Raw genomic sequence first — 55,822 nt, 5'->3', positions numbered from 1 at the left:
CGGGCGGAACAACCTGGCGCCCTATAGCTTTTTCAGCGCCATCAACACCAACCCGCCGATGGTCAGCTTCACCAGCGAAGGGCTGAAGGACAGTCCGGTCAATGCCCGGGACACCGGCGAGTTCGTCTGCAACCTCTCCACCCTGGGGCTGGCGCAGGAGATGAACGCGTCGTCCGGCCCGGTGGGGGCCGAGGTCGACGAGTTCGAGCTGGCCGGGCTCGAGACCGCGCCGTGCCGGCTGGTCCGTCCGCTGCGGGTCGCCGCGTCGCCGGCCGCGCTGGAATGCAAGGTCACCGATTTCATCCAGCTCAAGAACCTCCAGGGCGAGCCGACGTCCCGCTACATGGTTCTGGGCGAGGTGGTCGGCGTCCATATCGACGAGGCCTATCTGAAGGACGGGCTGTTCGACACGGCTGCCGCCCAGGCGCTGGCGCGCTGCGGCTACATGGATTACGCGGCGGTCACCGAGGTCTTTGCGCTGCGCCGGCCCGACGCGGCGGAGTGACGGACCTCAGAACGGGTCGTTGGCCGGATTCCGCCTGTCCTGGCTGCCCAGTTCCAGCGACCACCGCTGCATCAGTTCAACGTCCGGCAGGTCGGCCGAGGCGGCGGTGAATATGGGTGACTGACCCCGGGCGTGTTGGGCCTGGGCGGCCTCGCGGACCTCGCTGGGCGTCATGCCGAACTCGTCGCGGAAGCGGGTGGCGAAATGGCTCGGACTGGTAAAGCCGTAATCCAGGGCGATGTCGAAGATCCCGCGCTTCATCTGGGTCTCGCTGCTCAGCGCCGTGAAACAGGCCAGCAGCCGGCGGCGCAGGATGTAGCCCCGCACGCCGCCCTCGTCCTGGAGCAGCCGGTACAGGGTCGCCCGCGACATCCGGTACTTGGCGCAGATGCTGGCCACCCCCAGGTTCGGATCGCCCAGGTTCCGATCGATATGGCGTCGCACGGCAATGAAGGTGCCGTCGCGCGCATCGACGGAATGCGGATCCCCATTCGCGATCAGGACCTGCAGCAGACCGAACAGGGCCTGGCAGAGGACCGGCGCGTCGGCAGCCGATGCCGCCGGCAGCGTCTCGCGCAGGGAATGCATGAAATCGCCCAGCAGCCGTCCCGCGGTGCTGTCCAGTGCGAACAGAGGCCCATGGGTCTCATGCAGGCTCGGCAGGTGTTCCGCCACCATCAGCCGAGGCAGCGCGAGGGTCAGCGCCTCCGCGTCCGTACAGGAGGAACGGACCTCGTAACCCAGATTGACGGAATTGATCATGCCGGGCGCCATGACGTAGGTCCGTCCGGCGTTCTCCACGTGGTTGGTACCCTGCAGGAAGAGTTGGATCGCCACCGGATCGGAGTCGTCGTTGCGTCGCAGCCATGCAGGATCGCGCACGTATTGCTGCTCCGACAGGTCGGTGTGGTAAAAATGGAAGCCGCCGGCGTTGTAGAAGTGAACCTTGGGCGCCCGGGTCGGCCGACGCGGATCGACCAGCGGCACCGAACGGAAATAATGCGAGATCCCCGTCCGCCAGCGCCAGAACAGCTCCTCGTTCGATAAAGTACCCGGAATAAGCGACACCGACGGCAGGGCTGAATCCAGCGCCATTTCGTCTTCCCCCAAAACGACGGGCAGGCCGGAATATCCATGCGCTGCCTTAGAGCCCCCACTCTTCGGCTATTCGCGGCACCCGTTGCCGAGTACCTGGGCACTGGTCGGGCTGTCTTCGCGGCCCAAGGCCGACCCGCCGACCGACATTCCCTCGATGTCGGTCCAATGCTGCGGATCAAGGCGGTGACTCAACCCAAACGCTGCATACGCGAGCATCCTCGATAATTGCGCGAAAGGTCAATATCCTTAAGCGCAGAAGGGCGGCTCCCGGCACGGCATTCTGCGTCCCGAAACCGTGCGCGGTGGTACAGATGACCGCTTGCTAGAATATGAACGATGGTTCATTATTCACCCCGAGCATCAGGAGGATACCAAGACTCATGACCATCGGATCGACTTCTGCCGCCAAGCGCGATGGCGCGGCCCAGTATGACGCCGTCATCATCGGCGCCGGGTTTTCCGGGATGTACCAGCTCCATCTGCTGCGCGACCGCCTCGGCCTGAACGCCCGGGTGATCGAGCGCGGGGACGGGGTCGGCGGGACCTGGTACTGGAACCGTTATCCCGGCGCGCGCTGCGATTCCGAGAGCCATTCCTACAGCTACTACTTCTCCGACGAGCTGCTGAAGGAGTGGGAGTGGTCGGAGCGCTATCCGCAGCAGCCGGAGATCGTGCGGTACCTGAACTTCGTGGCCGACAAGCTCGACCTGAAGCGCGACATCCAGTTCGACACCACGGTCACCGGCGCGGTCTACGACGAGAAGGCCAATCTGTGGCGGGTGTCCACCGACGACGGCGAGACCGTCTCGGCCAAGTACCTGATCACCGCGGTGGGCTGCCTGTCCTCGGCCAACGTGCCGGATATTCCCGGGCGCGATACGTTCAAGGGCAAGTGGTACCACACCGGCCAGTGGCCGCATGAGGGCGTGGACTTCACCGGCAAGCGGGTCGGCCAGATCGGCACCGGCTCGACCGGCATCCAGGCGGTGCCGGTGATCGCCGAGACCGCCAAGCACCTCACCGTGTTCCAGCGCACCGCGAACTACTCGATCCCGGCGCAGAACCACCCGCTGTCGGCCGAGTTCAAGGCCTGGGCGAAGGAGAATATCGACGAGATCCGCCAGACCATGCGGGCCTCGACCAACGGTCACCCGTTCCTGATCAACGAGCGCAAGGTGTTCGACGTCTCCGCCGAGGAGCGCCGCAAGATCTACGAGAAGGCGTGGGAGGTCGGCGGCCTGCGGTTCCGCGCGTCGTTCAATGACCTGCTGCTCGACAAGGCGGCCAACGACACGGCGGCCGACTTCCTGAAAAGCAAGATCGGCGAGATCGTGAAGGATCCGGTGACGGCCAAGAATCTGGCGGCGATCGACCACCCCTTCGCCACGAAGCGGCCGCCGATCGATACCGGCTATTTCGAAGCCTATAACCGGGACAATGTCAGCCTTGTGAACCTGCGCGACACGCCGATCGTCGAGATCACCGAGAACGGCGTGAAGACCACCGACGGGGAATACGAGCTCGACATCATCGTCTTCGCAACCGGCTTCGACGCCATGACCGGCTCGCTGCTGAAGCTCGGCATCGTCGGCCGCGACGGCGTGACCCTGAACAAGGCCTGGGAGGCGGGGCCGCGCACCTATCTGGGCATCCAGGCGGCCGGCTTCCCGAACATGTTCACGATCACCGGACCGGGGAGCCCGTCGGTGCTCTGCAACATGCCGGTCGCCATCGAGCAGCATGTGGAATGGGTCGCCGACTGCATCGAGACGATGGAGAAGGACGGCATCGACCGGATCGAGCCGACCGAAGAAGCGGTGACCGGCTGGGTCGACCATGTCAACGAGGTCGCCAACGCCACCCTGCTGCCGCAGGCCGGCCATTCCTGGTATCTTGGGGCCAACGTTCCGGGCAAGCCCCGGGTCTTCATGCCCTATGCCGGCGGCATGGCGCGGTTCCGCGGCATCTGCGACGAGGTGGCGGAGAAGGGCTATGAGGGCTTCGTGCTGTCCCGCGACAATGCCGACAGCCAGGCCGAGGCGGTCAACGCCTGAGCCGAGGCCAGACCATCCAAATCCCTGAGGCCTGGTCCCCCCAATGCCAGGCCCCTGTCCTGGGTCAACGGAGGAGATTTCCGCCGTTGACCCTCTTTTTTGGGTTATTTAATCTATCGATCGATTAATTATGGAGACGAGTTTGGCGGCGACAGCCCAGGCGCGTAAGGCAGGACGCCCTCTCGGCGCGCCGGACACTCGCGAGGCCTGCCTTGAGGCGGCAGAGCGGCTGTTCGCGACCCAGGGCTTCGCCGCCACCGGCCTGCGCCAGATCGGCGCGGCGGCCGGCGTCTCCATCGCCACGCTGATCTACCATTTCGGCTCCAAGGAAAAGCTGTACGGCAAGGTGCTGGGACGGATCGCCGACAGCATCACGCCCTACATGCCGGAGCCGGACGGGTTCGAGCCCGATCTCGACGGCGTGGTGGCGATGGTCGAACGGTTCCTCGATTGGTCGCTGGACCACGGCGACTACGCGGCGCTGCTGCTGCGCGAGCTGATGGAGAACCCGTCGCGGGCGACCAAGGCGCGGCGCTGGTATCTGCTGCCGCTCATTGAAGCCTATGCGGCGGCGATCCGGGAAGGCCAGGCGAAGAGCCTGTTCGGGCCGTGCGATCCGGAGATGGTCGCGTTCTACCTCACCGGCGCGATCACCCATTTCCGGGCCTCCACCGTCACCATCCAGCAGATGCTGGCGTTGGAGAGCCGGGACGAGGCGGTCGACCGGTTCCGCGCCACCCTGCGCGCCAATGTGAAGGCGATGCTGCTGCCTGCCGAGGAATGACCCGGCCAAAGGGATGCGCCACGACACCCCGGGCCGCTTGGAGGAGGAAATGTCCGTGACGAGCGCCGCGCCGTCCGCCGAGACCTGCGTCCTGCGCTATGCCCTGGAGCGGCATGCCGCGACGCGCGGCAACGACGTCTACGCGGTGTTCGAGGAGGGCGGAGGCTGGACCTTCGCCGAGACGCTGGCCCGGGTGCGCGCGACCGCGGCCGGGCTCCAGCGGCTCGGTGTCGGGCGGGGCGACGCGGTGCTGGCGATGATGCCGAACGGGGCGTTCGGGCTGCGGGCGATATTCGGCGCCAACTATATCGGCGCGGTCTCGGTGCCGGTGAACCCGGCCTATCGCGGCGCCATTCTGGAGCATGTGGTAGCGGATTCCGGAGCGACCGTCGCGGTCGTCCATCCCGACTGCCTCGACCGGCTGCTGGAAGTGTCCACCGCCGCGCTGACCCGCATCGTGGTGGCGGCGCCGGAACCGGGGCGGGAAGCGCCCGACGGCCTGGCCCTGTATGGCGAGGCCGTGCTGCTGGAGGAGGGACGCGAGCCCGAACCGCTGGACGCGCCGATCGCGCCCTGGGACACCCAGTCGATCATCTTCACCTCCGGCACCACCGGACGGTCGAAGGGCGTCCTGTCCTCCTACCTCCACTGCTACACGGCGATGAACCCGGACACCTGGACGTGCACCCGGGCCGACGACCGGCATCTGCTGCACATGCCGATTTTCCATATCGGCGGCGCCTTCATCGCGTCGATGGCGCTGTGCGTCGGCGCGTCCATCGCGGTGGTCGAGCGGTTCCGCACCGACGACTTCTGGCCGGTGGTGCGCCGGCTGGAGGTGACCTGCGTGTTCCTGCTCGGCGCGATGGCCACCTTCCTGCTGAAGCAGCCGCCGCGCGAGGACGACCGCGACCACCCGCTGCGGGCGGTGATGATCGTGCCGCTGGGGCAGGCCGGTCCGCCGTTCCGGGAGCGGTTCGGCGTTGATGTCTACACCCTGTTCAACATGACCGAGATCAGCACCCCGCTGATCTCGGGCGCCAACCCGGGCAAGCCGAACATCTGCGGGCGGCCGCGCGATGGCGTGGAGGTGCGGCTGGTCGACGCCAACGACATCCCGGTGGCCGACGGCATGCCGGGCGAGTTGATCATCCGCTCCGATGCGCCCTGGACCATGACCCACGGCTATCACGGCCGGCCGGAGGCGACGGCGGCCGCCTGGCGCAACGGCTGGTTCCATACCGGCGACATGTTCGTGCGCGACACCGACGGCGACTACCAGTTCGTCGACCGCCTGAAGGACGCGATCCGCCGGCGTGGCGAGAACATCTCCTCCTATGAGGTGGAGGTCGAGATCCTGGCCCATCCCGACGTGCGCGAGGCCGCCGTGGTGGCGGTGCCGAGCGACGTCACCGAGGACGAGGTGCTGGCCGTGCTGGCCCCGGTCGAGGGCCGGAGCATCGATCCGGCGGCCGTCATCGCCTTCCTGGAATCGCGCCTGCCGGGCTTCATGATCCCGCGCTACATCCGCATCGTCGACGCCCTGCCGAAAACGCCGACCGCCAAGGTCGAAAAACACGTCCTCCGCGCCGCCGGACTGTCCCCGGATTGCTGGGATCGGGGCACCGGGCGCGACGCATCCCGTCGGCCGAAAATTGAAGGATCGTCTCCATGACCAAGCCGGTCATCCGGGTCTACACCGATTACAAGAGCCCCTACGCCTTCGTCGCGGTGGCGCCGACCTACGCCCTGGAGGACCGGTTCGACGTCGCGCTGGAGTGGCGGCCCTACACTCTGCGGATCGAGGAATATCTTGGAGCGGTTGAAACCCGCACCGAGCATTCCTGGCGGCGGGTGCGCTATTCCTACATGGATGCCCGGCGCTACGCCAACAAGCAGGGGCTCACCCTGAAGGGGCCGACGCGGGTCTATAACGGCTACTACGCCAATGCCGGGATGCTCTTCGCCCAGCGCGAGGGTTTCTTCCGGGCCTATAACGACACCGTGTTCGAGCGGTTCTGGAAGCGGGACCTGGATCTCGACGTGCTGGCCGAGATGTCGGCGCTGGTCGCCGATCTCGGGGGCGATGCGAGGGCCTACGAGGCCTATGTGGAAGGTCCAGGGCGGGCCGAGATGGACGCGGTCATCGCCGAGGCCGAGGCTCTGGGAGTCTTCGGTGTGCCGATGTTCGTGTTCGACGGTGAGTTGTTCTGGGGCGGCGACCGCATCGACCTGCTCTGCGAGCTCCTGCGGGAGCACGGGGTGGCCGAACGCGCTCGGGCTTAGGGCGGTGCGCGATCAATCGAGAAGGGTAATTGGGCCGCGCTGACCGGCCGCAACCCCGATCGAAGCGGGGAGGGAGGACGCCAATGAAATGACCCATGAGTCATTATTCATTGACCTTGACAGCCGGAGCGTTGGATCACCATGCTCCGGTCAATAAGACCACAAAAAAAACCGAACCCTCGCCACGTACCGTGATGCAAGAGGGTCGTCATCAAGTGAGGATCGCAATGAAGAAGTCGTATTCCAGCCCGCGCCGGGGCCTCGATCGGCGCACCGTCCTGAAGGGTGCCGCCGCGGCTGCCGCCGTCGGTACCGGCATCACCGGCTTTCCGGCCTATCTGAAGGCTGCGAACACGCCGATCAAGATCGGCGTTCCGACCATCCTGTCGGGCCGCGTCGCCATTCTCGGCGAGTCCTCCGTCTCCGCCATCAATAACGAGATCCGCAAGATCAACGAAGCGGGTGGCATCGAAGGGCGCACGCTGGAGGCGGTGTTCCGTGATTCGCGCGGCAAGCCCGACGAGGCGGCACGCATGACCCGTGACCTCGTGAACAACGAGGGCTGCGAGATCATTCTCGACGCCGAGGCCTCGGGCGCGTCCTTCGCCGTCAACGAGGTGGTGCGGGACATGCAGCAGTTCTGCATCCACACCAACTCCGAGACCTCGTCGCTGACCGCCGATCCGAAGAACCAGGTCGACTGGGTCTTCCGCTCCTGCCGCCAGGGCATCCACGACGCCGTCGGCGGCGGTCTGGTCGCCGCCAAGGTGGTGAAGGAGAAGGGCCTGAAGAAGTGGGCCACCATCTCTCCGGACTATGCCTACGGCCGCGCCAACACCGAAGAGTTCATGGAATACGTGAAGCTCTTCGCGCCCGAGACCGAGGTGATCACCGAGACCTGGCCGAAGCTGTTCCAGCCGGACTACACCGAGAACGTGACCGCGCTGCTGAACGCCCAGCCGGAGGTGCTGTACTCCTGCCTGTGGGGCGGCGACCTCGTCGCGTTCTTCGACCAGGCCAGCCTCTACGGCCTGTTCGACCAGTTCACCGCCTTCGCGGTCAACCTGGGCGACTATCCGGTGCTTACGGCGATCAAGAGCCGTCCGGCCGGTGTGTATTCCGGTAGCCGCTACCACAAGGACATTCCGGATACCCCGGAGAACGAGGCCTGGTACGAGAGCTACATGGCCAATTCCGACGTGCTGCCGACCAACTGGGCCTGGCAGAACGCGGCGGCGGTGAACTTCGTCGCCGAGGCGCTGAAGAAGACCGGTGGCGACGCCGACACGATGAAGATGGCGGAGGCCACCGCCGGCCTGACCATCGACTCGCCGTTCGGCGTCGACGGCACGCTGACCATCCGCGAGGAGGACCACACGCTGGTCAACTATATGGTCGGCTATTCCAAGACCATCGTGGACGAGCCCTATGTGGTGGGCTTCGACCAGACCGCCTGGTCGGAGATCTACAAGCACGAGGCGGACTGGAAGAAGCGCAACGGCTACGTCTGATGCGCCGTTCGGGCGGAGGGACTGACCTCCGCCCGGATCTCTCCCGGGCGTCGGTCACAGGCCGGCGCCCGTCTCTGTTCGTTTCTGCGGATTGACCCTTATGATCGATTTTGACGCGCTTGCCGCCTGTCTGTCGACCTCGGCCTGCCTGGTGAACCAGGCGACGAGCGGACTGATCATCGGCATGCTGCTTTTCCTGGTGGCGTCTGGCGTCACGCTGATCTTCGGCGTGCTCCACGTCATCAATTTCGCCCATGGCAGCTTCTATATGATCGGGGCGTATTTCGCGTATACGACCTATGTGCTGACGGGGAACTACTTCCTCGCGGCCCTGGTCGGTGCGGTGGGCGCCGGTATTTGCGGCATCCTGTTCGAACGGCTGATCATCAGCCGTGTCTACGGCCAGAACCTGCTGATGCAGCTCCTGGTCTGCTACGCCTTCATCCTGATCGTCGACGACCTGGTGAAGATCATCTGGGGCGCGGAATACCTGGCCATGGGCATCCCGGCCGAGTTCCGCCTGCCGCCGCTGCGCTTCGCCGGCGGGTTCGTGCCGCCGTTCTATCTGTTCCTGGTCGGCATCGCCGTGTTCATCGGCGTCGGCTCGGTGCTTCTGGTCACCAAGACGCGTTTCGGCAAGATCGTGCGGGCGGCGGCGCTGAACGCGCCCATGGTCTCGGCGCTGGGCATCCGGGTGAACGTCTATTTCGCGCTGCTGTTCGGCTTCGGCTGCGCCCTGGCGGGTGTCGCCGGCGCCTTGGCCGCACCCGTGCGCTCGCTGACCCCGGGCATGGGTCTCGGCATTCTGGTGGAGAGCTTCATCGTCACGGTCATCGGCGGCATGGGGTCGATCCCCGGCGCCTTCCTGGCGGCCATCATCCTCGGTCTGACCCGCTCCATCGGCAGCGTCGGCTTCCCGCTCTTCGTTGACGGGGCGATGTTCATGATCATGGCGCTGGTGCTGATCTTCCGGCCGACCGGACTGCTGGGCCAGGGAGCGGTGCGATGAATCTCATTGTCCAGTTCCGGCGCGATCTGCTGATCGCCGCCGCCGCCCTTGTCGTGCTGGTCGCCATCGGCCTCGGCATCGAGCATGCGTGGCCGCGCGACTTCCTGACGGCGATCTTCGCCGCCGGCCTGCTGGCCATGTCGCTGAACATGCTGATCGGCTACACCGGTCTGGTGTCCTTCGGCCATGCGGCGTTCTTCGCGCTCGGCGGCTACATCTTCGGCCTGCTGCTGCAGTCCCAGGCCTTCACCGGCGCGATGGGAGCCGCCTCGGTGCCGCTGGCCCTGGTGGCGGCGGTGGTCGGCACCGGCCTGTATGCCGTGGTGATCGGCGCGATCTGCGTGCGGCTGACGGAGATCTACTTCGCCTTCCTGACGCTGGCCTTCCAGATGTTCCTGTACAGCGTGATCCTGAGCTGGGTCGACCTGACCGGCGGCGACCAGGGGCTGATGGGCGGCATCCCGCGCCCCGAGTTCCTGGGCATCGACCTGGGTGACCAGTATCACCGCTACGTCTTCTGTGCGGTGCTGTTCGTGGTCTGCGTGATGATCATGCGGATCATGACCGAGAGCCCGTTCGGCTACACCCTGCGGATGATCCGAGACAACGCCACCCGGGCGGCCTTCCTGGGCGTTAACGTGACCCGGGTGAAGCTGATCTGCTTCGTTGTATCGTCCTCGATCGCGGCGGTCGGCGGCGTGATCCTCGCCCTGTTCACCTCCGGCGCCTATCCGGAATGGGCGTTCTGGGCGCAGTCGGGCGAGGCGATCTTCATGATCATGCTCGGCGGGCTCAACGTCTTCCTCGGCCCGATCCTCGGCGCGGTGGCGCTGCGCATCCTGAACGACGTCGTTCAGATGTACACCTCGCACACCGAGATCGTGATCGGCCTGGTGATCATGTTCGTCGTGCTCGGTCTGCGCCGCGGCATTCTCGACTTCGTCAAGGACTGGTGGGTCGAGAAGCAGCAGGCGCGTCTGGCGGCGGAAAACCGGAATGGACGTGAAGGATGAGTGACGTGGGATCCCTGAAGGACCGCATCGCGGTCGTCACCGGCGGAGCCAGCGGCATCGGCGCCGCCTGTGCCCGGGTGATGGCGGCGCGCGGGGCGCGCGTTGTCGTCGCCGACGTGAATGAAGAGGCGGCGGCCAAGGTCGCGGGCGAGATCGGCGGCGTCGGCTATGGCGTCGACGTGCGCGACGCCGACGCCATCGAGGCCCTTGCCGAGAAGAGCGAGCGCGAGGTCGGCCCGACCGACATCCTGGTGACCTCGGCCGGCATCGTGCAGCCGCCGCTGCCGCCGGAGGAGCTGTCGCTGGAGCTTTACGACAACGTGATCGCGGTGAACCTGCGCGGCACCTATCTGTGCGCCAAGGCCTACGGGCTGCGCATGGTGGCCCGGCGCAGCGGCTCGATCGTCACCATCAGCTCGGTCACGGCCGAGCGCTCGGTGCCGCTGCACGCCTACGCGCCGAGCAAGGCTGCGGTGACCAACATGACCATGAACCTGGCCGCCGAATGGGGCCGGGCGGGCATCCGGGTCAACACGGTGGAGCCGGGCTATACCCGCACCCCGGCGCTGCAGGATCAGATCGACCGGGGCCATCGCGACGTCACCCTGCTGGAGGAGAACTCCACGCTGGGCCGCATGGTCGAGCCGGAGGAGATCGCCAAGGCGGTCGCCTTCCTCGCCTCCGACGAAGCGTCCGCCGTCACCGGCATCGCGCTTCCGGTGGATGTCGGCTTCTTCAGCGCCGGCTCCTGGCATCCGTATGGCGGCGTGCGCCGACAGGGGAACCGCTGATGCTGCGCCTTGAGAATGTGGTCAAGTCGTTCGGCGGCGTGGTCGCCACCAACGACGTCTCCCTGAACTTTCCCGCGGGCTCCCTCAGCGCGGTGATCGGTCCGAACGGTGCCGGCAAGACGACGCTGTTCAACCTGGTCACCGGCCATCTGGTGCCGGATAGCGGGCGCATCCTGCTGGAGGAAGAGGATATCGTCGGCAAGGCGCCGGTGGATATCGTGCGCAAGGGCATCGGCCGCGCCTTCCAGATCGCCAGCATCTTCCCGAGCATGACGGTCGAGCAGTCGCTGATGTGCGCCGTCGCCTCGCATTTCCGGGAGTCCGAAGCGCTGCTGTCGGTGTTCCCGCCGACCAATGTGCGGCGGCGGACCGAGGAGCTGATCGAGCTGCTGGGCATGGGCTCGGTGGCCAAGCTGCTCAGCGCCAACATTTCCCACGGCGACCAGAAGCTGCTGGATATCGGCCTGGCCCTGGCGCTGGAGCCGAAGGTGCTGATGCTCGACGAGCCGACCGCCGGCATGGGCCCGGAGGAACGCTGGCAGATGATCGGCACCGTGCGTCGCCTGTGGGAGCAGGGGGGCATGACCCTGATCTTCATCGAGCACGACATGGACATCGTCTTCGAGGTCGCCCAGGGGATCACCGTGCTGAGCTACGGCGCCGTTCTGGCCCAGGGCACGGCGGACGAGATTCGCAATCATCCGGAGGTCGTCGAGGCCTATCTCGGAACGGAGACGACGGCGGAGGCCTCGCAATGACCGGCGGGACGAACGGCAGCACGGCCGGCGACGTGATCCTCAAGGTCGAGGGTATCGACGTCTTCTACGGCGCCTCCAAGATCCTGTTCGGCGTCGACCTGGAGGTCGGGCGCGGGCGCACCCTGGCCCTGCTCGGACGCAACGGTGCGGGCAAGAGCACGACCATGAAGGCGATCGCCGGCATCGCCAGGCCGCGCAAGGGCTCGATCACCATGGAAGGCCAGAACCTGGCCGGCGAACGACCCGACATCATTGCGCGGGCCGGCATCGGCTATGTGCCCGAGGACCGCCAAGTCTTCACCATGCACAGCGTCGAGGACAACCTTCTCATTGGCATGAAGAAGGGTATACGGGGGCAGGAGGACTGGACCCTGGAGCGGGTCTACGACACCTTCCCGATCCTGGCCCGCATGAAGGACCGCAGGGCCGGGCTGATGTCCGGCGGCGAGCAGCAGATGCTGACCATCGCCCGCACCCTGATGGGCAACCCGGACGTGCTTCTGCTGGACGAGCCGTCGGAAGGCCTGGCCCCGATCATCGTGCAGGCGATCGGCGACCTGATCCGCACCCTACGGGAGACCGGCGTCACCATCGTCCTGGCCGAGCAGAACATGCATTTCTGCCTCGGCATCTCCGAGGATGCGGCGGTGATCGACAAGGGACATATCGTCTACCGCGACACCATCGCCGGCCTGCGGGCCAACGAAGAGGTCACCAAGCGGTACCTGGCGATCTGACCCTTCTATCTCGGAAGCCGGGCCGTTCGGCTCAGGCTTCCGAGAACAGGCCCCGGCGCAGCATCTTCATATAGGCCTGGATCACATGCTCGGGCACCGGACCGGTGTGGCCGTTCCTGTCGCGGGCGTAGCGCATGGCGATATAGGCGCGCGAGGCCAGCAGCATATAGATGATCGCCTCCAGCTCGTTCTCGTCGAAACCCTGGATCTCGCCGCGCTGCACCGCCCGGCCGAGAGCGGCCTTGTAGCCCTCCACCAGGATGCGGAAATGCTCCGCGTGCGCCTCGGGTGCGAAGACCTCGGCCTCGTAGAGAATCCGATAGAAGGTCGGGTGGGTGTCGAGATAGCCGAAGAACGCCCGCAGCCGGGCCTCCTCGCGCGCCGGACCGGTGAGGTCGCGGGGCATGGAGGAGGCGATGTGGTCCAGCATCTGCCGGCCCATATACGGCAGCAGCCGGTTCAAGACATCCTGCCGGGATTCGAAATAGTTGTAGAAGGTTCCCTGGGCGACGCCGGCGAGCTGGGTAATCTTCGAGATCGAGGCATCGGCATAACCGTCGGTGCCGACCACCTGAGCCGCGGCTTCGAGAAGCAATCTGTAGGTCTCGCGTGCCTTCTCCTCGCGCGACATGCGACGCGGTTGGGTGGGGCGAAGGGAAAGAGAGTCCGCCATCGATATGTCGGCGCTTCCTAATGCACTGTTATTTCATTCGTATATTAACAGAAGAGCGCCGGAAGTTGGGCTAAATTTGTAGCCCGGCGAGGGCGATATCGTGTCTCTTTCCCCTCCTTCGTCATCCCGGACGACCCCGGGCTTCGACCCGGGGGCGGACCGGAACCTTGCCCGTGCCCTCTGGGTCCCGGCCCGAGCCCGGATCAGGTCCGGTCTCGTCCGGGACGACGGTGGAGGTGGGGAAATTGTGGGGCGGGAGGCGGTAGTTGGACCCGGCAATCGACACTCAGTTGGTCAGGTTGTTCAGCACCTTGGTGTCGTGGCCCGGCCAGATCGGCCCCGCTGCGGTCTCGAGCGTATCGATCTCCTGCGGTGTCGCGCGATCGACCCGGTAGAGCTTCTCGTCGGCGAAGGCGCTGTGGTCATGGGCGCTTTCGTTGCCCACATGGCCGCTCACGTTGCGGCTGTCCCAGGCTGTAGCGGCGACGATCGCCTCCCCCGAGGTCGGCGCCTCGACGAACAGGGTCTGCGCGATTTCCCGGTCGAGCCAGCGCGGATCCTCGGCATGGGCGACGGGGCTGAATTTCCAGACGATCCGATCGGTCATAGGGTCCTCCTGGTCGTGTGGCGTCAAAGTCTCACGTTAGGAAACGGACGGTCGCAGCACCGGTTCCAAAAGCAGAGGGGGCGGCGCCTCTGTCGAGACGCCGCCCCCCGGTTCGGATCGGTATGGATCGACCGCGATCAGGCGAGGTCGAACCGGTCGGCGTTCATCACCTTGGTCCAGGCCTTCACGAAGTCCTTGGCGAACTTCGCCTTGGCATCCTCCTGGGCATAGACCTCGGCGACGGCGCGAAGCTGCGAGTTGGAGCCGAAGACCAGGTCGGCGCGGGACGCCTTCCACTTCAGCGCGCCGCTGGTCCGGTCACGGCCCTCGAACTCCGTCTCGTCCTCGTTGGCTGCTGTCCACACGGTGCGCATGTTAAGCAGGTTGACGAAGAAGTCGTTCGTGAGCGTGCCCGGCTTGTCCGTGAGAACACCCAGGTCCGACCCGCCGTAATTGGCGTTCAGCGCCCGCATGCCGCCGACCAGGACGGTCATTTCCGGGGCGCTCAGGCCCAGGAGCTGGGCCCGGTCGACCAGAAGCTCCTCGTCGGCGACGCTGTACTTCCGCGGATGGTAGTTGCGGAAGCCATCGGCAGTCGGCTCGAGCGGCTCGAAGGCCTCGGCGTCGGTCTGCTCCTGGCTGGCGTCGGTGCGGCCCGGCGCGAAGGGGACCTTCACGTCATGGCCGGCCTTCTTGGCGGCATCTTCCACCGCGGCCGAACCGGCCAGCACGATCAGGTCGGCGAGCGAGATCTTCTTGCCGCCGGACTGGCCGTCGTTGAACGCCTTCTGGATACCCTCGAGCTTCTCCAGGGTGGCGGAGAGCTTGACCGGCTCGTTGGCCTCCCAGTCCTTCTGCGGGGCCAGACGGATGCGGGCACCGTTGGCGCCGCCCCGCTTGTCGGACCCGCGGAAGCTGGCCGCCGCGTTCCAGGCGGTGGCGATCAGGTCCGCCGCCGGGATGCCGGAGGACAGGATCTTCGCCTTCAGGTCGGCCACGTCCTTGTCGTCCACCAGCGGATGGTCGACGTCCGGGACCGGATCCTGCCAGATCAGCTCCTCGCTCGGGACCTCCGGGCCGAGATAGCGGACGCGCGGACCCATGTCGCGGTGGGTCAGCTTGAACCACGCGCGGGCGAAGGCATCGGCGAACTCGTCCGGATTGGCATGGAAGCGCCGCGAGATCTTCTCGTAGGTCGGGTCCATGCGCATCGCCATGTCGGCGGTGGACATCATGGTCGGGACCTTCTTCGAGGGATCATGGGCGTCCGGCGCCATGTCCTTCTCGGCGACGTTCTTCGGGGCCCACTGGTTGGCGCCGGCGGGGCTCTTGGTCAGCTCCCACTCGTAGCCGAACAGCATGTCGAAATAGCCCATGTCCCACTGGGTCGGGTTGGGCGTCCATGCACCTTCCAGACCGGAGGTGGTGGTGTGGGCGCCCATGCCGGACTCGAAGCTGTTCTTCCAGCCGAGACCCTGATCGACGATGTCGCCGCCCTCCGGCTCGGCACCGACCAGCGATGCATCGCCGGCACCGTGGCACTTGCCGAATGTGTGGCCGCCGGCCACCAGGGCGACGGTCTCCTCGTCGTTCATGGCCATGCGCGCGAAGGTCTCGCGGATGTCCTTGGCCGAGGCGAGGGGATCGGGGTTGCCGTCCGGGCCTTCCGGGTTGACGTAGATCAGACCCATCTGCACCGCGGCGAGCGGGTTCTCCAGCATACGGTCGCCGGAATAGCGGCTGTTCTCCTTGTCGGAGGTCGCCAGCCACTCGGTCTCGCGACCCCAGTAGATGTCCTCCTCCGGCTCCCAGATGTCCTCGCGGCCGCCGCCGAAGCCGAAGGTCTTGAAGCCCATCGACTCGAGCGCGACGTTGCCGGCCAGGATCATCAGGTCGGCCCAGGAGAGGCCGTTGCCGTATTTCTGCTTGATCGGCCACAGCAGGCGGCGCGCCTTGTCCAGGTTGCCGTTGTCGGGCCAGCTGTTCAGCGGGGCGAAGCGCTGGGTGCCCGAAGAGGCACCGCCGCGGCCGTCGCCCGTGCGGTAGGTGCCGGCGCTGTGCCAGGCCATGCGGATGAACAATCCGCCGTAGTGACCGTAGTCGGCCGGCCACCAGTCCTGGGATTCCGTCATCAGCGCCGTGAGGTCCTTCTTCAGCGCGTCGTAGTTGAGCGCGTTGAAGGCCTCCGCGTAGTTGAAGTCCTCGCCCAGCGGGTCGGACATCGGCGGATTCTGATGCAGGATCTTCAGATTGATCTGGTTCGGCCACCAGTCACGGTTGGTCACCGCAGATGCCAGCGTGTGCCCGTGCATAAATGGGCATCCGCCTGACTTGTTACTGCCGTCCATTACTACCTCCCAGCATGGCAATTCGGATTGGTCTCTCCGCGGGGCACCGCCGTTCGCGCGCGCCGGACAGAAAGCGTCAAAAGCGTTCGCGACGGCCCGGAGCCCGAAAGAGGTCGACGGTTCGTCCGTCTTCCCGATCGCATCGTAGAACCCGACGGGCCCCGCGTCATCGCTAATTTAGAATCTATCAAAACTGAACGATCCAAGGAATTTTCATTTACTGATCAGTTCGATAAGATCGGCTTATGATAAACATCACCCTGAAGCAGCTTCGCTATTTCGATGCCGTCACCCGCGCCGGCCATTTCGGCCGGGCGGCGGAGAGCTGTGCGATCTCGCAGCCGGCCATGTCGATGCAGATCAAGGAACTGGAGCAAACCCTCGGCGTCTCGCTGTTCGACCGCAGCGCCCGCAAGGTCCGGCTGACCACCTTCGGCGAGGCGTTTTCGGTGCGGGTGCGCGAACTGCTGCGCGCGACGGACGAACTCGGCGACATGGCGCGCGCGGCGCGGGACGGTCTCATGGGGCGGCTGCGTCTGGGCATCATCCCGACCATCGCACCGTATCTGCTGCCCTCGCTGATCGGCGATCTGACCGAGCGGCATGCCGGCCTCGACATCCATGTGCGCGAGAGCCTGACGCCGCGCCTGCTGCAGGAACTGTCCAACGGCCGGATCGACGCCGCCATCGTCGCCCTGCCGATCTCCGAGCCGGCCTTCACCGAGGTGGCGCTGTTCACCGAGAATTTCCTGCTGGTGCGTCAAATCGGGGCGCGGGACGAGCCGGTGCCAAGCCCGGCCAGTCTGCGCGAGATGCGGTTGCTGCTGCTGGAGGAGGGGCACTGCTTCCGCGACCAGGCCCTTTCGTTCTGCCATATCCGCTCCGCCCTGCCGCGCGAGACCCTGGACGGCAGCTCCCTGTCGACCTTGGTGCAGATGGTGGGGGCGGGGATCGGCGTGACGCTGATTCCGGAAATGGCCGCCGACGTGGAAACCCGCTCCGCCGCCGTCGCGGTCGCTCGGTTCGGCGAACCGCAGCCGTCGCGCACGGTTGGCATGATCTGGCGCAAGACGAGCCCGCTGGCTCCGCAGCTCGCCGAGGTGGCGGAGGTGGTCCGCCGGTCGGCCGCCGCCTTGCGCGAAAAGCACAGCCAAGCGACCCTGGCGGCCTGACGCGCCGGAACCGGCCAAAGCATACGAAGGACGAACGCCATGGGATTCACGATCGACCGGGTCGACCACATCGTCATCAACTGCAGCGACCTGGACGCCACGGTCGCCTGGTACCAGCGGGTACTGGGCCTGGAGCGTGAGGAGTTCGCCTATGGGGAGCACACCCATGTGGCGCTCAAATACGGCCGGCAGAAGTTCAATGTACGCCCGACCGGCACCGCGCACTGGTGGAGCGTCGACAACGATACGCCGGGCACGCTCGACATCTGCCTGATCTCCACCGACCCGATCGAGGCGGTCGTGGGCCATCTGAAGGCCTGCGGTGTGGAGATCGCCAAGGGGCCGGTCGCCCAGATCGGCGCGCTCGGCCCGATGACCTCGGTTTATTTCTACGATCCGGACCGCAATCTCATCGAGGTCGCCGTCTATCCGTAAGGTGTATGGCGGGCGCCAAAGACACCTTCGAATACAGGAAGACTCCCGCCGCGAAGGAAACTAAAACGATCTCCCACCAGCGTTTAGGGTTAAGTCTTAATTTTCTTGTTCGCCCTGGAATATATTGGGTTCTGTCGTATTTTACGGAACCAGCCTGCGATCCGTACGTTCTGTATGCGAGCAACAAAGCGAGGCGGAGTATGTCATTGTCGCGATACGGAGATCATGAGATGCCAACCCTGCTGGACGTCATCACGATCGACGATCTCTCTGCGTTCGTGGACGGGCAGGCGGATGGCGATCTGTCCGAAGCGATCGAGGAACTCGAGCTGCAGGACGACCGCTGCGCCGAGACGCTCGGCGCGTTCATGGCCCAGAACGCCCTGTTGCACCGAGCTCTGGATCCCATGAAGGACGAGCCGACCCCGAAACGGCTTCTGGACCTGATACGGTCGCATACCGACGGCGCGGCCTGAACGCCGCGTTGGCGCGGCGCGACAGGCGCTGTCCGGGTTCGCAGGCGCTAGAGTCTAAGTGCCTGGATACTGACGACGCGGTTGCGAAGACCGCCGTACATCCGCGTCATTCCGATTAACATCCTCAAACGAGATCGTCCGGCACGAACCAGGATTTCCTGGCGAAGTCCCGGCCCTGATCTTCCGGGAAGGCGGCGACATACGGCCGCCTTTCGGCGTCTGCGGGTCCGCCTTGAGCCGCCTCCCGCCACAGATCGAACAGTTCGGCATTGTTCCCGTCGATCTCTCGGCCGGCGAGGAGGGATCCCAGGTGGGCGTCCCAGATCCGCCGCTCGAATGCCCGTACGCCCTTGATATCCTCCCACACCACCCCGGCTTCGGTGTCCCACCTCAGGCTGCGGCCGTTGAGATTGGCGGAACTCACGATCGCCAGGCGGTGATCGACGATGAACACCTTGGAGTGGATATAGACAATGGGATGACCGTCGATCGAGCGCCGGTCCTCGGTCGTCGACTGCCGATACCGGTTCACCAGCGAAAAGAACGCTGCCCGCTCGCCGAACGCCTCCTTCACCGCGTCCACGCAGCGCATCTGCAGCCACTCGCCGTGGCGATGGGGCGGATCGGTCGCATCCTCGAACAGCACCTCCTGCGGCGCCGCCGGCAGCAGCAGGATCAGCCGCAGCTCCGGCTGGCGCCGGGCGGCGTCGACGAGGGCCTGGACGACGCTGCGCGAGCGCAGGAACTGGGTCTCGATATAGATCAGCCCCTCCGCCTGGCGGATGGCGTCGATATGCGCCTGTTCGATCTCCATGAAGGCGGGACGGGGGCCGAACTCCGTCAGCGTGCGCCGCTGGCGCGATACCGTCTTGATGAATCGGAGTGCGCCGACCTCCGCGCCGGCGGGCCGGGGCTCGGAATGGGTCGGATCCATCCGCTCGACCAGGGCCGGCATGTTCCGCACGAACCGGCGCAGGCGCCGGACCCTCTGGTTGAACGGTTTCACCTCGCGGTTCCAGCAGTCGATGAAATGGGCGCGGGCGTCGGCGCAGATCGGTCCCGTGACGGCCAGACTGACGTCGTGCCAGGTCTCGTCCGACGGCCGGTCGTGGGCCGCGGTGTCGTAGCGCCGTTCGTTGATGTCGAGGCCGCCGATGACGACGAAAGAGCCGTCGATGACCGCCAGCTTCTGGTGGTAGGTCGCCGGGCGCAGGCGCGGCGGCGGGCCGAGCCGGGGCAGCAGGGTACTGGCGTCGCGCGTGCCGAGCAGGGGGGCGAGGCCGGGCGCGTCGGCCAGCAGGGCTCCGGTCTGCATGCCCTGGGCACGGGCCATGCCGCGGACCCTGAACCAGACCAGGGGCCAGAAGACCCAGCGCAGCATTTTTCCGACCTTGGCCTCGTGCAGGGCGGCGACGATCTGCAGCGTCCGCGTCGCATCCGGGCGGGCGTCGACGGCGGCGCGGGCATTGTGAAAGCCGCGCACCGAGGCCCAGGTGAGCTTGTGCAGGTCCGTGGCGACGGTGGGTTCGAAATCGGTCAGCAGGATGCGGACATCGACGCCGCGCGCCGAGACCGCGGCGATCAGGTCGCCCCAGGTCTCCAGGCCCGCCTCGGTGACCCGCGGGGACCGTAGCCTTGTGGCGGGATCCAGAATCCGGAAGCCGAGCAGCACCTCGTCGCGCGCCTCGAAGATCCGTTCTTCGAGGACCGGATAGGCTTCGCTGGCCTCGATGAGCGGGGTGATCGTTTCTTCGGGCGCGGAGTCGGCGGCGCCGTCAGGCTCCTGGTCGTGGATCACCCCAAACTCCTGTGTTGCATCCATCGCGGTCGAGGTGGTGGCGTGGTTGAGCTGCGGAGTGCGGGGCTGCATCGAGGCCGCCGGGAACGTCATCGAGGACCGTTTCTGTGAAACTTGAAAGGCGGACGGCGGCCTTACGTGCGACAGGCTCGCCTGAGCGGTGTTTCCGTCGGGGAGGTGCGGCGCGTGTGCCGCATCTTCTGAGGTTCAGCGCGCTGAAATGTCGGCGGGCCAAATTTCGGCAGGCTGAAGATCAGCGGGCCGGTTGGGGCTCGCCCGGCTGGGAACCGATCTCGTCGGCTGTCGCTGTCTTGACCACGTTCAGGTCCATTCTATTCCGGACTTCGGTCCAGACAGTCTGGATCTCGTGGGCTTCCAGGCCGTCCTCGGCGAAACCGGTGGCGGCGTGGACCGCGCCTCTCAGGGTGTCGGGCGCGTAGGACTGGGCCAGCATGGCGCCGCCGAGCAGGGCGGCCGGCATGGCGACGAGGGCTATGAGCGCAGCGCCCGTGGCAATGGCGATGGAACGGATCCGCATGGTCTCACCCTCCCGCCACGACGAGGAGAATCTGAGCCCAGAGCGTGGTGGCGGCCGCGCACCCGACGGTGAGGACCGTACGCTGCAGCGCCGGGGGCATGCCGGTGATGGTTTGCTCCATAGCCGTTTTCATGTGTCTGTCTCCTGATCTAGGTCGCTTCGCCGTTCACGCTGCGTGGGGTTGCTCAGGCAACGCCCGCGTGGTGAGCGATGACGCCGTTGCGCGACCGCATGGACGTGGCATAGGCAGGCGCGGCGGAGCGATGGGATCCGCCGACATGCAGCTCGCGCAGGCGCATGCGGGCCCGGGCCACCCGGGATTTCACCGTACCCACGGCAACGTCGAGCATGTTGGCGATGTCGGGATACGGAACGTTTTCGAGACCGGCGAGGATCAGCAGCTCCTGATCGCCCTTATCGAGGTGCGAGAACGCGGTCATGAACTCCTTGAGCTCGACGGTGTCCAGCTGGGCGCCCGGAATAGACTGCTCGTACTTGCCGGAGTCCAGCTCCTCCGAACCGGCGACCGGGCGCGGCCGGCGGCACTCGGAGATGAAGTGGTTGCGCATGATGGTGAACATCCACGCCTTGAGGTTGGACCCTTCCTCGAAGCTGTCGATGCGCTTGAGCGCGCGCTCGACGGTGTCCTGGACCAGATCATCGGCGCGGGCGGCGTCCCGGGTCAGCGACCGGGCGAAGCGGCGCAGGGTAGGAAGCAGCTGTTCGATTTCTTTGGCCACGTTCGGACTCATCTTGGTCACCTGAACTCGTTGCGATGACCAACTATAAAGTACTTCTAAGCGATCCGTTCAATAAAAAGCGCTACCCACTCTAAAGCATGTCACTCCATTTGGGCGGTTTGTATAATGGAGGCAAATTCAGCAACATGAGGAACGGACAGAAGAGGTGTCTCGTTGTCATATTGATTATTGAACTCACTATGAGCCTAAGGGGCGATTTGGGCGAATTGGGGTGAATGAACATTTGTAGCCGATGTGGCAATACGCACAGCTGGCGGCAGTTGAGTAAGAGGCGTACTATGAGTATATGATAGCCAGGCCAGTGCCCCGTAAGGCGCTATCTGCCGGAACCAAATGGTGTTAGTGCTCAAATTCGGATGAATACGATCCGCGGGCGCTAACGTGGTGCCGGAGATACGACGACGTGGGTGGGGTGGCAAAGCCTGGCACCTTGGAGAACCCGATGGGTGAAGAACAGAAGTCTGGTCGTCGTACCGAGCGATTGCAGCTCATGCTGGACGACGAGGAACTGACGCGGATTGACGATTGGCGCTTCGACAATCGTATCCCCACCCGTGCGGCTGCGATCCGGGAGCTTATCCGACGCGGGATGCTCTACGAAGATGTGGTCGACTCCGATGTCGACATGCCGGATCAGCGGGATATGAAGTCAACTGAGTATAGGGCTATTCCGATCGAGGAATGACACCCGTCTAGTATGTATTTTACTTTAATAAATCTAGATGCCCAGCTTCGTGAGCTGGGCATCTTGGTTTCGGCGTTGTGGTTCGCGCCGGGCTGCGTCACATGGGCCGTCGGCCACGGATCGCTCCGGCAACGGCGCTGATGACGAGCAGCACCAGGAAGACCACGAAGAGAATCTGAGCGATGTCGGCGGAAGCCGCCGCGACGCCGCCAAAACCAAACACGCCGGCGATAATCGCCAGCACCAGGAACATCAGACTCCAACCAAGCATTTGTGTCTCCATCTTTCAGTCAGCGCTGGCGACCGAACGGATCCAACGCATTGTGTTGTTGTGTGACGGTTAAACGCGAGGTCAAAAGAACGGTTCCTGAAAAGCGCCGATAAAAATAAGACAGCAAGTCGGCGGCAACTACCGAGCGCCTGTGATGTTCGGGCAGGGACCTGGGCGGTACGCCGTATATTCATCGGGACGGAGCCGAGGACCCGATCGGCGCGCGGCGTTGTTCGCGTTCGTCTCGGCCTTGTGGCGGCGGCGCTTCGGTCCCACCGGTCCGGCCGGAGGCAAACCCAGAGGCAAACATTGATAAATGTTAAAGAAAAATCTGGAACCCCGCTCGGGGGTGCGTCGTTGTCGGGACATGGGGGCGGTTGGAACCCATACCGATCGTGCCATGCGGGACCCGATTTGGAACATCGGCCGGCACTGCTTGGTGCCGCTGTTACAGCGGGTCCTGTTTCCCATACAGAAACAGGAGACACGCATGACTATCAAAACCCTTCTCCGTCGTTCGACCCCGATCGTGCTCGCCGGGCTGATAAGCACGCCCGTGGCCGCCGGTCTGATCTACAACGACGTCGCCGAGATCCGTGACCGCGCGCCGGCGGGCAACACGTTCAACGCCCAGCTGGTCCAGGAATACAAGAAGATCGCCCTGTTCGAGGCGGACGAGATGTATGACTGGGTCGATGCGGAAAACCACGCGACCAAGGGCAACATGGCGGCCGAAGGCAAGACGCCGCTGCCGTACATCCCGGCCGAGTGGAACATCGCGACCCAGACTGAGCTGCGCGAGTTGGAACTCGCCCGTGCCGAGCTGGTGACCATCCTCGACGACGGTGCCCGCATGAGCGCACCGCGCGAGGCGGCCGTCGCCCAGGCGAAATACGATTGCTGGGTCGAGCAGCAGGAAGAGGGCCATCAGCCCACGCATATCGCAGCCTGCCGTGACGCCTATCTGGCGGCGCTGGACGATCTGAAGGCCGCGGTGGCTCCGGAGCCGGTCAAGACCACGGCCGTGGTTCAGGACGAGATCGCCCGCGAGACGGTGTATTTCGAGTTCGACAAGTCGACCATCACCGGCCAGGCGCAGGCCAAGATCGACAGCTTTGTCGCCGAGATGAAGCAGATCCAGCCGGTGGTCACCCTGTATATCGCCGGCCACGCCGACACCACCGGGCCGAACGACTATAACGTTGACCTGTCCCGGGACCGGGCCGCGTCCGTGCGCGCCGAGCTTGAGCGCCAGGGCATGAATGTCGGCGACTACAGCGATCTGGAGGTCGAGGCCGAGGGCGAGACCGATCTCGCCGTGCCGACCGCCGACGGGGTCCGCGAGCCGCGGAACCGCCGGGTGGAGATCATCGCCCACGGGCAGGTGACCAAGGTGATCGACCAGACCGCCGCGGTCAGCCAGTAAACCCCGGCAGCATCAATTTCCGGCAAGCCAAGCGGCAGCCGAAATGAAGCGAAGCCCCCGCCGGTTGGCGGGGGCTTCGTCGTTTCGTCTCGCTGACAGCCGCGGGTGGCGACAATTCGTCTGTCGCCCGCGCGGGGTCAGGATTTTGGCCGACCCAGGGGAAGTTCTTCCGATGGCTTCACACCCTGTTTCGATGCGTCCAGGCCAAGCCTGATGAGCATACGAATGGCGCTTGACCGCGAATTGACGCGGTGTATGAATCGCCAATCTTCGATTTCGCCCAATTCGTCATCGTTCAGCATGATCTGCAAACGTTCGGTCCGTTTGCCGCGAGTTTGCGTCCCTTCCGTCATAGTAATATCTGATCCTTCCGGCGGGGGGCCAGTTCGTATCAACGCAGTCCCATTCTGATGTTCCATGCAGACTTACTACCTGTATTTCCGTGTCTGATCTTCATCATGGGTTAATGTATAGGCGTTTTCCGGAAGGGCTTTATTCCATAGGACGCGATGGCATGGTCACCGACAAGGCGGGCAAGCAATTGAATATCATGACCGAATACCTGTTCCGCAAATTGTCGGGCATGATCGCGGTCACCGAGGTGATGAAGTCCGCCTTCTCGGTGGTCTGCACGGACAAGGTCCGGTTCGCCAAAGGCGACTATATCGTTCAGCCGGGCCACGATTTCCGGTCCGTCTATCTCATCGTCGACGGGTGGGCGACACGCTCCAAGCTGACCAGCAACGGGGCGCGCCAGATCATCAATTTCGCCGTTCCGGGCGATATCCTCTGTTTCAACGCCGCGTTGTTCGACAAGGCGGAGGTCTATGTCCAGGCGCATACCTCCCTGGACGCCTTCTCCATCCCGATCCGGCCGTTCTCCGACCTGCTGAACAACCAGCCGCAGCTCGCCGTCGCCCTGGCCTGGACGGCGGCGCAGGAGGAGGGGGTGGTCTCCGAGCGGCTGGTGTCGCTGGGCCGGCGCAGCGCGCGCCAGCGGGCCGCGCATCTGCTCTGCGAGATTCATCGCCGGTTGCAGGTGGTCGACCTGGTGCGCAGCGGCGAGCAGTTCCAGATGCCGCTGACCCAGGAGGATCTCGCCGACTCCCTGGGCATCAGCATGATCCACACCAACCGTGTGCTGCGCGACCTGGTGCGCAGCGGCCTCATTGCCATGGAGCGCAATTCGGTGCGTCTGCTCGATCTCGACCGCCTGCGGGAGATCTGCGAGTTCTCGGACGACTACCTGCATTTTCCGGATGAGAGAACGAAATAGGGGGAAGGAACCGCGGTTCCTTCCCCCTGAGCCATTCCGGCACCGCTTACGGTGTCGCGGGTCCTGGTCGCGGCGTCCCGCCGCGGACCCGGCCTGTGCCGCTTCGATCAGTCCTTCTTGGACTCGTCGATGATGTAGCCGGTGCCGGCGCCGACGGCACCGCCGATCGCAGCGCCGCAGGCAACGCAACCGCCCGTCACCGCGGCGCCGGCCGCGCCGACGCCGGCGCCGATGGCGCCACCGGACAGGGTACTCTGCTGGGTACTGTTCATGCCCGAGCAGGCGCCCAGCGTTAGGCCGACGGTCACCAGGGCAGCGGTAGCAAGCTTACGCATGGCTCAATCTCCTCGCTGTTACATTCTGAGTACGAAACGCACATCGTGCGCTGAGGTTCCCGTAATCCCCCTGGCTCAAAGAGCACCCTCACAAAAAGCGACAGCCGCCCTGCGGGGACAGGGCGGCTGATCGGGAGTCGGATCGGGGATGGGGATGCGGCTTAGTCGGCGGCGTCCTTGATGGCGCGCTGGGTATCGTTCACCGCCTCATCGGCGGCCTCGCCCACCTGCTCCATCGGGCCGTCCTGGTCGTAGCAGGCCGAGAGACCGAGGGAGAGAAAACCAGCAAGCAGACTGGCCCAAACGATGTTCTTCATGACTAACCTCCATTCGCAGTGTCTTCAGCAAGACCTCGTGTGTTCGCTGGGATAACGGGTCGGACCCGGGTCGGTTCCCGCAAATAATTTCGAAGCAGCCAAGCGACGGCCGGAAGTGCCGGCTTTCGCGCCCCGACCTCTATACCGATAGGGACTTGCCGGAGAGCGGGGCGTGTGGCGTTCCGAGCGCTGATGCATCCGGCCGCCGCCAGATAGGCGCAAAGCCGGAAAGGCTCAGAGAAAGACTCACTGTCTCCGGAACCAGCGCCCGTTCGGCTCCGTTACCCAGGCAGATTTGATTGTCGCGTGTCGGGAACGGATGGACCGCCCGGAGCGGGCGGCGACGCCAACGGAGAATCGACGAATGTTCTATTCCAGATCCCTCTTGGCCGGATTTGTCGCCGGGTCTTCGCTTCTCATAGGCCTGTCTCCGGCGGTCGCGCAGCATGCGGTTCCGGCCTCGATCGCGGTGCCCTCCGCGGAGGACGTGTCGGCTGTGCCGGCCGCCGACATGCTGGGAGATCCCGTCCGGGGCGACCTCACGGGCGATATCGAACGCCTGGTGATGCAGGATGCTCTGGCGGCCGATCTCGGCGACGACCTTGGCGCCAGCACGGTCCAGGCCGCCCGTATGGCCTATGCCCAGGACCTTTTCCAGCCGATCTGGTCGCGGGAGGGCGCCGCCTCTCTGGTCACCCTCGGCAATCGTCTGTTCGACTACGGTCTGCAGGTGGAGCAGGTCGTCGGCCACACGGTGCAGCAGGTGGTCGAGACGCGCTTCGACGCAGCTGCGGCCGCCGACCGTGCGCAGGCGGACCTGCAGCTCACCGCAGCCTGGCTTCGGATCGCCGCGGCGGTCAGCGGCGGACTGGAGGACGAGGGGGCGGCGGTCGCGTCCCTGTCGAGCCGGCCGTCGCGCTCGCTTCTGACGACCGCCCTGCGCCGGGCGGGCGATGGCGACGCCATCGGCACTCTGGAGCCGTTCGAGATCGATAACGCCCAGTACGACGGGCTGAAGCGGGCGCTGCTCGAATACCGGGACATCCGCGCCCGGGGCGGCTGGTATGCCATTCCGCGGGGCGACCTGGTGCGCGAGGGCGACCGCGACGAGCGCATCCCGGCGCTGCGGGCCCGGCTGCGGGCGGAGGGCTACGCCATCGATTGGGGCACGGAGGGTCCGCAGCGCGCGCCGATCTCCACACCGACGTCCGGGACCGAACCCCTGGTCGAAGTCTCCTTGGGCCCGCCATCGACCGTCGATGATCAGTCCGCCGGCCAGCTCACCGATCCGACCCTGCTGGACGCGCCGCTGGTCGCGGTCCTGAAGGAATTTCAGTCCCGCCACGGCCTGGAACCCGACGGCGTGCTCGGCCCGATGACCCTGGCGGCCCTGAACGAAAGTGTGGATTCCAAGATCCAGCGGATCGTGCGGGCGATGGAGCAGTGGCGTCGTCAGGGCGCGCTCGGCGACCGGTATGTCTGGGCGAACATTCCGTCCTTCACGGTGGAAGGCTGGAAGGCCGGCCGCCGGGAGATCCAGATGAAGACGATCGTCGGCCAGCCGTCCCGCGAGACGCCGATCTTCTCCGACGAGATCGAGTACACGGTGGCCAATCCGAAATGGTACGTGCCGGTCAGTATCGCGCGCCGGGACAAGCTGCCGAAGCTGGTCGAGGACAGCACCTATGCCGACCGCAAGGGTTTCGCAGTCTATGAGCGCAGCACCGGCCTGCGGGTCCGGGCGTCGGCGGTCGACTGGGGTGATCCGACCGCGGCGACCCGTTATCGGCTGGTTCAGGACCCGGGTGCCATGAATGCCCTGGGCGAGTTGAAGATCATCTTCCCCAACCGCCACTCGGTCTACCTGCACGGCACCCCCGGCGTCTCCCTGTTCAAGCGGGCCAACCGCGCCTTCAGTTCCGGCTGCATCCGCCTGGAGAAGCCGGTGGCGATGGCCAACTGGCTCGCCTCCCACGACACCTCGGCCAGCGCCGCGCAGATCCGCGAAGCGGTGGCGTCCGGCGAGAACCGGCATATCCGCTTCGGGGCCCCGATTCCGGTCCACCTCACCTACATCACCGTGACGGTCGACGAAGAGGGGGTTCCGAATTTCTGGAGGGACATTTACAAGCGCGACGACGAGATTCATTTCGTCGAGCGTCATGGCCCGCCGGACGTGCAGACCACGGCCAGCGTCGCGCTCGACAGCATGGGAACGACGCCGGCTGATTGATGCGATTTGCCTGGAGTAGTCTATGGACGGCGATGCTGTGCGGCCTGATCCTGGTCGCCGCCCCGTTGGCCTTCGCGGAGAGCCGCGGCGTACGCCTGAACGGCGACGCGCCGCCGCATCCCGTCTGGCACCGTCTGGTGATGCCGGGAAAGGCCGTCCGGCTGGACATCCCGAAGGGCCATAAGGCGACGATCGACGACGCGCCGGTCACCGGGCACTGGGTGGCGCCCGAAGCCCCGGGACATCACCGGCTGCGGGTTGTCGACGGCGCAGGCGATCTTGTCCAGACGGTCACGCTGTTCGTGCTGAAACCGGCCCGCAGCATCGATTCCCGCGGCTATCTGGAAGGCTACCGGATCGGACGCTATCCGCGGAACGCTCCGGCGGGGTTCATCCGGTTGGGACCGGACGATCTGGACCTGCCGATCTCGCCGAACTTCAAGATCGGCCAGTTCATCTGCAAGCAGCAGCCCGGATACTTCCCGAAGTTCCTGCTGGTGACCGGCGCCAACATCCATCGCCTGGAGGTCCTGCTGGCCCACTTGCGCGACAAGGAGCTTACCGACGCGCCCGCGTTCTTCGTGATGAGCGGGTTCCGCACGCCCTACTACAACGCCGCCATCGGCTCGGCGCGGTTGTCCCGGCACATGTACGGGGATGCTTCGGACATCTATGTCGATGTGGATCCGCGCGACGGGGTGATGGACGATCTGAACGGCGACGGGCGGATCACCAAGGCGGATGCAGACTTCCTCTACGACATCGCCGAACGCCTGTTCGCCAAGCGCCGGGACGTCGCGCCGGGCGGGCTCGGGTCCTATTCGGCCAACGCGGTTCACGGCCCGTTCGTGCACTCCGATGGCCGGGGCAGCAAGGCCCGCTGGGGGCGCTAGCCGATACGCGTGGCCACGCCCGGCGGCCTGGTGATCGCCTTCGCTGTCGACGCCGCCGCCGGCGGCCTGTATCAGACCGTCCAAGTCGCCATGATTCCTGCCTCATTCCTGCTGTATCTCGGCGGGCGTGACCTGAAGACCCGCGCGGTTGAGCGCAGAGGTGAGAAACGCTGGTCGCTACCGGTTCGGCGACGTTATCGTTTCTCTGCCCATTAATAGGGGAATGCCGTGTTTCGCGTGTTCTTTCCGTCGGTGCTGTTCTACGCCCAAGCCGCCGCCCATATCGGATCGGCCGCCTATCAGGCGCGGCGGGGCCGGCTGACCAATGCCCGACTGGTTCAGGGCAGCCACGCGCTGCGCAGATCGCTGGAAGCGGTGGGCGTGCGGTTCGAGATCTCCGGCCTTGAGAACATGGACACGAGCGGCGGGCCCTATGTCTTCGCCGCGAACCACATGAGCGCGCTGGAGACCCAAATCCTTCCCTCGATCCTGAGTTCGGTCGCCCCCTGCACATTCGTGGTGAAATCCAGCCTCTTACGCTATCCGGTCTTCGGTCCGGTCTTGAAGGGTTTCGATCCCATTGTGGTCGACCGGGTCGATCCCAGAGCGGATCTGCGCCAGGTGCTGAGCGAGGGCGGCAAGCGTCTGGCCGCGGGCATGTCGGTCATCGTCTTTCCCCAGGCGCATCGCACGGTGGCTTTCGACCGCAAGGGCTTCAACACGATCGGGGTGCGGCTGGCCCGTGCCGCCGGCGTGCCCATCGTGCCGATCGCCCTGCAGACATCGGCCTGGAGCGAGGGACGCTGGCTGCAGGATATCGGCTGGATCGTTCCCAAACGTCCCGTCCGCTTCGCGGTCGGCGCGCCCATCACCATCGACGCCGACAGCCGCGGCGCCCAGGAGCAGGTCGTCGAATTCATCGAGAGCAGACTGTCCGCCTGGGACGACGCGGCCCCGCAATCCCACTGATCGCGTCCCCGGCCGGCGCCGCGGACCGGCCGCCTGCCGGGGAATAAGAATGCGCCCGCGGCGGTCGGTTTCGAAGCCGGGTTGTGACATTCTGTGGCTTCGCGTGTGGCACCGACCGGCGATACCGGAAAGCGACGGAGACCCTGATGACCGTGAAGACGATCGCAACCAAGCCCTTTGACGGACAGAAGCCGGGCACATCCGGGTTGCGGGCCAAGACCACCGTCTTCATGCAGCCGAACTACCTGGAGAACTTCGTCCAGTCGGTGTTCGACACGGTCGGCCCGCTGACGGGCATGACGCTGACCCTCGGCGGCGACGGCCGCTTCTTCAACAGCCAGGCGATTCAGACCATCCTGAAGATGGCGGCGGCGAATGGCGCCGCCCGGGTGGTGGTCGGCCGCGACGGGCTGCTGTCGACCCCGGCGGCCTCGGCGGTGATCCGCCACCGCAAGACCGATGGCGGCCTGATCCTGTCGGCCAGCCACAACCCCGGCGGCGAGACCGGCGATTTCGGCATCAAGTACAACATTCCCGCCGGCGGTCCCGCGCCGGAAAGCATCACCGGCGCGATCCATGCCCGCACGGCCGAGATCACCGAGTACCGCATCCTTGACGCCGCCGATATCGACTTGACCCGGGACGGCGAGACCGACCTCGGCGGCATGGCCGTGGAGGTCATCGACCCGGTGGCGATCTATGCCGAGCTGATGCGCGCGCTGTTCGATTTCGACGCCATCCGCGCGCTGTTCGCCTCCGGCTTCCGCATGCGGTTCGACGCCATGCACGCCGTCACCGGCCCGTATGCCACGTCCATTCTGGAGAACGAACTCGGCGCGCCGTCGGGGACGGTGATCAACGGCACGCCCCTGCCGGATTTCGGCGGCGGCCATCCGGACCCGAACCCGGTCTATGCCGCCGCGCTGATGGCGGAGATGTTCTCCGCCGACGCCCCGGACTTCGGCGCCGCCTCGGACGGCGACGGCGACCGCAACATGATCGTCGGGCGCAACACCTATGTGACACCGTCCGACAGTCTCGCGGTGCTGGCCGCCAACGCCCATCTGGCGCCGGGCTACGCCGAGGGTATCGCGGGGGTCGCCCGGTCGATGCCGACCTCGCGCGCCGCCGACCGGGTCGCCGAGAAGCTGGGCGTGGAGGCCTTCGCCACGCCGACCGGCTGGAAGTTCTTCGGCACGCTGCTGGATGCCGGCCGGGTGACGATCTGCGGCGAGGAGAGTGCCGGCACCGGCTCCAGCCATGTGCGCGAGAAGGACGGGCTGTGGGCCGTGCTGCTGTGGCTGAACGTGCTGGCGGCGAAGAAGATGTCGGTCGCCGAGGTCATGGCGGAGCACTGGGCGACCTACGGCCGCGACTATTACTCGCGCCATGACTACGAGGAAGTGGACAAGGCTGCGGCCGAGGCGCTGATGGACGACCTGCGCGCGGCCCTGGCCGACCTGCCGGGACAGACGGTCGAGGGTCTGACCGTCACCGAGGCGGACGACTTCGCCTATACCGATCCGGTGGACGGATCGACCGCGTCGAAGCAGGGCATTCGAATCGTCTTCGGCGATGCAGCCCGCGCGGTTCTGCGCCTGTCCGGGACGGGTACGGTCGGCGCGACGCTGCGGGTCTATCTGGAGCGCTTCGAGCCGGATCCGGCCGGGCAGGGCGAGGACCCGCAGGCGGCGCTGTCTCAGGTGATTGCCGCGGTGGAAACGCTTGCCGGTATCAGAGACCGCCTGGGCCGCACCGAACCCGATGTGCGGACGTAAGGCGCTCCACAGCGTCCGCCTCTTATATATCCAGACTCCCCTATATCCAGACTCCCCGGCCTAGTGCCGGGGCGACGACCGGGTTCGCGCGATCTTCCGTCCTGTCACGCGGACGGGTGAGCCTCCACACAGGGCCGAAGAACGTCGGGCGAGGCGGCCTATCCCGCCTCCCGCACAGGCACGCCGGTGGCGAGTTCCGCGTCGAGGCGCTGGAGGGCGAGTTGCACCATGCCCTCCACGATCAGGTCCACGCCGCCCTCGGCGATGACGATCCGCGACAGCGGGTCGTAGGACGGGTTCAGGGAATCCCGCAATCCCGCCTCGAAGCTCGCTTTCATCAGGTGATAGCCCCGCATCCCGGACCCGGCGATGGCGATCCGGTGGGGTGCGAGGACCGAGGCCACCGTGCGCACCGCGTCGGACAGGCTGGACCCGGCCTCGTCGAACAGCCGCTGCAAGCCCCCGTCGCCCTCCTCGGCGCGGCGGACCAGGACCGTCATCTGCTCCTCGCTCGGCTGCTGGTGGTTGGCGATGGGCAGGTTGGCAATCGAGCGGGCGTCGCGATACAGGGCGTAATCTGCAAGATAGGCCTCGATGCAGCCGCGTTGCCCACAGCGGCACTGGGCGCCCGACGGCTGCCGCCGCACATGGCCGATCTCCGAGGAGAAGCCGTGGGTGCCGGGGAAGGGGCCGCCATGGCTCAACAGGCCCATGCCGACGCCGTGGCCGATCATCAGCACCGCCACGAGCCCTTCCTGCAGCCGGCCGTCGCGCGAGGTGACTGCGAGCGCGGTGGCGGCGGCATCGTTCTCGATCACCACCGGGACCCGGAAGCGGTCGGTCAGCGGGGTCACCACGTCGGTGTCGCGGATCGCCAGGATCGGGCTCCAGACCTGGCGGCCGGCGACCGGATCGACGATGCCCTGGAACGCGATGCCCAGCGTACTCGGCCCGGGACCCGGCAGGGTGGCCATGACCCTCTCGATGGCGTCGCCGCAGGCATGGGCCGCCTCGTCGCCCTTCAGGTCGCGGGTGGTGCAGGGGACCAGCTCCCGGGCCAGGATATTGCCCTGGAAATCCGCGATCACCGCGTCGATCACGTCCATGCGGATCGAGGCGGCGGCGACCCGACCAAAGTCGGGCTTGAAGGCCAGATTGACCGGCGGACGGCCCCGCGCGCTGCCGGGCGCCGGTTCTTCGGCCGCCTCGACCAGCACGCCGTTGCCGATCAGGTCGGAGGTGATGGTCGAGACCGCCGCAGCGCTCAGACCCGTACGGCGCACCAGCTCCACGCGCGGCATGGCGCCATGGCGGCGCAGCAGGCGCAGGATGCGTGTCCGACTGTTATCTTTCTCCAAGACGAATAGCCCAGCCGCTTCCTCGGATCGACCCACCGGCACCGGCCGGCGGCGCGGATCGTTTTTGCTTCTTCAGTGAAATTATTCGGCTGAAATCGGGGGTGGTCAAGCCGATGCGGTGAGTTTCTGTGGCCGGCCCGGCGTTGTTCCTCTAAAATAAGTTGATGATATGAAAAAATATCGAGGGCCCGATCAACAGGGCCGCGGCGGGAGGTTTCATGTCGGTTCTCGAGTTGCGCGGTGTCTCCAAGCGGTTCGGCGCCATCCAGGCACTGTCGGACATTTCCCTTGCGGTCGAGCCGGGGCAGATCGTCGGCCTGATGGGCGACAACGGCGCGGGCAAATCGACGCTGGTGAAGATCATCTCCGGCAATTTCCGTCCCAGCGCCGGGCAGGTGCTGGTGGGCGGGACGCCGGCGGAGTTCCACAATCCCCGCGAGGCCCGCGATGCCGGGGTGGAGGTGGTCTATCAGGACCTGGCGCTGTGCAACAACCTGACCGCGGCGGCGAACGTGTTCCTTGGACGCGAGATGATGCGCGGTTTCGGGCCGTTCCGGGTGCTCGACAACCGGGCGATGTATGCCCGGGCCGGGGTGCTGTTCGAGGAACTGAAATCCGAGACCCGACCTTACGATCTGGTGCGGCGCATGTCGGGCGGCCAGCGCCAGGCGGTGGCGATCGCCCGCACCCGGCTGTCCGATCCGAAGATCGTGCTGATGGACGAACCGACCGCGGCGATCAGTGTGCGCCAGGTGGCCGAGGTACTCGACCTCATTCGGCGCCTGCGCGACCAGGGGATCGCGGTGGTGCTGATCAGCCACCGCATGCCCGATGTCTTCGCCGTGGCGGACCGCATCGCCGTTCTGCGGCGCGGCACACTGGTGACCGACAAGCCGGCCTCTCAGTCCTCGCCCGAAGAGGTCACCGGTCTGATCACCGGCGCCATCGAGCAGGCCGCCTGAAGGGTGCCGCAGGACCGCGCCGGAGGCCGCGTAGTTTGGTTAAGGACCGTCAAGGAGCTCTAGTATAGCGGGATATTGCTGGGTAATTTGCCGCTCAACTCTTGCATACTCAACGAAACTTCGACCCGCACCCGGTAGAAATTGGAGAACCGCATTGCCGAATCGGCGTTAAATTGGTCTTCTTTGTTGGGATGTGGATTCCGCGCGGCTTTGCGCGACTCAGGTAAAGTGTCTATGCGAAAATGGCTTAATCATCAGAGTGTGCGCCCGCTTCGCCGGTTCCTGCGCGCTTTGAACGTCGATACGGTCTGGGCGGAAGAGTGGCTGCGGCTGACCTATGCCAGCGCCGAAACCGACGAGGTTCTCAGCGGGACGGCCACGGCCTCCGCGAAATTCCAGGTCTTCAAGGATTTCTTCCGCGAGTGGGCGTTCCAGAACGCCACCGAGGGCGACGGCGAGACGAAGGGCGACCCGCTGCCGTTCACCGACGACCGGCTGCGCACCTTCGTTCCGAACCTGCCGCCGGTCTGCGAGCAGATGCTGCTGTTGTGCGACTTCGTCGGCTTCACGGTCGAGGAAGGCGCCAAGCTGCTGGAACTGACCCCGGAGCAGGGGGCGGTCGAGCTGGAGGAAGGCCGGAAGCTGACCCGGAACCTGCCGCCGCTGCCGGTTCTGATACTCGAGGACCACGGCCTGATCGCCCAGGACCTCTCCGACATCATCGGCGAGACCGGGCTGTCGGTGATCGGCATCGTCGCCAACGAGGCGGACGCCATAAAGGTCTGCCGCCGGAACTGGCCGGAGATCATCGTCTCCGACCAGATGCTCGAAGGCGGCGATACCGGGCTGCAGGCCATCGAGAAGCTGCGGGCCGACGGCGAGTTCGCCACCATCTACGTCACCGCGTATCCCGACGAGGTGCTCACCGGACTGGACGACGAGCCGGCGGTGATCGTCGCCAAGCCCTTCAAGCCGGAGGCCATCCGCGCCGCCCTGGGCTACACGATCGCCGCCCGCGACCGGCTCGGCTCCGTGATCGATGCCGAGGCCGAGCGCGACATAGGCTGACACGGGTCGTCCGCCGTCGAACTCTCCGATTGCCGCATCGCGCTCTAACCCTGGCCGCTGAGGGTGGCCAGGGCCAGGGCGAGCCGTTCCTCGGCGAACGGCTTCTGCAGGACCGGTGCGTTAGGGTAGGCCTGCTTCATCGGCGACCGCTCGCCGTAGCCGGTGACGAACATGAAGGGGACGCCGCGCCGGCTGAGTTCCCGCGCCACGTCGCCCGCATTCGTGTCGCCCAGATTGACGTCGAGCACGCCGAAATCGATATCGCTGGTCTCGATAACCCGCAGGGCCTGGGGCACGGTCGAGCAGATCCAGACATGGTCGGCGCCGACATTGCGCAGCATGTCCTCCGAGGCCAGGGCGATGATCAGGTTGTCCTCCAGCAGCAGAACCGAGCCGCTGATCGTCTGCTTCGGCGGCGGCGCCTCGCGGAACTGGCCGACCGAGGGGGGCGGCGTATTGACCATCCCGGCGACGAAGCGGGCCGGGATGGTGATATCCACCTCCAACCCGTCGGCGACGAAGCGCACGGCCGTCGTTCCGCCAAGCTCGTGAGGCACCGACTGCTCGATGATCGTCGTGCCGAAGCCGATGCGCTCCGGCGGCGAGACCGGAGGCCCGCCCTGCTCCCGCCACTCGATGGTCAGGCCGCCATCCGTGTTTCCCGTCGAGGTCACCGTGATCCAGCCCGAGGGCGCGCTGAGCGAGCCGTACTTGATCGAGTTGGTGGTGAGCTCGTGCATCACCAGCGAGGTGGCGGAGACCGCGTTGGGCAGCAGCAGGGCATCCTGGCCCCGCAGCTCCAGCCGGTCGCGGCCGGAACCCGAATAGGCGGCGAGCTCGGTGGCGCACAGGCGCCACAGGGACGCCGGACGCCAGTCGACCTCGGTCACCTGATCATAGGCGCGGGCGAGCGCCTGGATTCGGCCGCCGACGGTTTCGGTCAGCCCGGTGACGGTCCCGCCGCCGGATGCCGAGCTCTGGGACCAGATGCCCCGGATCACGTTGAAGATGTTGCGGACCCGGTGGTTCAGCTCGGCGATCAGGATCTCCTGGCGCTCGTTGGCGGCCGTGCGCTCCGCCAGCGCCGTCTCCGACATCTTCAGGATCACCTCGGTCAGCGTGACACGCAGGGATTCGGCCGTTCGGATGTCGCTGTCGGTCCAGAGCGCCGACTGCCCGCGGACGACCTCCTGCCAGGCGGCGAAACTGGTGCGCGGGCTCAGCCGCTCCGCGCCGTCGCGCTTCGTCACCGCCTTGTCGGGGGCGCCCGCCCACTCGATCGTCTTGCTGATCTCCCGGCGCACGAGCACGATGAAATCGCGGGTGGAGCGCGACACCGGGATCGCCAGCAGACCGGCGACGGAGGCGGGCGCGGACACGCCCTCGGGCAGCACGCTGGCCAGATCGTGGGTGGCGTAGATCCGGCCCGACGCCATGGAGGACAGGAACGGCAGCAAGTCGGTCAGTTCCTCCTGGCTCGGCACCTCGCCGACCGCGTTGTACACCCCCTCGGTCCAGCCGATCATCCCGTCGCAGGGGATCACCTGGGAGATCATGTCGGCCAGGTCCTGGAACTGTCGGGCGATCGAGGACCCGGTGGCCAGGCGCGCCATCAACCCGTCGTGCAGGGCCTGGGCGCGTTCCCGGTCGAGGCTGCTGATCTCGTTGTCCTTCTTCTCCAGGATCAGGGCGAAGAGCTGGCCGAACATCTGGGTGGCCGATCGTGCCTGGAAGCTCAGCACCCGCGGGCTGTTGTGGTGACAGGCGATCAGTCCCCACAGCTTGCCGCGCATGACGATGGAGACGGACATGGAGGCCTGGACCCCCATATTGGCCAGATACTCCAGATGGACCGGCGATACCGCCCGCAGGCTGGACAGCGACAGGTCGAGGGGCTCGCCGGTCGAGGGGTCCTTTTCCGGCAGGATCTCGGCGGTCGGAGCCTGGATGTCGGAGACGATGCGCAGCGTGCTGCGCAGGTACATCCGCCGGGCCTGGGACGGAATGTCGGAGGCCGGATAGCGCAGACCGAGATAGCTCTCGGCGCCCGGGTTGCAGACCTCGGCGATCACCTCGCCCGAATCGTCGTTGTGGAACCGGTAGACCATCACCCGGTCGAACCCGGTCAGCGCCCGGACCGCCTTGGCCGCGGATACGCAGGCCTCCTTGACGGTCTCGGGCTTCGAGACCCGGTTGATCATCGGCTGGACATAGGCGGTGTAGTCCTGCTGGACGTCCGAATTCGGCTCGAACTCCAGGATCGTGGTCTGGCCGGTCACATGCAGCGCGATGTCGAATTCCCGGTTCAGGTTGTCGAGGATCCGGATGCGGAACAGCCGCTCCACGGTGTCCTCGTCCTGCAGCATCTGCATGCGGGTGCGGATGTTGTGGATCGCCTCACGGTTCAGCACGGAGTTCAGGTCCGAGCCGAGAAGGTCCTCGGGCTCGAGCCCGATATAGGTTCCGGTATTGGCCGAGACCTGGGTAATGGTCCAGTCGGGCGACACCGCGATCAGGAAGCCGAAGAACTGAACGCGGCCGGGCCGGTGGATCGGCTCGCGCTCGCATTCTGACGGGTCGATGGCCGGCGGCGTTTCAGACAGCGAGCTCATCGATGCTCTCCTTGGATGTCTCGACCAGGGTCAGGGCGTCGGCGAAACTGGCGAAGGCGGTCTCGGCGGCATTCACAACGGCATCCCAGGGCGCCGCGTCCGCCTCGGGAGAGTTCAGAAGGGACAGTGTCCAGGGCCAGATCGCGTGGTCCGGTGCCCGGGTCAGATACCGCGGCGCCGGCTCCGCACCGCTCAGGCGTTTGAGCAGGAAACGGGCGCCGAGCCTGGAACCTCCGAGCACATAGCATAGGCCGAGGGGATGCGCGTGCTGGAACTGTGCCGCCATTACCCCTTGTGTCGGCGTCAGTTTTCGCGTCGCCAGGTCCTGGGCGATCAGGTCGGTGAGCCGGAACGGCCAGCGCTCCGCCATGGTAGAGGCGGCAAGCCGGCGCTCGATCGGCATGACGGCCGCATGGTGCACCAGGAGGAAGCGGTCGAGGCCCGACCGGGTCCGGATATCCAGCCCGTCCAGCAGCTGTTCCGTCCGCCGGTGCAGGGGCCTGGTTTGCTGTCTGAGGTGGTCTCTCAGTCTCATGGGGCAGACCTCCTGATGGGGCAGACATCGATCGGAGTGCGGGGCGGGGGCGGCGAAGGCCGGTAACTGCGGTTGCCGGATCGCCGTCGATGCCGACTCGCTGTCCGTTCGCAACCACTTACCCGGGCGGCGGCCACCCGCCCGAATACGCGGATTTCACCCTAGTCGCGGATCGGGTTCGGTGGAAGGCGTGACTCACAGCAGGCGGTAGCGAAAAGCGCCTGCGTCGTAGGCTGTAGCACGTTGTCGCTATTGACTAACGGGCGTCGCTGTAGCGTTGATACGGCTGCTCGGCCAAGCGTCGGTACGAGGCTGTATTCGGAGAAATGCAACGATGCCTGCCTCGGACCAATCCGGCCTCCGGACCGTTCGTCTGCAGATCATGCTGGACAGGGACGAATTGGATTCGATCGATGACTGGCGCTATCGTCATCGCATGCCCAGCCTCGCGGCCGCCATCCGCGAATTGATCCGCCGCGGCATGCTGATGAGCGAGACCGTGCTGGAAGACGAGATCGACCTGACGGACCGTATCCGCTCCACCGACTTCCGCGCGATCTGAGGCGCTACCGGAGAGGGACGGCCTCTCCGTTCCCTCTTGGTAAGGACATTCCGACCGCCCAGGGACCAGCCCTGGACGCCTGCCGGCAGCAGGAACACGCCGACGATGATGCCGGCACAGGCGCAGACGGCGATGATCTGGATCGACATGAAACCGGCCAGCTCGCACGTCTTCTGGACGACCCGTGGGCCCGTCCGGTTTGGCGTGAGTCAGCTCACCACCGCCGCCGACACGATGGCCAGTGTGCCGTCACGGCCGGTCAGCCCACCGGATCGGTCCTGCGCGCCGCGACCGCGTCCCGCAGCGCCTGGTTCAGCGCGTCCACCTCGATGGGCTTCGGGACGAATCCGCCGATTCCCACCGCTTTGCAGGCTTCCCTGCTGCCCTCGACCACGTCGGCCGTCAGGGCGATGATGGGGATCTGCGCCTTGCTCCCGGGCATCTGCCGGATCCGCCGGGTCGCTTCGATGCCCGACATCACCGGCATCCGGAGATCCATCAGGATGACGTCGAAGTCCTCGGCCTCGACCGCGTCTACGGCTTCGGCCCCGTTCGTCGCCAGAACCGCGGTATGGCCGTTCTTCGCCAGCATCGCCTCGACGATCATCCGGTTGATCTCGACATCCTCGACCACCAGGACCTTGAGCCGGCTGACCGGCGCAGCGGGTCCGGCGGTCGCGCCTTCCCCCTCGGCCCCATTCTCCGCGAGCGCCTGGAACGGCAGGTGGACGGAGAAGGTGCTTCCCTCGCCGAACCGGCTCTCCACGCCGATGCTCCCGTTCATCAGGTTGACCAGCCGCTGGCAGATGGCGAGGCCCAGCCCTGTGCCCTGATAGGTCCGGCTGATCGAGGCGTCGGCCTGGGTGAAGGCGGTGAACAGGTTGGGCAGCACCTCGGGCTTTATGCCGATGCCGGTGTCGATCACCTTGAACGACAGACCGTCTCCGGACTGGCCGACGCCGCAGTGCAGGGTGACGGATCCGTGCTCGGTGAACTTGATGGCGTTGCCGAGCAGGTTGATCAGAATCTGGCGCAGGCGCGCCGGGTCGCCCCTGACCGTGCGGGGGACGGCTTTGTCGATCTGCGCGGAAATGGCGATCCGCTCGATCTTCGAGGTCTGGCTGATCTGCTGCGTGAGGCTCAGGACGTCATCGATCAGCGGCCGGACCTCGAAGGCGATCTCCTCCACCAGCATCTTTCCGGCGTCCAGTTTGGAGAGGTCCAGGATGTCGTTCAGGATCCGCAGCAGTCCGGCCGAGGCGCCCTTGATCCGCCGGACCCTGGCCGCCCACTCGGGCTTGAGATCCTCGTCCAGGAGGAGGTCTGCCATGCCCATGATCCCGGTCATCGGCGTTCGGATCTCGTGGCTCATCGAGGCCAGGAATTCGGACTTGGTCAGGTTGGCGGCCTCGGCGGCCTCCTGGGCGGCCTTCAGCTCGGTGATGTCGATCCGCAGGCCCACGACCCCGCCTTCCGGCGTCCTCCGCTCCCGCAGCTTCAGCCAGCGCCCGTCGCTGAGCTTCTGGTTCATCTCGCCCCCGGCCCGGTGTGCGGCCAGTCGGCTCTGGATGTGCTCTTCGAACGCGGCATCGCCCGATGCCGGCTGCGTGCGACCGGACGTGCCTGGGATGACGTAGCTGTTGTCCTCGGCCGAGGCCCGCAGGATCGTCTCGAAATCGACCCCTGGCTTTATGATGTCGTGACCGCGCGGGAAGAAATTCTTGTATTTGCGGTTGGCGAGGATCAGCCGGTCGTCCCTGTCGAACAGCACGAAACCATCGTCGATCGAGTCGATGGCCATCAGAAGCATCTGCTCCGCCTTCTCGGCCCGCTCGGACTCCTTCTTCCGCAATGTGATGTCGTTTTCGATCGCGATGAACTTCTTGGGCTGGCCGGGCTCCTGGATCGCCTGGCAGCTGATCTCCACCCAGAACGGGGTGCCGTCCTTGCGGTAGTTGACAATCTCCACGTCGAAGCCGGCCCCGCGGGCAAGGGCTTCGCTCATCAGCCTGACCGTCTCGGGATTTGTGTCCGGTCCCTGGAGCAGGTCGCCCGGTTTCAGGCCCGCGGCTTCCGCCAGCGTGTATCCGGTGGCGCGCGTGAACCCTTCGTTGACCCATTCGATATGCCCGTCCCCGTCGGTGATGATCACCGAGTTCGTCGTCTCCCTGGCGACGAGGGACAGTTTCGCGTCCTCCTGCTGCCGTTTGATCAGGTTGGCGCGAAGCTGCACGTATTTGCGGCAGGCCTCCAGGGCGAGCCCGATGATCACGGTTCCCGCGATGTTGTTCGCGAGGAAGATCAGGCCGGCCTTCCGGATGATCTGAATCGCCGTCGCCGCGTCGACGCTGACGAAGAAGGCAGGCAGCACGGCGACCGATCCGAGCGCGCCGATGACGGCCAGGGTGACGGGCGTGAGTCGCAGCCCCCGGCGCCGCAGGACCGTCATGACCAGCAGGCCGAAGGCGCCGTAGATCAGGAAGCCGATCGCGCCGCCGAGCGCCACCGGTCCGCCGATCAGATAATAGCGGCCCGCAGCTCCAATGGCGGCGGCGACGATCGCGCCGATCGGCCCGCCGAAGACCGCGGCGAGAATGGCGGGGCCGGCGCGCGGGTCGAAGGTCGAACCGACCGGCAACTCGATCGGCTTCAGCATGACCAGCACGATGACGATCCCGAACAGGGATCCGATGATGACGTTATGCAGGACACGCCGGACGCCGGCGGCCGCCAGCGATTCGATATAGGCCACGCAGACCGACAGCATGACCAGGAGGCCAAGGCCACTGATGAACTGTGGCAGCCACGCAAACATCGCTTTCGTCCTGTATCGAGCAGAGATCAGGACAATGGAAAAAATAGTCTTAAAATTTCGTCAATAACCCCTGGCACATGCCGGGAATCCTATGCCCACCCTGCGGCCGGGACGCGGTGCTAGGCCTCCAGGATCGGCCCGTCGAGGAACGCCATCAGGTCGCCGAAATAGCCCTGCGAGCGGGCCGGTTGAGCCGGATCGGACGTGATGGCGACGGCCAGGTTGCGCGCGCGATGGGCGGCGATCACCTGACCGCCATAGCCGCGCGCGATCAGGTACCCGCTGTCGGAGACGAACCAGCCGTAGCCGTAGCCGAGCCCCGACCAGGGCGACCGGGTACGTGGCTCGGCCGAGGCGTCCACCCAGGCGCGCGAGACGACCTGCCGGCCGTCGAACATGCCCCCGTCGCGCATCAGCATGGCCACGCGCAGCATCGCCCGCGGGGTCAGCGCCATCTGGTTGCCGCCCATGTAGTAGCCCTGCGGGTCCCGGGTCCAGGCGGGGATCTCTATCCCCAGCGGATCGCCCAGCCGGTTCCGGGCCTGGTCCAGCAGGCTTTCGCCGGCGGCCACCGCGAGGGCGGCGCCGAGCACGTGGCTCGAGCCGGTGGAATAGATCATCCGCCCACCCGGCTCCCCCACCACGGGGCGGCGCAGGGCATAGGAGACCCAGTCGCGGGAATTGACCCAGGCGCCGTATTCCCGTCCCGAGGTGGCCCCCAGCCCGGCGCGCATGGTCACCAGGTCCTGCAGGGTGATCTGTGCCACCTCGGCCTCGGCGTCGTCGGGCACGAGCCGCGGCGCCACCTCGGCCAGCCGGGCGTCGACTCCCGGCACCTCGCCGCGGTCGATGGCGATGCCGAGCAGCAATGCCACGAGGCTCTTCGAGCAGGACTTGATGTTCGCTGTCCGGTCGAGCCCCGGTCCGCGCAACGCCTCGGCGAAGACCATCTCGTCGCCGCGCTGGACCAGGATCGAATGCAGCCTTGGAAACGACCGGGCGGCCTCGCCGATGGCCGGCCCCGGTGCCTGGGCGGCGGCGTTCCGGGATGCCGCGGCCGGGATCAAGAAGGGGGCGGCGAGCGCGGCCGCGCTGGCCGTCGCGAACTGGCGTCGGGTGAGGCTCATCGGCGTGCTGATCCGGGTCGGTGAACGCGTCGGGCTGGTTCCAATATGTGCCTGGATTCCGGGATTGCCACGGCCGCCGGGGTCGACAGACGGCGGTACAAGCCTACCTCTAGGGGAGAGTTATAGCGTCCGCAATGGACGGGAAAGGAGCTCACAATGACCAAACTCACCCCTACTGAAGCCCGTCAGGCCCGACGCGGATTCCCAGTCCTGGTGGTTCTGGCAATCTCGGTTGCAATCGCCGTCGTCGCCGTGGGGGGCGTCGCTCTCTTCACGGCCTGACCGTGGCGGGCCGGCGGCCCGCATGAGACACTCTTCCGCCCCGGGCGTCCCCGTCCGCGGGCGCGCGTCCGGCCACCAAGGTCGGAGCCATGACGGGTCGGGAGGGTCTCATGAAGCTCTACATCAACACCACATCGCCCTTCGTGCGGCTGGTTCGCCTGGCGATCGCCGAGAAGGGACTGGCCGGGCGGGTCGAGACGGAGATCGTGGACCCCTGGGGCGACGCGGAACCGTTCCTGCGCGCCAACGCGGCGGCGCGGGTGCCGACGCTGGTGACCGATGACGGCACGCCGATCGCCGAGGCCCTTCTCATCCTGCGATATCTCGACGCGATCGCGCCCGAGCCGTCGGTATGGCCGGCCCGGGATCTGGAGCGCACCCTGACCGTTGCCGCGGTCGCCCTCGGTGCCATCGAGGCGGCGACCTCGATCATCATCGGCCGCAAGTCCAGCCCGACATTCGACAGCGACGCCGTCGGCATCAAGCGCCACCGCACCATGCGGGAGGGTTTGATGCGCCTCGACGCCATGCCGCCCCGCGACTTCGCCGACCGTCCCGATATTGCCGGCTACGCGGCGGTCACGGTGGTGGACTACATCGGTTTCCGGTTTCCCGACCGCGACTGGCTTGCCGATCTGCCGACGCTGTCGGCGTGGCGCGAGCGGCAGCAGCAGCGGGAGTCGGTCGCATCGACGCAGCCCTATGCGTGAGGCTGCGGCCGGTGATCGGATGACGGAGGGGGGAATGGTGGAACTATCGCCTGATAGTTCGAACCGGATTTTCTCCACGCTATCGGATTGGGAGGACCAGCTAAAGGCGCTCGGTGACGATATCCCCAGAGATTTCGGGGGACCGGAGCCATGAGCCAGTCCGCCACCGAAACCTTCAAGAACTCCGCCAAGCGTTCGTCGAAGCGCCGCCGTGCGTCGTCAATTTCGATCCGCGTGAGTGATGCGGAGCGCGAGGCTTTGAAGCATAAGGCGGGGAAGCGCTCGGTTGGTGCCTATGTCCGCGAGCGGGCGCTCGGCGCGGATCAGGAGCCGCGCCGCAAAGCCTCATCGAAACCGTCCATTGATTACGCACTGCTCGCCCAACTGCTCGGCAAGCTGGGGAAGTCCGATCAGGTTTCCTGCCTGTTCCTGCTGTCGGTCGCGGCGGAAGCGGATCGCGTTGAACTCGCCGAGAAAGAGCGGGCCGCTCTCGATATGGCCTGCGCCGATATCCGGGACATGCGCTCCATGCTGATGCAGGCGCTGGGCCTGCGGGGTGCCGAACGATCCTCCGACGCCAAGGCTATGGAGGACGAGGAATGATTCTCGTTGGCAATCCGCGCGGCGGCGGGCGTGATCTCGCGCAGCACCTCATGAAGACCGACAACGAACGGGTCGTGGTGGCGGAGCTGCGCGGCTTTATCGCCGATGATCTCGACGGCGCGTTCCGGGAGACCTACGCGATCAGCCGAGGAACGCAGTGTCGGCAATATCTGTTCTCCCTCAGCCTCAACCCGCCGAGGGATGCCGCCGTTGCGGATTCCGCATTCTTCCAGGCGGTGGATCAAGCGGAAGCCAAGCTCGGCCTGACGGATCAACCCCGCGCCCTGGTGTTCCATGAAAAGTGCGGCGATGACGGACGGGTGCGCCGTCATGCGCATGTCGTCTGGAGCCGGATCGACGTGGAGGAGATGAAGGCGATCCCGCTGCCGCACTCCAAGCGCAAGCTCCAGGACGTTGCCCGCGATCTCTACCTTGAACACGGTTGGCAGATGCCGCGCGGCCTGGCTGTCAGTGGGGAGCGGGACCCCCGCAACTTCACGCTTGCCGAATGGCAGCAGGCGAGACGGATCAAGGAATCCCCGCGCGAGATCAAAGCCGCGTTTCAGGATTCCTGGGCGATCTCAGATAGCAAGGCCGCTTTGGCCCATGCCCTCCAGGAACGCGGCTACTGGCTGGCGCGCGGCGATCAGCGGGGATATGTGGCGGTGGACCGTCATGGAGAGGTCCACAACATCGCCAAGCGGGTCGGCATTCGCACCAAGGCGGTGCGGGAGCGCATCGGCGATATGGAGGAGCTGCCGTCTGTTTCGGATACCAAGATCGAGATTGCCCGCGCGATGCAGGCGAAGATGCAGGACTTCCAGCGGGAAGTCGCGGAACGCGAGGAACGTGAGAGGGTCGAAGCCACCAAAACCCGCGAAGTGCTTGAGGCGCGTCAACGCGCGGAACGGCAAGCCCATCAAGAGGCCGCACGGCTTCGGGCACAGGCCGAAGAACGGGAACGGCAAAACCGCCTGCGGACAGGCTTGGCGGGTCTATGGGATCGCCTGCGCGGTGAACGCAAACGGACGCTGGAGCGCAACAGGCTGGAAGCCGAAATGGCGCAACGCCGGGACAAGGACGCCAGGGAAAGGCTGAGCGAGTCTCAACTGTCGCAACACCGTGTGACGGTGATGGAGCAATCCCGGAAACACGAGGAAACCAAGGCCACCGCGCGTGATTTGACCGAGGACGCGAAGGTGTTCCGCCAAATGGAGGCCGATGCAGCACCGGACCGCAACGCACGCCTCGAAGCTTTCAAGGAACGACGGCGCAGCGAAGACCGACCAAGGCGTCGGAGTCGATCACGCGACGGCCCCAGCTATGAGCGCTGACTGTTCATCTTAAGAAATGGAAAGGGGTTGCGATTGCAACCCTTGGCTTTCGCCGAGAACGGGGTGGGCAAACGGATCGAAAAACTGACGGCGGGCGCAGGCGCAGCCGAGCCTCGGGAGACCGATTGTTTTTCGTGGAGTGCGCTGAGGGGCTGGCCCCTAAGGAGAAAAATTATCTCAAGAAACCAAAAATAGCTCCACGCCTATTTTCTAATATTACTAGTACTCATATAGGGAAGAACCCATAGCGACCGCTGTGGGGATTCTTGCTGAAGAATGTGCAGTGACCCCCTTTCCTAATTTCATTAGGTGGATCGACATTTTCGAGGATAATAACTTGTCGATCAGAGATAGAATACAAATTCTCATAGAAGCGCTGATGAACGTCTGTCCCTGTGAGGTCATCGTCGTCGCCGTCTGGCTCACGGTAAGCAAGCAATGGGGTATCCAGCACGATGAAACCAGGGTGAGCTAATTCGTTTCGCTTCGTGAACTCCAACAAAGACACTGTAAAAGCCGCATATGAGAGCGCACGCATACCTTTGCCGCGAGCGCCGCGCGGCTTGCCTGATATCACGAAATCGCGTGAGGGCTGATCGAAGTACACTCTATCCGAGTCAGGAAAATTCCAGTTACCCAAAATTTCTTCATAGACCTTAGAGAACGAATTCAATGTACTAAGAGAAAGATCAGAAACCGGTTCATTTTGCGTGGACTTGGTCTCGGGTAGCGCCTCAAGTTCTGCACGCCGTTCCTCAAGTTCAGATATCGTAGAGAGAATTCTTAATGCTGATTCGACGGCAGATCGACGGTTTAGCAACTCCGTATATGCTGCTCGTTGAGATCGAAGGTCAGGACTGATTTCCTGTAGTTCACCGACTGCGAATTCCAGTTGCTCGCCTAGCTTGGGAGCAAGAATATCGTATTCCTGAACTTCGGCATTCAGTTGCGCGACTGTCTCGGCTAGTTCTTCCCGGAGTGTTCTAATTTTTTCAAATTCCGCATTAGCAGCCTGAATCACCGCTTCAACATTACCATCGCAATCGCCTTCTAGATGCTGAGCATCTGGTGCTGCACCACATAGCGGGCAGATTTGAGCGTCGAGAGCAGACACCAAAACCCCGCTTTCACGGATGCCTTCCAAGCGGACTAGGTCCGACTGATAGTGGCTGTCGAGGAGCTCAAACCTCTCTAAAAGTTCGGAGATCTCGGCCCTGCGTTCACGTGCGTTCTCAATCTTGCGTCTAACAGCATTCCGCCTTGAAGCTGCAGCCCGATAGTCATCTTCGGACTCATCCAGCGCGTCCTTTTCACGTTCTAAGGAACGATTAAGCCGCTGCATTTGTTCAACGAGATCGTTCTCATCGTCATCGTCACCAATCAATCCGGCCAAGCGCTCCTTATTCTCAAGAATCAGATCATCAATGACTTCAATCTTGGCTGTACGTGATAGCCGCTTAGTTCGCTGCGCTTCCTCAGGCTCAACGGCGCTATCGTCTATCCCTGTTAACAGAAGCTTGAACACTGAGAACTCAACCGTGCGACTTATGTGTTGGCCGGTTTCAATAGGAGAACCTTCCTTTTGGATCACACCTTCAGTTATCAGGCACAAGTGAGCCAAGTTACGGAAGCTTAAGGAATTTGTTTCTCCCCGGGCATTTTTTCGGATTCGTTTTCCATCCAAACCAATCTTATTGAGCAAGAACATTGAAATGTTTTCTTGATTGGTTGGATTGTGCTTTGGCCCCAGCGTTTTTACGCCTTCGCCGCGCGGCCTCGTTTTATGAAGGCCCTCATAGCACCTAAAGCTCCCGCCTGCGGTCGCTCGCTCAAGAGTAAATTCTGACCCGTCACCTGCTTCGAAACCCAAAAAAATTGTCTCGTATCCAACCCGCTCTGGGATGTCGCGCAACTGCTTGCTTGAGCCCAGCATGAAATCGATAGCCTCGACCAAGAATGACTTTCCAGTCTCAGAAGCGCCGTGAATCACGTTCAATCCAGATGAGAACGTGAGTTGAGCCGTTTCTTTCTTCGGGCCGACAAAAGCAATATGGCGGAGTACTAAATTGTTCTCTGTCATTGATCGCCCACCATACTTTGATGCGGCGCCTGAAATTGCTCAATCCAATCATCGAAATACTCACCGATCCGTGTTTTTAACTCACGATCGGTGAGGTTTCCAAATTCCTGAACGACCCATTCAGCGCGCTCTGTAAGTGTCCGAACGTATGTACTGGTCAGGCTTGAAAGAAATGTCTCAGCAAACTCACCAGCATTGTAGACAATGCCAGTCTGTTCGACGTTTCTTTCGGCAAGTCCCTTACCAACCATCAAGAGCAGGCCACGCTCAACAAGGCCACGCCTTACGAGTAGCTCAGCCGCTCGCATAGGAACCGCAGCATGCAAGCTTGTCGGGCCTCCTACATCCCCGGTGTGGACAACAAGATGATCGAAGGTCACTAGGCGCTGGAGATCGAATGTCTGTGGATAAGCGGCTACAAGCAGGCTGACAGAGCGGAGTCCCGTCTCGAGAGCTGAATTGAATGGGCGATTCCGGGTGCGCTCATAGGTCATGATTTTACCCACGTGAGACGATCATCGTTGGCTAGCTGATGGCATATGCCTTTTTTGTCCTGTATCTTCGTGACGCTAATCAAACCATTCGCAGTCAAGGGCAGCTGAGCCGCCGCCTGAGTTACAGCGTTCACGCGCGAAAAGCCATCATCATGCGTAGCGCTCTCTACGTCGATTACCCCTGCAAAAACTTCATCCTGTAGATCTTCGAAAGTCCCTTGGGGAACATTGTCTCGTGCGAAGTTTCTCAAAGATTCGGCGTGATAGAACACCTCTCTTTGGCGATTAAAATGCTGTAACAAATCGGGCCATTTCGCGAGGTCCGTTGCATCAGCGCAAAGTTGCCCCTCGTGGTCTTCGTAAGAATCCAGAAGCTGTTTCAGATATCGGCTTTCGGTCGGGTCCGGGGCTGAGGGAGGAGCTTCTACACGCGGCCGATCCGGCAACCCCCCACCAAAACGCGCAACGAAATACGGAGTCTTTCTGTGTTCTTCTATAATGTCTAAAGTGGGCTTAAATGAAAAAATTGAAAAATCAAATGAGTCTACATAAGAGAGAAAATCGCCTTCTAGTTTTATTTCCTGAGTTGAGGTTATGGAGGTTGCGCACCAATCATCCCATTTCTCAAAAAGCTTTTTCTTGAGATCGGGAATATTAAGGAGAAGCTTTTTCAGGCTCATACCGCAATCTTTAGGGGCTATAAAGAAGTACGCTCGCGGTGGCTTAAAGTGTCCCTGGGACGCATGCCAGATACATTTTCCAATCTCAGATATGGCGGTTTTTGGAGTTAGGGGATCGCCATAATGCTTACATTGGTAGTTATCCCACACTCCCTGAAAGCCTTTATCATCACTTAAACCCGCAACATCTACTCCCATATCAGACGCGCCAGAAAGTCTCGTCACAAGACTGTATTGCGTTTTCTGAAAGTGAAGCCACTCCTCGACAAACGCTTCCCACTCATCAGCCGAGAACAAGAAAATCTGTTGCTGCGGTGGTATCAATTTTCCATGTATTATTTTACCAGAAGATACCGTACCTTGTTGGGGAGGGTCGGGAATTTCTTCAGTGACCAGTTTAAAATCTTTGTTTGGGTCGTCGTTCATCCCAAGTGCCTCTTAAGACCCTCTGACAGATCGGGCGAATGAAGTTTAACGATAACCATGCTCATGACTCTGAATTAACCATTTTTGATTGATTTCATCAAGCTTGCGACTAAAATCTCTCGTTCATTCACAATGGTAGAAATTCTCAGCGATCCTGGTTGAAAATCCACACAACATATAAATTCAGGTCGCCTATTTTGCGAGCATTCATGATTCGAGGCGAGAATGGCAAGCGTAAGAAGCGCGATCAAACCGTGCTGACGGTTTGCCATGATGGAACGCCGGACCGCTTCGATGGTGTCGCCAGACGCCAATAGCAGGGGGTTGGACAGGGGGCGGCACGCCCCCTTCCCGAGGGTCGCGGAGCGATCCCGAGAAGATGGCGTGGTCTTACCACGCACATCTTGCGTGTAACGCTTTCTGCAAATTCAGCCGCATCAAACCGGATCAGATTGAACCGTGTCATGACAGCCGCGCATACGATGGCATTGCGGTGAGAGGGTCGGGCCGAACGAGATTGGCTTACCTGCCAACCTCGGGCGGGCTCTGACGAGAATTGCGAATGTCGACGATCAGGACGCGGTCCTTGAGGACGCGGTAATAGACCTGATGGCTACGGTAGATGTAGCGACGGCGGCGCTGGTCGTATTGCACGCCCATATGCGGGTTGTCGCTCAGGATGTCGAAGCTGTTGTAGAGGCCGCCGATATAGAGGTCGGTCTGGCTTTCGCCAAAGTTCTCGTCGGTGTAGCGGATAATGTCCTCAATCTGCCGTAGAGCCTTGCGGCTTATCTCGTAGATCATTCAAGCGGCGAGGAGCGGACGCGCTCAAGGATTTCGGCGGCAGTTTCGGGCTCGGCAACGCCACTGGCTTCGGCGGCGTCGAGGTCACGCCGGACAACGGCGCGTTGCTCTTTCTCGCTCAGCGAGTTCCAAAGCTCCATGTCCGCATCACTTGGGAATACGGTGGAGGAGAAGGATACGCTGGAAACGTCAATGGTTTTTACTTCGCTCATACTAATACTTTATCACGTTTCGGTAGTTGGTCAAAGTTTTCAAGCCTGCTGCATACAAACCGCCAACCTTCCGTCCATCGCCACATCCAAGACATGGCATGCCTGTTAGCGCCTGCAACCGCGCTGGCTCCGAAGGTGGCGATTAAACCAAGCTGATGTAGTAATAAATTCCTAATTTCATTGATGTTTTGTCCATTCTGTTCTATAAATGTTCTTTTTCGCCAACCAAAGGAGATCGGCGACCAGACCATAGAAAAGGACCCACATGCCCCACGATACCCCCGCCCCAAACAACACCTCCCTCACACTCGATGTCGAGGCTTACGAACACCTTCTTGCCGACACCGAATGGAGCGACGCAGAGAAGATCGAATATCTTGCCGCACTCTGGTCGATCATCACGCAGTTTGTCGCCCTGGGGTATGCCGTGCGCCCGCTCCAGCCGGGCGAACGTGCCTGTGGAAAACTCTCGAATTCCTTCGCTGATCCCGCTCGTGCAGGCGGTGATGTGGTAGAATTGGGACATCCCAATTTCGACATTATTCGCTGCAACGATGCAGGTGATACGCAAAAGGAGGCGCCATGATGATGGGTGAGACCGGAACGGTTCAGGGCTCCCGAAAGGCGCTGGTCTATTGCCGCGTATCCAGCAAACGCCAAAGTCAGGAAGGCTCGGGCCTCGTCAGCCAGGAGCACCGCTGCCGCCAGTACGCGGAGGCCAAAGGCTATACGGTCGAGGCTGTGTTTCCCGATGACGTGTCGGGCGGCGGGGACTTTATGAACCGCCCCGGCATGGTCGCCTTGCTGGCCTATATGGACGCCAAGCCGAAAGAGCAGTTCGTCGTGATCTTCGATGATCTCAAGCGCTATGCCCGCGATACGGAATTCCATCTGCGCCTGCGCCGGATCATGGCGGTGCGACGCGCGAATGCCTGAACTTCAATTTCGAAGACAGCCCGGAAGGGCGCTTCTTCGAGACCATCGCCGCTGCGCAAGGTGAGCTGGAGCGCGAGCAAAACGGGCGGCAGGTCACCCAGAAAATGCGCGCCCGCGTCGAGAACGGGTTCTACTGCTTCGGCAAGATCGTCGGGTACAGCTACGAGAAGCACCCGAGCGGCGGGAAGGTCCTTACCCCCGAAGAGCCGCAGGCAAGCATCATCCGCGAAGCCTTCGAGGGTCTCGCGTCTGGGCGTTTTCAGAACGCGGCGGAGGTCACGCGCTTCTTCAACGGCTTCGCTGAGTTCCGCACCAAGCAGCGGGGCCAGGCCAATTGGCAGCGGACGTTCAATGTCCTGCGAAATCCGCTCTATGCCGGGCTTGTCAACGTGCCGCGCCTCGGCGTTCACATGAAGCCGGGCCAACACGCCGCGATTGTCAGCGTCGCCACATGGCAAAAGGCGCAAGACCGCCTCGACGGGCGCGCGCTCGCCCCGGCGCGCGAAGATATCCGCGATGATTTCATCTTGCGCGGCTTCGTGTGCTGCGATGGCTGCGGCAATCCGATGACGGCGGCGTGGTCGAAGGGACGCAGCGCGCTCTACGGCTATTACAAATGCTTCAAGCGCGAATGCGATCTCTACGGCAAGTCGATCCGCAAGGATAAGGTCGAGGGGGATTTCGAGGCGCTGTTGCAGTCGGTCACGCCCGGTCCGGCGCTGGTTAAGATCGCCCGCGCGATGTTCGCCGATGCGTGGGAGCAACAGGCCGCTCAAGCGCAAGGGCAGGTCGCGGGCGCGAAGCGCGAACTCCGGGTTATTGATAGCAAGATCGCCAAGCTGGTCGAGCGGACTTTGCAGACCGATCAGACCGCCATCATCGCTGCCTATGAGCGCGAGATCGAGAAGCTGGAACTCGCAAAGGCGGGCTTGCGGGAAATCGCGGCCAAGAACGTCCGCCCGGCGACGTCTTTTGAGGAGTCATTTCGAACCGCCCTCACATTCCTCTCAAATCCCTGGAAAATATGGGATTCCGGGCGGGTCGACTATCGCCGTTTGGTACTCCGGTTGACCTTCCTGAGCCCCGTTCGGTACTGCCGGAATGAGGGGTTTCGAACCGCCGCAATCGCAGAGCCACTGCGGGTTTTAGGGCTGTATTGTGGGGGTAAGTCTAGAATGGTGGGCGCGGCTGGGATTGAACCAGCGACCCCTGCCGTGTGAAGGCAGTGCTCTCCCGCTGAGCTACGCGCCCGGTCCGTGTCGGGACGCCGGTATCTACGGGGAGCGGCCGGGCTTGTCAATCACTCAACGCCCCATCTGGCGCAATCTGCGGCCCGGCATCGCCGGCGACCCTCACAGCCCGAGCAGACCGGGCAAGTCGGTCAGGCTGTCGATGCGGGCGTCGGCCTCGATTTCCTCCAGCGGCAGGCGGGCATAGCCGTAGCTGACCAGAACCGCGCCGGTCCCGGCGCCATGGGCCACGGCCATGTCGTGCTCGTTGTCGCCGACCATGACCGCGGCCTCGGGTGACGCCCCCAGCAGCGCCAGCGTGTCCAGCAGATGGCGCGGATCGGGCTTGCGATGGGCGAAGCGGTCGCCGCCGGCCACCGCGTCCACATAGGGCGCGAAGCCGAGCGCCTCCAGCACCAGTTCGGCTGGGCGCTGCGGCTTGTTGGTGCAGACCGCCACGGCGATACCCGCCGCCTTGAGCGCCGCGACGGTGTCGACCGCGCCCGCATAGGCGCGGGTATGGCCGGCCACGTCGCTCTGGTACTCGGCGATGAAGCGGGCGACAAGGGCGTCGAGACCCTGGCTCCCGCCCGAGCCGTCCGCCGGCGTGCCGGTGGCTGCCCAGGCCCGGTCGACGAAGACCCGGCTGCCGTCGCCGATGAAGCGCCGGACCTCGTGCGGTGTCAGCGGCCGGCGCCCTTCGCTGGCGAGCAGGCGGTTGGCGGCGGCGCCGAGATCGTCGGCACTGTCGATCAGGGTACCGTCGAGATCGAAGACGACCGCGGCGGCTTTCGTCGGGAGGGGCATGGGGACCGTCGATGGAATGTATCTGAAAGGCTTGAGGTTGTTACACTCCGTTGCAAAACGTGTGTTCGTCAATGGTCCCGGCCGATGGCATTTATAGCCCGCCGACATTCCGCGCCCGACCGTGTCGCCGGAGTCGGGCCGGACTGGGAGCGAGCCAGACTGGAACCGGGCCGGATTGGGGTCGGGCCAGACCGGAACAGAGCCAGACCGGAACAGAGCAAGATAAGGAGCCTGCCGCCGATGAGCGAACGAGTCGCCGCCGTCATCCTGTCCGCCGGCATGGGGACGCGCATGAAGTCGGCCCTGCCCAAGGTGCTGCACCCGGTGGCCGGCAAACCGATGATCGGCTGGGTGCTGGATGCGGTCGCCGGCAGCGGCGCCGATCCGGTGGTTGTTGTCACCGCGCCCGCCCATGACACGGTGCGCGAGGCGGTCAGCGGTCGGGCCGCGGTGGCGGTGCAGGACCCGCCGCTCGGTACCGGCCACGCGGTGCTGGCCTCCGCCGAGGCGCTGGAGACGTGGTGCCGCGGCGGCGGTACGGTTCTCGTCTGCTTCGGCGACACGCCGATGATCACCCCGCAGACCCTGTCCCGTCTGGTGGCCGCCAGACAGGCGGCGGACGATCCCGCCGTCGTCGTCCTGGGGTTCGAGCCGGAGGATCCGGGCCAGTACGGCCGTCTCGTGCTGGGGCCGGACATGGTCCTGGAGCGGATCATCGAGGCCCGCGACGCCACACCCGAGGTGCTGTCGATCAGGCTGTGCAACGGCGGGGTGATGGCGATCGACGCGTCGATCCTGTTCGACATGCTGCGGCGGATCGGCAACGACAACGCCAAGGGCGAGTTCTACCTGACGGATCTGGTGGGGATCGCCCATCGCGACGGCCGGCGCTGCCATGTGGTGACCTGCGATCCGCTGGAGACCCAGGGGGTGGATTCCCGGGCCGGCCTCGCCCGGGCGGAAGCGGCGATGCAGGACCGGCTCCGCGCGGCGGCCCTGGAAGGCGGGGTGACGATGACCGCACCGGAAACGGTGTTCCTGACCCATGACACGCGCCTCGCCCAGGACGTGACGGTCGGCCCGCACGTGGTGTTCGGCCCCAAGGTCGCGGTCGAGGAGGGAGCGGAGATCCGCGCCTTCAGTCACCTGGAGGGCGCGCATGTCGGACCCGGCGCGCTGGTCGGACCCTATGCCCGCCTGCGTCCCGGCGCCCGGATCGGCGCGCAGGCCCATATCGGCAATTTCGTGGAAGTGAAGAACGCCGAGATCGAGGCCGGCGCCAAGGCCAACCATCTGAGCTATATCGGCGACGCCCGGGTCGGCAGCGGCGCCAATATCGGGGCCGGGACCATCACCTGCAACTACGACGGCACCAACAAGCACCACACCGATATCGGCGCGCGGTCCTTCATCGGCTCGAACACAGCCCTGGTGGCGCCGGTCAAGGTCGGCGACGGCGCGATCATCGGTGCGGGCTCGACCGTCACCCGGGACGTGGCCGGCGACGACCTGGTGGTGGTGCGCGGCGAGACCAAGACCATTTCCGGCGGGGGCGAGCGCCTGCGCCAGCGCAATCTTGCGAAGAAGAAGACGAAAGGCTGAACCATGTGCGGGATCGTAGGCGTGCTGTCGGGCCAACCGGCGGCTCCGTTGATGATGGATGCGTTGCGGCGCCTGGAATACCGGGGCTACGACTCCGCCGGTCTTGCGACTGTGTCGGAGGGGGGGCTCACCCGGCGGCGCGCGGCGGGCAAGCTGTCGGCCCTGCAGGAGGTGCTTGAGCGCGAGCCGCTGAAGGGAGTGTCCGGGATCGGCCACACCCGCTGGGCGACCCACGGTCCGCCCACCCTGGAGAACGCCCACCCGCACGTGGCCGGCCGGGTCGCCGTGGTCCATAACGGCATCATCGAGAACCACGCCGCCCTGCGTGCCGAACTGTCGGCTGCCGGCTCGACCTTCGAAAGCGCCACCGACACCGAGGTGGTCGCCCATCTGCTGGAGCGCGAGCTCGCCGACGGCGCCTCCCCGCAGGAGGCCATGGCCCGGGTCATGCCCCGGCTGACCGGCGCCTTCGCCTTCGTCGTGCTGATCGCTGGCGAGGAGGACCTGCTGCTCGCCGCCCGCCGGGCCTCGCCGCTGGCGATCGGCATCGGCGACGGGGCGGCCTATGTCGGCTCCGACGCGGTGGCGCTGGCGCCGCTGACCCGCCGCATCATCTATCTCGACGACGGCGACTGGGCGGTGCTGCGCCGGTCCGGCGTGTCCGTGTTCACCGGCGACGGCACGCCCGTCCAGCGCCCGGAGCACGTCTCCACCGTCTCCGCCGCGATGATCGGCAAGGGCAACTTCCGCCACTTCATGGAGAAGGAGATCTACGACCAGCCGGAGGCCATCGCCCATACCCTGCACACGGTGATCGACCCCGGCACCGGGGTCGCGACCCTGCCGTATCCGCTGGACGACGCGGAGTCGGTGTCGAAGATCACCATCCTGGCGGCGGGCACCAGCTTCTATTCGGGGCTGACCGCGCGCTACTGGCTGGAGAGCATCGGCGGCGTGGCCTGCGAGGTCGATCTCGCCTCCGAGTTCCGCGACCGCAAGGCGGTGCTTCCGAAGGGCGGGGTGGTCATCGCCGTCTCCCAGTCGGGC

At 64.6% G+C, this 55,822-nt stretch carries 55 protein-coding genes and 1 tRNA gene (2 of these 56 running past the window's edge); 33 read left to right on the top strand and 23 right to left on the bottom strand.

All coding sequences use genetic code 11. The features are described 5' to 3' along the window. Positions 1-505, top strand: partial view of a flavin reductase family protein gene (locus G578_RS0102355; RefSeq protein ID WP_028792882.1) — the 3' portion only. Its footprint begins 101 nt before the window's first position; the window shows 505 of its 606 coding nt (coding positions 102-606); its start codon lies off the left edge, out of view; the stop codon is at positions 503-505. A 6-nt stretch (positions 506-511) separates the two neighbouring features. On the opposite strand, the gene G578_RS28095 is transcribed toward G578_RS0102355, so the two are convergent. Next, complete coding sequence (locus tag G578_RS28095) at positions 512-1,600, bottom strand: helix-turn-helix domain-containing protein (RefSeq protein WP_028792881.1); 1,089 nt, start codon at positions 1,598-1,600, stop codon at positions 512-514. A 383-nt stretch (positions 1,601-1,983) separates the two neighbouring features. On the opposite strand from G578_RS28095, the gene G578_RS0102345 reads away from it, so the two are divergent. From G578_RS0102345 to G578_RS0102300, 10 genes are all read left to right on the top strand, one after another. After that, on the top strand, positions 1,984-3,657 hold the full coding sequence (locus G578_RS0102345) for a flavin-containing monooxygenase (protein ID WP_028792880.1): 1,674 nt from the start codon (positions 1,984-1,986) through the stop codon (positions 3,655-3,657). A 142-nt stretch (positions 3,658-3,799) separates the two neighbouring features. Then, a complete protein-coding gene (locus G578_RS28090) occupies positions 3,800-4,441 on the top strand; it encodes a TetR/AcrR family transcriptional regulator (RefSeq protein WP_028792879.1) in 642 nt (213 codons plus the stop codon). A 49-nt stretch (positions 4,442-4,490) separates the two neighbouring features. After that, positions 4,491-6,116, top strand: coding sequence for an AMP-binding protein (locus G578_RS0102335; protein WP_028792878.1), 1,626 nt, complete (start codon positions 4,491-4,493; stop codon positions 6,114-6,116). Next, on the top strand, positions 6,113-6,727 hold the full coding sequence (locus tag G578_RS0102330; protein WP_028792877.1) for a 2-hydroxychromene-2-carboxylate isomerase: 615 nt from the start codon (positions 6,113-6,115) through the stop codon (positions 6,725-6,727). The genes G578_RS0102335 and G578_RS0102330 overlap by 4 nt, the downstream gene beginning before the upstream one ends. A gap of 227 nt (positions 6,728-6,954) precedes the next feature. Further along, entirely contained in the window at positions 6,955-8,238 is a 1,284-nt protein-coding gene (locus G578_RS0102325) for an ABC transporter substrate-binding protein (protein ID WP_028792876.1), read from the top strand. Positions 8,239-8,338: 100 nt separating this feature from the next. Beyond that, positions 8,339-9,247 carry a branched-chain amino acid ABC transporter permease gene (locus G578_RS0102320; protein WP_245565541.1) on the top strand — a complete coding sequence of 303 codons (909 nt, stop codon included), beginning with the start codon at positions 8,339-8,341 and terminating at the stop codon, positions 9,245-9,247. Further along, positions 9,244-10,260 carry a branched-chain amino acid ABC transporter permease gene (locus G578_RS0102315; RefSeq protein ID WP_028792874.1) on the top strand — a complete coding sequence of 339 codons (1,017 nt, stop codon included), beginning with the start codon at positions 9,244-9,246 and terminating at the stop codon, positions 10,258-10,260. The genes G578_RS0102320 and G578_RS0102315 overlap by 4 nt, the downstream gene beginning before the upstream one ends. Continuing rightward, positions 10,257-11,051, top strand: coding sequence for an SDR family NAD(P)-dependent oxidoreductase (locus G578_RS0102310; RefSeq protein ID WP_028792873.1), 795 nt, complete (start codon positions 10,257-10,259; stop codon positions 11,049-11,051). The genes G578_RS0102315 and G578_RS0102310 overlap by 4 nt, the downstream gene beginning before the upstream one ends. Next, on the top strand, positions 11,051-11,809 hold the full coding sequence (locus tag G578_RS0102305; RefSeq protein ID WP_028792872.1) for an ABC transporter ATP-binding protein: 759 nt from the start codon (positions 11,051-11,053) through the stop codon (positions 11,807-11,809). Before G578_RS0102310 ends, G578_RS0102305 begins: the two co-directional genes overlap by 1 nt. Next, a complete protein-coding gene (locus tag G578_RS0102300) occupies positions 11,806-12,546 on the top strand; it encodes an ABC transporter ATP-binding protein (protein WP_051243647.1) in 741 nt (246 codons plus the stop codon). Before G578_RS0102305 ends, G578_RS0102300 begins: the two co-directional genes overlap by 4 nt. Before the next feature lie 31 nt (positions 12,547-12,577). Here G578_RS0102300 and G578_RS0102295 read toward each other — a convergent pair whose 3' ends face one another. The 3 genes from G578_RS0102295 to katG form a co-directional block, all read right to left on the bottom strand. Continuing rightward, positions 12,578-13,141, bottom strand: coding sequence for a TetR/AcrR family transcriptional regulator (locus tag G578_RS0102295; RefSeq protein WP_245565540.1), 564 nt, complete (start codon positions 13,139-13,141; stop codon positions 12,578-12,580). 364 nt (positions 13,142-13,505) lie between these two features. Then, complete coding sequence (locus tag G578_RS0102290) at positions 13,506-13,826, bottom strand: hypothetical protein (RefSeq protein ID WP_028792869.1); 321 nt, start codon at positions 13,824-13,826, stop codon at positions 13,506-13,508. 137 nt (positions 13,827-13,963) lie between these two features. Further along, complete coding sequence (gene katG, locus G578_RS0102285) at positions 13,964-16,174, bottom strand: catalase/peroxidase HPI (protein ID WP_028792868.1); 2,211 nt, start codon at positions 16,172-16,174, stop codon at positions 13,964-13,966. A 245-nt stretch (positions 16,175-16,419) separates the two neighbouring features. On the opposite strand from katG, the gene G578_RS0102280 reads away from it, so the two are divergent. The 3 genes from G578_RS0102280 (at position 16,420) to G578_RS0102270 (ending at position 18,257) form a co-directional block, all read left to right on the top strand. Next, a complete protein-coding gene (locus G578_RS0102280) occupies positions 16,420-17,346 on the top strand; it encodes a hydrogen peroxide-inducible genes activator (protein ID WP_028792867.1) in 927 nt (308 codons plus the stop codon). Between the two features lie 39 nt (positions 17,347-17,385). After that, the gene (locus G578_RS0102275) at positions 17,386-17,781 is read left to right on the top strand and encodes a VOC family protein (protein ID WP_028792866.1); all 396 of its coding nucleotides are present in this window, start codon (positions 17,386-17,388) and stop codon (positions 17,779-17,781) included. A 230-nt stretch (positions 17,782-18,011) separates the two neighbouring features. Further along, complete coding sequence (locus G578_RS0102270; protein ID WP_028792865.1) at positions 18,012-18,257, top strand: anti-sigma factor family protein; 246 nt, start codon at positions 18,012-18,014, stop codon at positions 18,255-18,257. A gap of 124 nt (positions 18,258-18,381) precedes the next feature. On the opposite strand, the gene G578_RS0102265 is transcribed toward G578_RS0102270, so the two are convergent. The 4 genes from G578_RS0102265 to G578_RS24335 all read right to left on the bottom strand — a co-directional run bounded on the left by G578_RS0102265 (position 18,382) and on the right by G578_RS24335 (position 21,345). After that, positions 18,382-20,127 carry a phospholipase D family protein gene (locus G578_RS0102265; protein WP_169400807.1) on the bottom strand — a complete coding sequence of 582 codons (1,746 nt, stop codon included), beginning with the start codon at positions 20,125-20,127 and terminating at the stop codon, positions 18,382-18,384. Positions 20,128-20,308: 181 nt separating this feature from the next. After that, the gene (locus G578_RS0102260) at positions 20,309-20,593 is read right to left on the bottom strand and encodes a hypothetical protein (protein ID WP_028792863.1); all 285 of its coding nucleotides are present in this window, start codon (positions 20,591-20,593) and stop codon (positions 20,309-20,311) included. A gap of 4 nt (positions 20,594-20,597) precedes the next feature. Further along, on the bottom strand, positions 20,598-20,726 hold the full coding sequence (locus G578_RS30280; RefSeq protein WP_281169144.1) for a hypothetical protein: 129 nt from the start codon (positions 20,724-20,726) through the stop codon (positions 20,598-20,600). A 52-nt stretch (positions 20,727-20,778) separates the two neighbouring features. Then, positions 20,779-21,345 (bottom strand): sigma-70 family RNA polymerase sigma factor, encoded by a 567-nt coding sequence (locus G578_RS24335; protein ID WP_038013286.1) that lies wholly within the window; start codon positions 21,343-21,345, stop codon positions 20,779-20,781. A gap of 451 nt (positions 21,346-21,796) precedes the next feature. On the opposite strand from G578_RS24335, the gene G578_RS0102245 reads away from it, so the two are divergent. Next, positions 21,797-22,039, top strand: a complete 243-nt coding sequence (locus G578_RS0102245; RefSeq protein WP_038013070.1) for a hypothetical protein — start codon at positions 21,797-21,799, stop codon at positions 22,037-22,039. Positions 22,040-22,136: 97 nt separating this feature from the next. Here G578_RS0102245 and G578_RS28920 read toward each other — a convergent pair whose 3' ends face one another. Beyond that, entirely contained in the window at positions 22,137-22,310 is a 174-nt protein-coding gene (locus G578_RS28920; RefSeq protein ID WP_028792861.1) for a DUF1328 domain-containing protein, read from the bottom strand. Between the two features lie 490 nt (positions 22,311-22,800). On the opposite strand from G578_RS28920, the gene G578_RS24330 reads away from it, so the two are divergent. Beyond that, on the top strand, positions 22,801-23,736 hold the full coding sequence (locus tag G578_RS24330; RefSeq protein ID WP_051243639.1) for an OmpA family protein: 936 nt from the start codon (positions 22,801-22,803) through the stop codon (positions 23,734-23,736). Positions 23,737-24,250: 514 nt separating this feature from the next. Continuing rightward, positions 24,251-25,012: a Crp/Fnr family transcriptional regulator gene (locus G578_RS0102230; RefSeq protein ID WP_028792860.1), complete on the top strand. Its 762-nt coding sequence runs from the start codon at positions 24,251-24,253 to the stop codon at positions 25,010-25,012. A 107-nt stretch (positions 25,013-25,119) separates the two neighbouring features. Here G578_RS0102230 and G578_RS0102225 read toward each other — a convergent pair whose 3' ends face one another. Together G578_RS0102225 and G578_RS29815 are read right to left on the bottom strand one after the other, a co-directional pair. Further along, the gene (locus tag G578_RS0102225; protein ID WP_028792859.1) at positions 25,120-25,347 is read right to left on the bottom strand and encodes a hypothetical protein; all 228 of its coding nucleotides are present in this window, start codon (positions 25,345-25,347) and stop codon (positions 25,120-25,122) included. A 161-nt stretch (positions 25,348-25,508) separates the two neighbouring features. Continuing rightward, the gene (locus G578_RS29815; protein WP_169400806.1) at positions 25,509-25,664 is read right to left on the bottom strand and encodes a hypothetical protein; all 156 of its coding nucleotides are present in this window, start codon (positions 25,662-25,664) and stop codon (positions 25,509-25,511) included. A 487-nt stretch (positions 25,665-26,151) separates the two neighbouring features. Here G578_RS29815 and G578_RS28085 point away from each other — a divergent pair, with 487 nt between their 5' ends. From G578_RS28085 to G578_RS0102200, 5 genes are all read left to right on the top strand, one after another. Beyond that, complete coding sequence (locus G578_RS28085; protein WP_169400805.1) at positions 26,152-27,897, top strand: L,D-transpeptidase family protein; 1,746 nt, start codon at positions 26,152-26,154, stop codon at positions 27,895-27,897. Further along, positions 27,897-28,790 carry a D-Ala-D-Ala carboxypeptidase family metallohydrolase gene (locus G578_RS0102210; protein ID WP_038013068.1) on the top strand — a complete coding sequence of 298 codons (894 nt, stop codon included), beginning with the start codon at positions 27,897-27,899 and terminating at the stop codon, positions 28,788-28,790. Before G578_RS28085 ends, G578_RS0102210 begins: the two co-directional genes overlap by 1 nt. 9 nt (positions 28,791-28,799) lie before the next feature. Next, positions 28,800-29,006, top strand: coding sequence for a hypothetical protein (locus G578_RS29340; protein WP_156907174.1), 207 nt, complete (start codon positions 28,800-28,802; stop codon positions 29,004-29,006). A 12-nt stretch (positions 29,007-29,018) separates the two neighbouring features. Beyond that, entirely contained in the window at positions 29,019-29,759 is a 741-nt protein-coding gene (locus G578_RS24320) for a lysophospholipid acyltransferase family protein (RefSeq protein WP_156907173.1), read from the top strand. 146 nt (positions 29,760-29,905) lie between these two features. After that, on the top strand, positions 29,906-31,537 hold the full coding sequence (locus G578_RS0102200) for an alpha-D-glucose phosphate-specific phosphoglucomutase (RefSeq protein ID WP_028792857.1): 1,632 nt from the start codon (positions 29,906-29,908) through the stop codon (positions 31,535-31,537). A 158-nt stretch (positions 31,538-31,695) separates the two neighbouring features. Here the strand turns inward: G578_RS0102200 and G578_RS24315 are convergent, their stop codons facing one another. Then, positions 31,696-32,895 (bottom strand): ROK family protein, encoded by a 1,200-nt coding sequence (locus G578_RS24315; protein ID WP_051243632.1) that lies wholly within the window; start codon positions 32,893-32,895, stop codon positions 31,696-31,698. A 218-nt stretch (positions 32,896-33,113) separates the two neighbouring features. Between G578_RS24315 and G578_RS0102190 the strand changes: the two genes are divergently transcribed. Beyond that, a complete protein-coding gene (locus G578_RS0102190) occupies positions 33,114-33,857 on the top strand; it encodes an ATP-binding cassette domain-containing protein (protein WP_028792856.1) in 744 nt (247 codons plus the stop codon). A 261-nt stretch (positions 33,858-34,118) separates the two neighbouring features. Then, positions 34,119-34,925, top strand: coding sequence for a response regulator (locus G578_RS0102185; protein ID WP_028792855.1), 807 nt, complete (start codon positions 34,119-34,121; stop codon positions 34,923-34,925). A 44-nt stretch (positions 34,926-34,969) separates the two neighbouring features. On the opposite strand, the gene G578_RS0102180 is transcribed toward G578_RS0102185, so the two are convergent. Next, on the bottom strand, positions 34,970-37,537 hold the full coding sequence (locus G578_RS0102180; protein ID WP_028792854.1) for an HWE histidine kinase domain-containing protein: 2,568 nt from the start codon (positions 37,535-37,537) through the stop codon (positions 34,970-34,972). Beyond that, on the bottom strand, positions 37,521-38,072 hold the full coding sequence (locus G578_RS28080) for a biliverdin-producing heme oxygenase (protein WP_051243629.1): 552 nt from the start codon (positions 38,070-38,072) through the stop codon (positions 37,521-37,523). The genes G578_RS0102180 and G578_RS28080 overlap by 17 nt, the downstream gene beginning before the upstream one ends. A gap of 400 nt (positions 38,073-38,472) precedes the next feature. Between G578_RS28080 and G578_RS0102170 the strand changes: the two genes are divergently transcribed. Beyond that, positions 38,473-38,634 carry a hypothetical protein gene (locus G578_RS0102170; RefSeq protein ID WP_245565539.1) on the top strand — a complete coding sequence of 54 codons (162 nt, stop codon included), beginning with the start codon at positions 38,473-38,475 and terminating at the stop codon, positions 38,632-38,634. A 259-nt stretch (positions 38,635-38,893) separates the two neighbouring features. Here G578_RS0102170 and G578_RS28075 read toward each other — a convergent pair whose 3' ends face one another. Together G578_RS28075 and G578_RS0102160 are read right to left on the bottom strand one after the other, a co-directional pair. Continuing rightward, a complete protein-coding gene (locus G578_RS28075) occupies positions 38,894-41,449 on the bottom strand; it encodes an ATP-binding protein (RefSeq protein ID WP_051243626.1) in 2,556 nt (851 codons plus the stop codon). A 119-nt stretch (positions 41,450-41,568) separates the two neighbouring features. Continuing rightward, positions 41,569-42,576, bottom strand: coding sequence for a serine hydrolase domain-containing protein (locus tag G578_RS0102160; protein WP_028792852.1), 1,008 nt, complete (start codon positions 42,574-42,576; stop codon positions 41,569-41,571). Between the two features lie 392 nt (positions 42,577-42,968). On the opposite strand from G578_RS0102160, the gene G578_RS0102155 reads away from it, so the two are divergent. From G578_RS0102155 to G578_RS0102145, 3 genes are all read left to right on the top strand, one after another. Beyond that, on the top strand, positions 42,969-43,568 hold the full coding sequence (locus tag G578_RS0102155; protein WP_028792851.1) for a glutathione S-transferase family protein: 600 nt from the start codon (positions 42,969-42,971) through the stop codon (positions 43,566-43,568). Between the two features lie 150 nt (positions 43,569-43,718). Further along, positions 43,719-44,171 carry a plasmid mobilization protein gene (locus G578_RS0102150; protein ID WP_028792850.1) on the top strand — a complete coding sequence of 151 codons (453 nt, stop codon included), beginning with the start codon at positions 43,719-43,721 and terminating at the stop codon, positions 44,169-44,171. Beyond that, positions 44,168-45,505, top strand: coding sequence for a relaxase/mobilization nuclease domain-containing protein (locus G578_RS0102145; RefSeq protein WP_028792849.1), 1,338 nt, complete (start codon positions 44,168-44,170; stop codon positions 45,503-45,505). The genes G578_RS0102150 and G578_RS0102145 overlap by 4 nt, the downstream gene beginning before the upstream one ends. Positions 45,506-45,731: 226 nt before the next feature. Here G578_RS0102145 and G578_RS29335 read toward each other — a convergent pair whose 3' ends face one another. From G578_RS29335 to G578_RS0102125, 5 genes are all read right to left on the bottom strand, one after another. After that, complete coding sequence (locus G578_RS29335) at positions 45,732-47,585, bottom strand: coiled-coil domain-containing protein (RefSeq protein ID WP_156907171.1); 1,854 nt, start codon at positions 47,583-47,585, stop codon at positions 45,732-45,734. Then, a complete protein-coding gene (locus tag G578_RS28910) occupies positions 47,582-48,079 on the bottom strand; it encodes an ABC-three component system middle component 2 (protein WP_084618617.1) in 498 nt (165 codons plus the stop codon). Before G578_RS28910 ends, G578_RS29335 begins: the two co-directional genes overlap by 4 nt. After that, positions 48,076-49,185, bottom strand: a complete 1,110-nt coding sequence (locus tag G578_RS28905; RefSeq protein WP_084618616.1) for an ABC-three component system protein — start codon at positions 49,183-49,185, stop codon at positions 48,076-48,078. Before G578_RS28905 ends, G578_RS28910 begins: the two co-directional genes overlap by 4 nt. Before the next feature lie 522 nt (positions 49,186-49,707). Further along, positions 49,708-49,989: a type II toxin-antitoxin system RelE/ParE family toxin gene (locus G578_RS0102130; RefSeq protein ID WP_028792847.1), complete on the bottom strand. Its 282-nt coding sequence runs from the start codon at positions 49,987-49,989 to the stop codon at positions 49,708-49,710. Beyond that, positions 49,986-50,201 (bottom strand): hypothetical protein, encoded by a 216-nt coding sequence (locus G578_RS0102125; protein WP_028792846.1) that lies wholly within the window; start codon positions 50,199-50,201, stop codon positions 49,986-49,988. The genes G578_RS0102130 and G578_RS0102125 overlap by 4 nt, the downstream gene beginning before the upstream one ends. 265 nt (positions 50,202-50,466) lie before the next feature. Between G578_RS0102125 and G578_RS29330 the strand changes: the two genes are divergently transcribed. The 3 genes from G578_RS29330 (at position 50,467) to G578_RS30370 (ending at position 52,357) form a co-directional block, all read left to right on the top strand. Then, entirely contained in the window at positions 50,467-50,787 is a 321-nt protein-coding gene (locus G578_RS29330) for a hypothetical protein (RefSeq protein ID WP_156907170.1), read from the top strand. Continuing rightward, entirely contained in the window at positions 50,784-51,137 is a 354-nt protein-coding gene (locus tag G578_RS0102120; RefSeq protein ID WP_028792845.1) for a recombinase family protein, read from the top strand. The genes G578_RS29330 and G578_RS0102120 overlap by 4 nt, the downstream gene beginning before the upstream one ends. A 104-nt stretch (positions 51,138-51,241) precedes the next feature. Continuing rightward, entirely contained in the window at positions 51,242-52,357 is a 1,116-nt protein-coding gene (locus G578_RS30370) for a recombinase zinc beta ribbon domain-containing protein (RefSeq protein WP_425425865.1), read from the top strand. Here G578_RS30370 and G578_RS0102115 read toward each other — a convergent pair. Then, positions 52,314-52,388, bottom strand: a tRNA-Val gene (locus G578_RS0102115). The genes G578_RS30370 and G578_RS0102115 overlap by 44 nt on opposite strands. Before the next feature lie 101 nt (positions 52,389-52,489). Then, positions 52,490-53,173 (bottom strand): phosphoglycolate phosphatase, encoded by a 684-nt coding sequence (gene gph / locus G578_RS0102110; RefSeq protein WP_028792844.1) that lies wholly within the window; start codon positions 53,171-53,173, stop codon positions 52,490-52,492. 240 nt (positions 53,174-53,413) lie between these two features. Between gph and glmU the strand changes: the two genes are divergently transcribed. Together glmU and glmS are read left to right on the top strand one after the other, a co-directional pair. Further along, positions 53,414-54,775: a bifunctional UDP-N-acetylglucosamine diphosphorylase/glucosamine-1-phosphate N-acetyltransferase GlmU gene (gene glmU / locus G578_RS0102105; protein ID WP_028792843.1), complete on the top strand. Its 1,362-nt coding sequence runs from the start codon at positions 53,414-53,416 to the stop codon at positions 54,773-54,775. Between the two features lie 3 nt (positions 54,776-54,778). Beyond that, positions 54,779-55,822, top strand: partial view of a glutamine--fructose-6-phosphate transaminase (isomerizing) gene (gene glmS, locus G578_RS0102100; protein ID WP_028792842.1) — the 5' portion only. The gene runs 780 nt beyond the window's last position; the window shows 1,044 of its 1,824 coding nt (coding positions 1-1,044); its start codon is at positions 54,779-54,781; the stop codon falls past the right edge of the window.

Origin of the sequence: Thalassobaculum salexigens DSM 19539, from assembly GCF_000423805.1 — a bacterium.
Classification (GTDB): domain Bacteria; phylum Pseudomonadota; class Alphaproteobacteria; order Thalassobaculales; family Thalassobaculaceae; genus Thalassobaculum; species Thalassobaculum litoreum.
The sequence above is the reverse complement of the archived record's forward strand: the minus strand, read 5'-3'. Positions and strand labels throughout refer to the sequence as shown.

Excerpts from the sequence above, each read along its gene's own strand:
- G578_RS28910 (WP_084618617.1), bottom strand. The coding sequence starts at position 48,079 with ATGACCTATGAGCGCACCCGGAATCGCCCATTCAATTCAGCTCTCGAG.
- G578_RS0102320 (WP_245565541.1), top strand. The coding sequence starts at position 8,339 with ATGATCGATTTTGACGCGCTTGCCGCCTGTCTGTCGACCTCGGCCTGC.
- G578_RS0102300 (WP_051243647.1), top strand. The coding sequence starts at position 11,806 with ATGACCGGCGGGACGAACGGCAGCACGGCCGGCGACGTGATCCTCAAG.
- G578_RS28080 (WP_051243629.1), bottom strand. The coding sequence starts at position 38,072 with ATGAGACTGAGAGACCACCTCAGACAGCAAACCAGGCCCCTGCACCGG.
- G578_RS0102150 (WP_028792850.1), top strand. The coding sequence starts at position 43,719 with ATGAGCCAGTCCGCCACCGAAACCTTCAAGAACTCCGCCAAGCGTTCG.
- G578_RS0102130 (WP_028792847.1), bottom strand. The coding sequence starts at position 49,989 with ATGATCTACGAGATAAGCCGCAAGGCTCTACGGCAGATTGAGGACATT.
- G578_RS0102180 (WP_028792854.1), bottom strand. The coding sequence starts at position 37,537 with ATGAGCTCGCTGTCTGAAACGCCGCCGGCCATCGACCCGTCAGAATGC.
- katG (WP_028792868.1), bottom strand. The coding sequence starts at position 16,174 with ATGGACGGCAGTAACAAGTCAGGCGGATGCCCATTTATGCACGGGCAC.
- G578_RS0102200 (WP_028792857.1), top strand. The coding sequence starts at position 29,906 with ATGACCGTGAAGACGATCGCAACCAAGCCCTTTGACGGACAGAAGCCG.
- G578_RS28920 (WP_028792861.1), bottom strand. The coding sequence starts at position 22,310 with ATGCTTGGTTGGAGTCTGATGTTCCTGGTGCTGGCGATTATCGCCGGC.
- G578_RS0102225 (WP_028792859.1), bottom strand. The coding sequence starts at position 25,347 with ATGCGTAAGCTTGCTACCGCTGCCCTGGTGACCGTCGGCCTAACGCTG.
- G578_RS30370 (WP_425425865.1), top strand. The coding sequence starts at position 51,242 with ATGCGCGCCCGCGTCGAGAACGGGTTCTACTGCTTCGGCAAGATCGTC.
- G578_RS24335 (WP_038013286.1), bottom strand. The coding sequence starts at position 21,345 with ATGAGTCCGAACGTGGCCAAAGAAATCGAACAGCTGCTTCCTACCCTG.
- G578_RS0102155 (WP_028792851.1), top strand. The coding sequence starts at position 42,969 with ATGAAGCTCTACATCAACACCACATCGCCCTTCGTGCGGCTGGTTCGC.
- G578_RS0102125 (WP_028792846.1), bottom strand. The coding sequence starts at position 50,201 with ATGAGCGAAGTAAAAACCATTGACGTTTCCAGCGTATCCTTCTCCTCC.
- G578_RS29335 (WP_156907171.1), bottom strand. The coding sequence starts at position 47,585 with ATGACAGAGAACAATTTAGTACTCCGCCATATTGCTTTTGTCGGCCCG.
- G578_RS24330 (WP_051243639.1), top strand. The coding sequence starts at position 22,801 with ATGACTATCAAAACCCTTCTCCGTCGTTCGACCCCGATCGTGCTCGCC.
- G578_RS0102335 (WP_028792878.1), top strand. The coding sequence starts at position 4,491 with ATGTCCGTGACGAGCGCCGCGCCGTCCGCCGAGACCTGCGTCCTGCGC.
- G578_RS0102260 (WP_028792863.1), bottom strand. The coding sequence starts at position 20,593 with ATGCGGATCCGTTCCATCGCCATTGCCACGGGCGCTGCGCTCATAGCC.
- G578_RS29330 (WP_156907170.1), top strand. The coding sequence starts at position 50,467 with ATGCCCCACGATACCCCCGCCCCAAACAACACCTCCCTCACACTCGAT.
- G578_RS0102210 (WP_038013068.1), top strand. The coding sequence starts at position 27,897 with ATGCGATTTGCCTGGAGTAGTCTATGGACGGCGATGCTGTGCGGCCTG.
- G578_RS0102190 (WP_028792856.1), top strand. The coding sequence starts at position 33,114 with ATGTCGGTTCTCGAGTTGCGCGGTGTCTCCAAGCGGTTCGGCGCCATC.
- G578_RS0102145 (WP_028792849.1), top strand. The coding sequence starts at position 44,168 with ATGATTCTCGTTGGCAATCCGCGCGGCGGCGGGCGTGATCTCGCGCAG.
- G578_RS29815 (WP_169400806.1), bottom strand. The coding sequence starts at position 25,664 with ATGAAGAACATCGTTTGGGCCAGTCTGCTTGCTGGTTTTCTCTCCCTC.
- G578_RS0102330 (WP_028792877.1), top strand. The coding sequence starts at position 6,113 with ATGACCAAGCCGGTCATCCGGGTCTACACCGATTACAAGAGCCCCTAC.
- G578_RS30280 (WP_281169144.1), bottom strand. The coding sequence starts at position 20,726 with ATGAAAACGGCTATGGAGCAAACCATCACCGGCATGCCCCCGGCGCTG.
- G578_RS28905 (WP_084618616.1), bottom strand. The coding sequence starts at position 49,185 with ATGAACGACGACCCAAACAAAGATTTTAAACTGGTCACTGAAGAAATT.
- G578_RS0102305 (WP_028792872.1), top strand. The coding sequence starts at position 11,051 with ATGCTGCGCCTTGAGAATGTGGTCAAGTCGTTCGGCGGCGTGGTCGCC.
- G578_RS0102345 (WP_028792880.1), top strand. The coding sequence starts at position 1,984 with ATGACCATCGGATCGACTTCTGCCGCCAAGCGCGATGGCGCGGCCCAG.
- G578_RS0102290 (WP_028792869.1), bottom strand. The coding sequence starts at position 13,826 with ATGACCGATCGGATCGTCTGGAAATTCAGCCCCGTCGCCCATGCCGAG.
- G578_RS0102160 (WP_028792852.1), bottom strand. The coding sequence starts at position 42,576 with ATGAGCCTCACCCGACGCCAGTTCGCGACGGCCAGCGCGGCCGCGCTC.
- G578_RS0102245 (WP_038013070.1), top strand. The coding sequence starts at position 21,797 with ATGGGTGAAGAACAGAAGTCTGGTCGTCGTACCGAGCGATTGCAGCTC.
- gph (WP_028792844.1), bottom strand. The coding sequence starts at position 53,173 with ATGCCCCTCCCGACGAAAGCCGCCGCGGTCGTCTTCGATCTCGACGGT.
- G578_RS0102280 (WP_028792867.1), top strand. The coding sequence starts at position 16,420 with ATGATAAACATCACCCTGAAGCAGCTTCGCTATTTCGATGCCGTCACC.
- G578_RS0102315 (WP_028792874.1), top strand. The coding sequence starts at position 9,244 with ATGAATCTCATTGTCCAGTTCCGGCGCGATCTGCTGATCGCCGCCGCC.
- G578_RS0102325 (WP_028792876.1), top strand. The coding sequence starts at position 6,955 with ATGAAGAAGTCGTATTCCAGCCCGCGCCGGGGCCTCGATCGGCGCACC.
- glmU (WP_028792843.1), top strand. The coding sequence starts at position 53,414 with ATGAGCGAACGAGTCGCCGCCGTCATCCTGTCCGCCGGCATGGGGACG.
- G578_RS0102275 (WP_028792866.1), top strand. The coding sequence starts at position 17,386 with ATGGGATTCACGATCGACCGGGTCGACCACATCGTCATCAACTGCAGC.
- G578_RS0102230 (WP_028792860.1), top strand. The coding sequence starts at position 24,251 with ATGGTCACCGACAAGGCGGGCAAGCAATTGAATATCATGACCGAATAC.
- G578_RS0102270 (WP_028792865.1), top strand. The coding sequence starts at position 18,012 with ATGCCAACCCTGCTGGACGTCATCACGATCGACGATCTCTCTGCGTTC.
- G578_RS0102265 (WP_169400807.1), bottom strand. The coding sequence starts at position 20,127 with ATGCAGCCCCGCACTCCGCAGCTCAACCACGCCACCACCTCGACCGCG.
- G578_RS0102120 (WP_028792845.1), top strand. The coding sequence starts at position 50,784 with ATGATGATGGGTGAGACCGGAACGGTTCAGGGCTCCCGAAAGGCGCTG.
- G578_RS28095 (WP_028792881.1), bottom strand. The coding sequence starts at position 1,600 with ATGGCGCTGGATTCAGCCCTGCCGTCGGTGTCGCTTATTCCGGGTACT.
- G578_RS28075 (WP_051243626.1), bottom strand. The coding sequence starts at position 41,449 with ATGTTTGCGTGGCTGCCACAGTTCATCAGTGGCCTTGGCCTCCTGGTC.
- G578_RS0102310 (WP_028792873.1), top strand. The coding sequence starts at position 10,257 with ATGAGTGACGTGGGATCCCTGAAGGACCGCATCGCGGTCGTCACCGGC.